This is a genomic window from Amycolatopsis sp. A1MSW2902 (assembly GCF_017312175.1).
In the GTDB taxonomy this organism is placed as follows: domain Bacteria; phylum Actinomycetota; class Actinomycetes; order Mycobacteriales; family Pseudonocardiaceae; genus Amycolatopsis; species Amycolatopsis nivea.
This window is the reverse complement of record NZ_QJPO01000001.1, coordinates 3,372,364-3,428,156: the sequence shown is the minus strand read 5'-3', so window position 1 is coordinate 3,428,156 and position 55,793 is coordinate 3,372,364. Positions and strand designations below refer to the sequence as shown.

At 70.4% G+C, this 55,793-nt stretch carries 54 protein-coding genes (2 of these 54 only partly in view); 32 read left to right on the top strand and 22 right to left on the bottom strand.

Annotation, left to right across the window (positions count from 1 at the left end; all coding sequences use genetic code 11):
• The 7 genes in view from DMP23_RS15750 to DMP23_RS15720 are tightly spaced (at most 20 nt apart) and all read left to right on the top strand, a layout consistent with a single transcriptional unit that may run on beyond the window.
• On the top strand, window positions 1-1,157 hold the 3' portion of the coding sequence (locus tag DMP23_RS15750; protein ID WP_337821482.1) for a cytosine permease. 340 nt of this gene lie to the left of the window's left edge; only the last 1,157 of its 1,497 coding nucleotides appear in the window; the start codon falls outside the window, past its left edge; the stop codon is at window positions 1,155-1,157.
• Complete coding sequence (locus tag DMP23_RS15745; protein WP_337821481.1) at window positions 1,154-2,710, top strand: flavin-containing monooxygenase; 1,557 nt, start codon at window positions 1,154-1,156, stop codon at window positions 2,708-2,710. The genes DMP23_RS15750 and DMP23_RS15745 overlap by 4 nt, the downstream gene beginning before the upstream one ends.
• On the top strand, window positions 2,707-4,026 hold the full coding sequence (locus DMP23_RS15740) for an aromatic ring-hydroxylating oxygenase subunit alpha (RefSeq protein WP_337821480.1): 1,320 nt from the start codon (window positions 2,707-2,709) through the stop codon (window positions 4,024-4,026). Before DMP23_RS15745 ends, DMP23_RS15740 begins: the two co-directional genes overlap by 4 nt.
• Window positions 4,023-4,622 carry an aromatic-ring-hydroxylating dioxygenase subunit beta gene (locus tag DMP23_RS15735; RefSeq protein WP_238605969.1) on the top strand — a complete coding sequence of 200 codons (600 nt, stop codon included), beginning with the start codon at window positions 4,023-4,025 and terminating at the stop codon, window positions 4,620-4,622. The genes DMP23_RS15740 and DMP23_RS15735 overlap by 4 nt, the downstream gene beginning before the upstream one ends.
• On the top strand, window positions 4,623-4,895 hold the full coding sequence (locus DMP23_RS15730) for a hypothetical protein (RefSeq protein WP_051728488.1): 273 nt from the start codon (window positions 4,623-4,625) through the stop codon (window positions 4,893-4,895). It begins immediately after the preceding gene.
• Window positions 4,896-4,915: 20 nt separating this feature from the next.
• Entirely contained in the window at window positions 4,916-5,236 is a 321-nt protein-coding gene (locus tag DMP23_RS15725; RefSeq protein WP_337821479.1) for a 2Fe-2S iron-sulfur cluster-binding protein, read from the top strand.
• Window positions 5,233-6,441 (top strand): NAD(P)/FAD-dependent oxidoreductase, encoded by a 1,209-nt coding sequence (locus DMP23_RS15720; protein ID WP_337821478.1) that lies wholly within the window; start codon window positions 5,233-5,235, stop codon window positions 6,439-6,441. The genes DMP23_RS15725 and DMP23_RS15720 overlap by 4 nt, the downstream gene beginning before the upstream one ends.
• A gap of 173 nt (window positions 6,442-6,614) precedes the next feature.
• Here the strand turns inward: DMP23_RS15720 and DMP23_RS15715 are convergent, their stop codons facing one another.
• Window positions 6,615-6,953, bottom strand: a complete 339-nt coding sequence (locus DMP23_RS15715) for a P-II family nitrogen regulator (protein WP_037805822.1) — start codon at window positions 6,951-6,953, stop codon at window positions 6,615-6,617.
• Window positions 6,950-8,260 carry an ammonium transporter gene (locus tag DMP23_RS15710; RefSeq protein ID WP_337821477.1) on the bottom strand — a complete coding sequence of 437 codons (1,311 nt, stop codon included), beginning with the start codon at window positions 8,258-8,260 and terminating at the stop codon, window positions 6,950-6,952. The genes DMP23_RS15715 and DMP23_RS15710 overlap by 4 nt, the downstream gene beginning before the upstream one ends.
• Window positions 8,261-8,565: 305 nt before the next feature.
• Between DMP23_RS15710 and DMP23_RS15705 the strand changes: the two genes are divergently transcribed.
• Genes DMP23_RS15705 through DMP23_RS15695 form a run of 3 tightly spaced genes read left to right on the top strand, consistent with a single transcriptional unit; the run spans window position 8,566 to window position 10,761 of the window.
• On the top strand, window positions 8,566-9,747 hold the full coding sequence (locus tag DMP23_RS15705) for an FAD-binding oxidoreductase (protein WP_337821476.1): 1,182 nt from the start codon (window positions 8,566-8,568) through the stop codon (window positions 9,745-9,747).
• Window positions 9,748-9,766: 19 nt separating this feature from the next.
• Window positions 9,767-10,369, top strand: coding sequence for a dihydrofolate reductase family protein (locus tag DMP23_RS15700; protein ID WP_337821475.1), 603 nt, complete (start codon window positions 9,767-9,769; stop codon window positions 10,367-10,369).
• Window positions 10,370-10,380: 11 nt separating this feature from the next.
• A complete protein-coding gene (locus DMP23_RS15695; protein WP_037805805.1) occupies window positions 10,381-10,761 on the top strand; it encodes a PPOX class F420-dependent oxidoreductase in 381 nt (126 codons plus the stop codon).
• Here the strand turns inward: DMP23_RS15695 and DMP23_RS15690 are convergent, their stop codons facing one another.
• Entirely contained in the window at window positions 10,762-11,574 is an 813-nt protein-coding gene (locus DMP23_RS15690; RefSeq protein WP_337821474.1) for an SDR family NAD(P)-dependent oxidoreductase, read from the bottom strand.
• Between the two features lie 90 nt (window positions 11,575-11,664).
• Here DMP23_RS15690 and DMP23_RS15685 point away from each other — a divergent pair, with 90 nt between their 5' ends.
• Window positions 11,665-12,225, top strand: a complete 561-nt coding sequence (locus DMP23_RS15685) for a TetR/AcrR family transcriptional regulator (protein ID WP_337821473.1) — start codon at window positions 11,665-11,667, stop codon at window positions 12,223-12,225.
• Between the two features lie 92 nt (window positions 12,226-12,317).
• Here the strand turns inward: DMP23_RS15685 and DMP23_RS15680 are convergent, their stop codons facing one another.
• On the bottom strand, window positions 12,318-13,241 hold the full coding sequence (locus DMP23_RS15680; RefSeq protein ID WP_337821472.1) for a LysR family transcriptional regulator: 924 nt from the start codon (window positions 13,239-13,241) through the stop codon (window positions 12,318-12,320).
• Between the two features lie 83 nt (window positions 13,242-13,324).
• Here DMP23_RS15680 and DMP23_RS15675 point away from each other — a divergent pair, with 83 nt between their 5' ends.
• The 4 genes from DMP23_RS15675 (at window position 13,325) to DMP23_RS15660 (ending at window position 16,942) form a co-directional block, all read left to right on the top strand.
• Complete coding sequence (locus tag DMP23_RS15675; protein ID WP_337821471.1) at window positions 13,325-14,032, top strand: succinate dehydrogenase cytochrome b subunit; 708 nt, start codon at window positions 13,325-13,327, stop codon at window positions 14,030-14,032.
• Between the two features lies 1 nt (window position 14,033).
• Window positions 14,034-15,962 carry a fumarate reductase/succinate dehydrogenase flavoprotein subunit gene (locus DMP23_RS15670; protein ID WP_337821470.1) on the top strand — a complete coding sequence of 643 codons (1,929 nt, stop codon included), beginning with the start codon at window positions 14,034-14,036 and terminating at the stop codon, window positions 15,960-15,962.
• Entirely contained in the window at window positions 15,959-16,702 is a 744-nt protein-coding gene (locus DMP23_RS15665) for a succinate dehydrogenase/fumarate reductase iron-sulfur subunit (RefSeq protein ID WP_337821469.1), read from the top strand. Before DMP23_RS15670 ends, DMP23_RS15665 begins: the two co-directional genes overlap by 4 nt.
• 108 nt (window positions 16,703-16,810) lie before the next feature.
• Entirely contained in the window at window positions 16,811-16,942 is a 132-nt protein-coding gene (locus tag DMP23_RS15660) for a hypothetical protein (protein ID WP_443111270.1), read from the top strand.
• Between the two features lie 66 nt (window positions 16,943-17,008).
• On the opposite strand, the gene DMP23_RS15655 is transcribed toward DMP23_RS15660, so the two are convergent.
• Window positions 17,009-17,878 (bottom strand): DUF2382 domain-containing protein, encoded by an 870-nt coding sequence (locus tag DMP23_RS15655; protein WP_037805795.1) that lies wholly within the window; start codon window positions 17,876-17,878, stop codon window positions 17,009-17,011.
• Window positions 17,879-18,340: 462 nt separating this feature from the next.
• Here DMP23_RS15655 and erm point away from each other — a divergent pair, with 462 nt between their 5' ends.
• Window positions 18,341-19,102, top strand: coding sequence for a 23S ribosomal RNA methyltransferase Erm (erm, locus tag DMP23_RS15650; RefSeq protein ID WP_337821468.1), 762 nt, complete (start codon window positions 18,341-18,343; stop codon window positions 19,100-19,102).
• A gap of 103 nt (window positions 19,103-19,205) precedes the next feature.
• Complete coding sequence (locus DMP23_RS15645) at window positions 19,206-20,666, top strand: aldehyde dehydrogenase family protein (RefSeq protein WP_337821467.1); 1,461 nt, start codon at window positions 19,206-19,208, stop codon at window positions 20,664-20,666.
• On the opposite strand, the gene DMP23_RS15640 is transcribed toward DMP23_RS15645, so the two are convergent.
• Together DMP23_RS15640 and DMP23_RS15635 are read right to left on the bottom strand one after the other, a co-directional pair.
• Window positions 20,657-20,869: a hypothetical protein gene (locus DMP23_RS15640; protein WP_337821466.1), complete on the bottom strand. Its 213-nt coding sequence runs from the start codon at window positions 20,867-20,869 to the stop codon at window positions 20,657-20,659. The genes DMP23_RS15645 and DMP23_RS15640 overlap by 10 nt on opposite strands.
• A 41-nt stretch (window positions 20,870-20,910) precedes the next feature.
• Window positions 20,911-21,519 (bottom strand): TetR/AcrR family transcriptional regulator, encoded by a 609-nt coding sequence (locus DMP23_RS15635; protein ID WP_037805792.1) that lies wholly within the window; start codon window positions 21,517-21,519, stop codon window positions 20,911-20,913.
• Window positions 21,520-21,618: 99 nt separating this feature from the next.
• Between DMP23_RS15635 and DMP23_RS15630 the strand changes: the two genes are divergently transcribed.
• Both DMP23_RS15630 and DMP23_RS15625 read left to right on the top strand, forming a co-directional pair.
• Window positions 21,619-23,553: a primary-amine oxidase gene (locus DMP23_RS15630; protein ID WP_337821465.1), complete on the top strand. Its 1,935-nt coding sequence runs from the start codon at window positions 21,619-21,621 to the stop codon at window positions 23,551-23,553.
• A gap of 14 nt (window positions 23,554-23,567) precedes the next feature.
• Window positions 23,568-24,479: a LysR substrate-binding domain-containing protein gene (locus DMP23_RS15625; RefSeq protein WP_337821464.1), complete on the top strand. Its 912-nt coding sequence runs from the start codon at window positions 23,568-23,570 to the stop codon at window positions 24,477-24,479.
• Between the two features lie 13 nt (window positions 24,480-24,492).
• On the opposite strand, the gene DMP23_RS15620 is transcribed toward DMP23_RS15625, so the two are convergent.
• On the bottom strand, window positions 24,493-25,086 hold the full coding sequence (locus DMP23_RS15620) for a TetR/AcrR family transcriptional regulator (RefSeq protein ID WP_337821463.1): 594 nt from the start codon (window positions 25,084-25,086) through the stop codon (window positions 24,493-24,495).
• A 64-nt stretch (window positions 25,087-25,150) separates the two neighbouring features.
• Here DMP23_RS15620 and DMP23_RS15615 point away from each other — a divergent pair, with 64 nt between their 5' ends.
• Complete coding sequence (locus DMP23_RS15615; RefSeq protein WP_037805788.1) at window positions 25,151-26,089, top strand: beta-ketoacyl-ACP synthase 3; 939 nt, start codon at window positions 25,151-25,153, stop codon at window positions 26,087-26,089.
• Between the two features lie 60 nt (window positions 26,090-26,149).
• Here the strand turns inward: DMP23_RS15615 and DMP23_RS15610 are convergent, their stop codons facing one another.
• On the bottom strand, window positions 26,150-27,430 hold the full coding sequence (locus DMP23_RS15610) for a flavin-containing monooxygenase (protein WP_337821462.1): 1,281 nt from the start codon (window positions 27,428-27,430) through the stop codon (window positions 26,150-26,152).
• 226 nt (window positions 27,431-27,656) lie between these two features.
• Here DMP23_RS15610 and DMP23_RS15605 point away from each other — a divergent pair, with 226 nt between their 5' ends.
• From DMP23_RS15605 to DMP23_RS15580, 6 genes are all read left to right on the top strand, one after another.
• Window positions 27,657-28,079 carry a RidA family protein gene (locus tag DMP23_RS15605; RefSeq protein WP_337821461.1) on the top strand — a complete coding sequence of 141 codons (423 nt, stop codon included), beginning with the start codon at window positions 27,657-27,659 and terminating at the stop codon, window positions 28,077-28,079.
• Window positions 28,076-28,753 carry a DUF1028 domain-containing protein gene (locus DMP23_RS15600; RefSeq protein WP_337821460.1) on the top strand — a complete coding sequence of 226 codons (678 nt, stop codon included), beginning with the start codon at window positions 28,076-28,078 and terminating at the stop codon, window positions 28,751-28,753. The genes DMP23_RS15605 and DMP23_RS15600 overlap by 4 nt, the downstream gene beginning before the upstream one ends.
• Complete coding sequence (locus DMP23_RS15595; RefSeq protein WP_337821459.1) at window positions 28,753-29,877, top strand: M20 family metallopeptidase; 1,125 nt, start codon at window positions 28,753-28,755, stop codon at window positions 29,875-29,877. Before DMP23_RS15600 ends, DMP23_RS15595 begins: the two co-directional genes overlap by 1 nt.
• Before the next feature lie 25 nt (window positions 29,878-29,902).
• Complete coding sequence (locus DMP23_RS15590) at window positions 29,903-31,309, top strand: aspartate ammonia-lyase (RefSeq protein WP_337821458.1); 1,407 nt, start codon at window positions 29,903-29,905, stop codon at window positions 31,307-31,309.
• A 154-nt stretch (window positions 31,310-31,463) separates the two neighbouring features.
• The gene (locus DMP23_RS15585) at window positions 31,464-32,807 is read left to right on the top strand and encodes an MFS transporter (protein WP_337821457.1); all 1,344 of its coding nucleotides are present in this window, start codon (window positions 31,464-31,466) and stop codon (window positions 32,805-32,807) included.
• A 31-nt stretch (window positions 32,808-32,838) separates the two neighbouring features.
• Complete coding sequence (locus DMP23_RS15580) at window positions 32,839-34,314, top strand: APC family permease (protein ID WP_337821456.1); 1,476 nt, start codon at window positions 32,839-32,841, stop codon at window positions 34,312-34,314.
• A 3-nt stretch (window positions 34,315-34,317) separates the two neighbouring features.
• Here DMP23_RS15580 and DMP23_RS15575 read toward each other — a convergent pair whose 3' ends face one another.
• Window positions 34,318-35,172, bottom strand: a complete 855-nt coding sequence (locus tag DMP23_RS15575; RefSeq protein WP_037805777.1) for an SAM-dependent methyltransferase — start codon at window positions 35,170-35,172, stop codon at window positions 34,318-34,320.
• Between the two features lie 55 nt (window positions 35,173-35,227).
• Window positions 35,228-35,890, bottom strand: a complete 663-nt coding sequence (locus DMP23_RS15570; protein ID WP_337821455.1) for a hypothetical protein — start codon at window positions 35,888-35,890, stop codon at window positions 35,228-35,230.
• Window positions 35,891-36,034: 144 nt separating this feature from the next.
• On the opposite strand from DMP23_RS15570, the gene pip reads away from it, so the two are divergent.
• The gene (gene pip / locus DMP23_RS15565; protein WP_337821454.1) at window positions 36,035-36,979 is read left to right on the top strand and encodes a prolyl aminopeptidase; all 945 of its coding nucleotides are present in this window, start codon (window positions 36,035-36,037) and stop codon (window positions 36,977-36,979) included.
• On the opposite strand, the gene DMP23_RS15560 is transcribed toward pip, so the two are convergent.
• Genes DMP23_RS15560 through DMP23_RS15540 form a run of 5 tightly spaced genes read right to left on the bottom strand, consistent with a single transcriptional unit; the run spans window position 36,976 to window position 42,816 of the window.
• Window positions 36,976-37,494 (bottom strand): dihydrofolate reductase family protein, encoded by a 519-nt coding sequence (locus DMP23_RS15560; RefSeq protein ID WP_337821453.1) that lies wholly within the window; start codon window positions 37,492-37,494, stop codon window positions 36,976-36,978. The two genes, pip and DMP23_RS15560, sit on opposite strands and share 4 nt — an antisense overlap.
• 53 nt (window positions 37,495-37,547) lie before the next feature.
• A complete protein-coding gene (locus DMP23_RS15555; protein ID WP_238605931.1) occupies window positions 37,548-39,164 on the bottom strand; it encodes a dipeptide ABC transporter ATP-binding protein in 1,617 nt (538 codons plus the stop codon).
• A 4-nt stretch (window positions 39,165-39,168) separates the two neighbouring features.
• Window positions 39,169-40,857, bottom strand: coding sequence for an ABC transporter substrate-binding protein (locus DMP23_RS15550; protein WP_337821452.1), 1,689 nt, complete (start codon window positions 40,855-40,857; stop codon window positions 39,169-39,171).
• Between the two features lie 19 nt (window positions 40,858-40,876).
• Window positions 40,877-41,878 (bottom strand): ABC transporter permease subunit, encoded by a 1,002-nt coding sequence (locus DMP23_RS15545; protein ID WP_037805770.1) that lies wholly within the window; start codon window positions 41,876-41,878, stop codon window positions 40,877-40,879.
• Window positions 41,875-42,816: an ABC transporter permease gene (locus tag DMP23_RS15540; RefSeq protein ID WP_037805769.1), complete on the bottom strand. Its 942-nt coding sequence runs from the start codon at window positions 42,814-42,816 to the stop codon at window positions 41,875-41,877. The genes DMP23_RS15545 and DMP23_RS15540 overlap by 4 nt, the downstream gene beginning before the upstream one ends.
• A gap of 322 nt (window positions 42,817-43,138) precedes the next feature.
• Between DMP23_RS15540 and DMP23_RS15535 the strand changes: the two genes are divergently transcribed.
• Entirely contained in the window at window positions 43,139-43,780 is a 642-nt protein-coding gene (locus DMP23_RS15535; protein WP_337821451.1) for a S1 family peptidase, read from the top strand.
• A 350-nt stretch (window positions 43,781-44,130) separates the two neighbouring features.
• On the opposite strand, the gene DMP23_RS15530 is transcribed toward DMP23_RS15535, so the two are convergent.
• The gene (locus DMP23_RS15530; RefSeq protein ID WP_337821450.1) at window positions 44,131-46,410 is read right to left on the bottom strand and encodes an FUSC family protein; all 2,280 of its coding nucleotides are present in this window, start codon (window positions 46,408-46,410) and stop codon (window positions 44,131-44,133) included.
• A gap of 56 nt (window positions 46,411-46,466) precedes the next feature.
• Here DMP23_RS15530 and DMP23_RS15525 point away from each other — a divergent pair, with 56 nt between their 5' ends.
• Window positions 46,467-46,916 carry a MarR family winged helix-turn-helix transcriptional regulator gene (locus DMP23_RS15525; protein WP_337821449.1) on the top strand — a complete coding sequence of 150 codons (450 nt, stop codon included), beginning with the start codon at window positions 46,467-46,469 and terminating at the stop codon, window positions 46,914-46,916.
• Window positions 46,917-47,036: 120 nt separating this feature from the next.
• Here the strand turns inward: DMP23_RS15525 and DMP23_RS15520 are convergent, their stop codons facing one another.
• Window positions 47,037-47,570, bottom strand: coding sequence for a GNAT family N-acetyltransferase (locus DMP23_RS15520; protein ID WP_337821448.1), 534 nt, complete (start codon window positions 47,568-47,570; stop codon window positions 47,037-47,039).
• Between the two features lie 54 nt (window positions 47,571-47,624).
• Window positions 47,625-49,214: an acyl-CoA synthetase gene (locus tag DMP23_RS15515; RefSeq protein WP_337821447.1), complete on the bottom strand. Its 1,590-nt coding sequence runs from the start codon at window positions 49,212-49,214 to the stop codon at window positions 47,625-47,627.
• Between the two features lie 90 nt (window positions 49,215-49,304).
• Between DMP23_RS15515 and DMP23_RS15510 the strand changes: the two genes are divergently transcribed.
• Window positions 49,305-51,515, top strand: coding sequence for a serine/threonine-protein kinase (locus DMP23_RS15510; protein WP_337821446.1), 2,211 nt, complete (start codon window positions 49,305-49,307; stop codon window positions 51,513-51,515).
• A 4-nt stretch (window positions 51,516-51,519) separates the two neighbouring features.
• Here the strand turns inward: DMP23_RS15510 and DMP23_RS15505 are convergent, their stop codons facing one another.
• Genes DMP23_RS15505 through DMP23_RS48050 form a run of 3 tightly spaced genes read right to left on the bottom strand, consistent with a single transcriptional unit; the run spans window position 51,520 to window position 53,749 of the window.
• Window positions 51,520-51,966 (bottom strand): hypothetical protein, encoded by a 447-nt coding sequence (locus DMP23_RS15505; RefSeq protein WP_238605923.1) that lies wholly within the window; start codon window positions 51,964-51,966, stop codon window positions 51,520-51,522.
• A gap of 53 nt (window positions 51,967-52,019) precedes the next feature.
• Window positions 52,020-52,385 (bottom strand): YrdB family protein, encoded by a 366-nt coding sequence (locus DMP23_RS15500; protein ID WP_238605922.1) that lies wholly within the window; start codon window positions 52,383-52,385, stop codon window positions 52,020-52,022.
• Between the two features lie 59 nt (window positions 52,386-52,444).
• Window positions 52,445-53,749, bottom strand: coding sequence for a lysozyme (locus DMP23_RS48050; RefSeq protein ID WP_443111269.1), 1,305 nt, complete (start codon window positions 53,747-53,749; stop codon window positions 52,445-52,447).
• A gap of 662 nt (window positions 53,750-54,411) precedes the next feature.
• On the opposite strand from DMP23_RS48050, the gene DMP23_RS15490 reads away from it, so the two are divergent.
• Together DMP23_RS15490 and DMP23_RS15485 are read left to right on the top strand one after the other, a co-directional pair.
• Entirely contained in the window at window positions 54,412-55,704 is a 1,293-nt protein-coding gene (locus tag DMP23_RS15490; protein ID WP_337821445.1) for a sugar ABC transporter substrate-binding protein, read from the top strand.
• A protein-coding gene (locus DMP23_RS15485; RefSeq protein ID WP_037805758.1) for a carbohydrate ABC transporter permease crosses the window boundary here: on the top strand, window positions 55,701-55,793 show its 5' end (the start). It continues 894 nt past the right edge of the window; only the first 93 of its 987 coding nucleotides appear in the window; the start codon lies at window positions 55,701-55,703; the stop codon falls past the right edge of the window. The genes DMP23_RS15490 and DMP23_RS15485 overlap by 4 nt, the downstream gene beginning before the upstream one ends.

Below are 55,793 nucleotides of genomic sequence, written 5' to 3'. Positions count from 1 at the left end.
TCGGTTCGCGCGGCTCGGTGCTCGCCTCGCTGATCTTCGCGGTGATGATCGTGAGCTTCCTGGCCCTGGAGAACGCGATGCTGTACAACGGCACGCTGTTCCTCTTCGGCTGGGCGCCGAGCCTCGGCCACGCGGTGCTGATCCTCGGGGTGCTCACCGTGCTGTGGCTCGTGCTGCCGACGTTCGGGATTTCCCTGGTACAGCGGACTTCCGGGCTCCTCACCGCTGTTTCGGCCGTGTTGTTCGTGGTCGTCGCGGGCATCGCGGTGTCGTCGTCGGGACGCTCCGTCGGCGCCATCCTCGGCTCCGGTCCCGGGGTGCCGGGATTCGCCGGGCAGGCCGACCGCGTGCAGGCGGCGCTGGCGTTGCTGGCCGGGATCGCGGGTGCGCTCGCGCTGCTGGGCGCCGACTTCGCCCGGTACGCCCGCACCAGCAAGGACGTCGGCGTGATGGCCGTCGGCGGTTCGGTCGTGGTGAACCTCCTGGTGCCGATCCTCGGCACGCTGATCGTGCAGGCGGGCAGCGTAGTGGTCGGGATCCGGCTGAACAGCGATCCGGCCCTCGCCGCGACACAGCCCGGCGGGTCGGCCGAGGAGAAGGTCGCGGGCATGGTCTCGGCCAATCCCGGCGCGTTCTTCGTCGTGCTCGCCGGGGCGGTCGGCTTCGCGCTGGTCTATGCGGCACAGGCGAAAGCCCAGGTCGTCAACGCGTATTCGGCGAGCCTGTCGCTGACGAATCTCGTCGACGGGTTGACCGGACGCAGCCCTGGACGGCTGGTCATGCTGGTGGTCGCGAACGCCGCCGCCCTGGCGATGATCGCGGGCGGGATCCTGAACGTGCTCGCGTCCTGGCTGGACGCCCTGGGCATCCTGACCACCTCGCTGTGCACGCTGATGATCGTCGACTACTTCGTCGTCCGGCGCCGCCGCCCGGCCGGCCCCGGCACCGTCGAGCGGGTCAACTGGGCGGGCGTGCTCAGTCTTCTGGCCGCCTCCGCGCTGGCGGAAACGCTCGTGCTGAGCGGGGTCACGAGACTCGGCTTCCTCGTCGCCATCGCCACCACCGCCGTCCTCTACCCCGCGCTGCGGCTGACCGTCCTGCCGCCGGGCCGCTGGACCCGCCTCGACGGCCCTCGACCAGAAAAGGTGACCCCATGACCAGGCCGTACCGGATCGGCATCATCGGCGCGGGCTTCGCCGGGCTCAGCTCCGCCAAGGTGCTGCGCGAGTTCGGCTTCGACGTGACCGTCTTCGACAGCAGCCCGGACGTCGGCGGCGTGTGGAGCCGCACCCGCCGCTACCCCGGTCTCACCACCCAGAACGGCAAGGACAGCTACGCGCTCTCGGACTTCCCGATGCCGCGCGACTACCCGGAATGGCCGACCGGCGAACAGGTGCAGCAGTACCTGGAGTCCTATGTGGAGGAACGCGACCTGAAACCGCTGCTGCGGCTCAGCACCCGGGTCACGCACGCCGAACTCGACGAATCCGTTCCACAGTGGACGCTCCGGCTGAAGGACATCGCCTCCGGCAAGGACCTGCCGCCCTGCACGGTCGACCACCTGGTGGTCGCCAACGGGATCTTCAGCACCCCGTTCGTCCCGGACTACCCCGGCGCGGAACAGTTCACCGCGGCCGGCGGGCGGATCTGCAGCGTCTCCGACGTCGCCGATCTCGACCAGGTCGCCGGGAAACACGCGCTCGTCGTCGGGTACGGGAAATCGGCCTGCGACGCGGCAGCAGTGTTCAGCGGCGTCGCGGCGTCCACCTCGGTCGTCGCCCGGGAACTGCTGTGGAAGATCCCGCGCAAGCTCGGCGGGGTCGTCAACTACAAGTACCTGCTGCTGACTCGGCTCGGCGAAGGACTGTTCCGCTACCTGCGTCCGCGCGGATTCGAGCGGTTCCTGCACGGACCCGGCCGGCCGCTGCGCAACGCGATGCTGGCGAGCGTGCAGGCGCTCATCACCCGCCAGCTCCGGCTGCGCGAAACCGGGCTGGTCCCCGAGGGTCCTCTCGAACGGATCGCGCGCAGCACGGTGAGTCTCGCGACGGAATCGTTCTACGAGTCGGTGGTCGACGGCCGGATCGCCGTGCACCGCGACCGCACGATCCAACGCCTGGCGGTCCGAAGTGGACAGACTGTCGCAGAGCTGTCCGACGGGACAATCCTGCCCGCGGACGTCGTGGTCTGCGGTACCGGCTGGCGGCAGTCGCTGCCGTTCCTGGACGACGAGCTGCAGCGCCGGATCACCGACGAGGCGGGCAACTTCGCGCTGTACCGGCAGGTGCTGCCGCACGACGTGCCCGCGCTGACGTTCTGCGGCTACAACTCGTCGTTCTTCAGCCCGCTCAGCGCGGAGATCGCCGCCTGGTGGATCGCCGCGCACCTCACCGCGAACCTCGATCTTCCGGACGTCGAAGAACGCCGCGCGCAGGTCGCCGAACGGCTCGCCTGGATGGAGCAGCGGACCGAAGGCAGGCACGCGCGCGGGACCAACATCGTCCCGTTCTCCGTGCACAACATCGACGAGCTGCTCAGCGACATCGGCATCGGCGTCAGCCGCAGGGAGCGGTTCGCCGAATGGCTCCGGCCGCTCAACCCGTCCGCATACGCCCGGGTGGGCGCGCGCCTGCTCGCCCGGCACCGCGCGTCGGGCCCCACCGTGTCCCCGGGTGCCGCGCACCCCCGAACGCAGAAGGTCGACGGATGACTCTCCAGCAAGAACCAGCCCTGGCCCCGGAATCGACGGCGACGCGCTTCGGCCCGCTCGTCCGGCCCGACCGGGTCCACCGCACGCTCTACACCGATCCCGCCGTCTTCGCCGAGGAGATGACGAAGGTCTTCGGCGGCCGCTCGTGGGTGTATCTCGCGCACGAATCCCAGCTGCCCGAACCGCATTCGTTCCTGTCGGTCCGGATGGGACTCCGCCCGGTCCTGGTCACCCGCGACCGCGCCGGGAAACTGCACGCGGTCTTCAACCGGTGCAGCCACCGCGCGGCGACGATCTGCCGCGACGAACAGGGCGTCGCCAAGAGCTTCCAATGCCCTTACCACGGCTGGACTTTCCGCAACACCGGCGAGCTCGTGGGCACGCCGTGGCCGCAGGGGTACGGCCCGGATTTCGACAAAACCGAGTTCGGGCTCCACGTCGTGCCGCGCGTGGAGTCGTACCGCGGCTTCGTCTTCGGCACGCTCAACGAAGCCGCACCGTCGGTCGCCGACTGGCTGGGACCGGCGACGACGTGGCTCGACTACTGGATCGACCGCTCGCCGGGCGAGGTGCTCGTCCGGGCCGCCGCCCACCGGATGGGCTACCGGGGCAACTGGAAACTCGCCTACGACAACGCGGGCGACGGCTACCACCCCGCGTTCTCCCACCGGTCGCTGCTCGAAATGGCGTCCCGGCTCGGCGAAAGCAAGGACATGGCCTACTTCGGCCGCACCCCGGACGACGGGCCCATGCGCACGCACATGCTGGGCAACGGCCACAGCGTCATCGACCAGCGGCCCAACTACGACGGCCCGGGCAGCTTCTGGGCCAACCAGCGGCCCCAGCCCGGCCGCGAGGCGTTCGAGGAACGGATCCGCGCCGAGCACGGGGCCGACGCGGACCGGCTGCTCGACCTGTGCGTCGGCTCGCAGATCAACCTGAGCATCTTCCCCAACCTGCTCGTCATCGGCAATCAGATCCAGGTCGTCGAACCGCTGGCCGTCGACCACACGCAGCTGACCTGGCACGCCACCGCGGTGTCCGGGGTGCCGCCCGTGGTCAACACGATGCGGATGCGCACCCAGGAGGACTTCCCGGCCTTCGGCGAGCCCGACGACCAGGCGAATTTCGAGGAGGTCCAGCGGGGCCTCGCCGCCGCGGAGGCGGAGTGGGTGCTCATGAACCGCGGGTTCGGCGTCGACGGCTGGCAGGAGGTCGGCCCGGACGGCGTCGTGACCAGCACCGCGACCGACGAACTGCACATGCGCAGCTACTACCCGGCGTGGCTCGCGCTGATGGAGGAGGAAACCCGATGATGCGCCCGATCCCCGCCGAGTACGCGGACACCTCGGCCTGGTCGTACCACGTGGACGACCAGTTCTACGCGGACCTGGCCCGCGATTCGGCCGCACTGCGCGAGGACTGGCCGACCGCCGGCGCGACGGAACTGGCCGAAGCGCAGTCGTTCCTCGCCGCCGAAGCCCGGCTGCTGGACGAAGGCCGGTTCAACGAATGGCTCGACCTGTTCACCGACGACTGCCTCTACTGGGTCCCGGTCACCCCCGGCGCGGGCGACCCGCTCGCCGAGGTGTCGCACGCCTTCGACGACCGCAGGCGGCTGACCGACCGCGTCTACTGGCTGCGCACCGGCCTCGCGTTCAGCCAGATCCCCGCCTCGCGCACCCGCCGCCTGACCACGAACGTCGAGACCACCACCGATCCCGGTTCCGGCGTCCGGATGATCCGTTCGAACTTCGCCGTGCACGAGTTCCGCGCCGGGATCGCGAAAATCCACGCGGGCTGGTACGGCCACGTCCTGGAGCCCGGCGAGTCCGGCTGGCGGATCCGGCTCAAGCAGGTCAATTTGCTGGATTCCGAGCAGCTGCACGAGAATCTGACGCTGGTGTTCTGAATGGACACCCGAGGAGAAACCGCGCTGCGCCACGAGAACGAGCTGCTGCGGCTGCGCGTCGCCCGGCTGGAACGCGAACTGGCGGCTGCGGCCGGGGTGGTCCGGGAGGTCAAGGACCTGGCCTTCTGGGATTTCAGCCCGTACCGGGTCAGTCCCGACGCCTCGTGGCTCGCCGTGGACCGCGGCGGTGCCGAAACACTGCTGGCCGCGCTCGCGCGGGTCGACCACTGGCACCCGTGGTCGACCCGGCTCGAACCCCGCCCCCGACCCTGACTTTTCTTTCAGGAGCACCGATGCCCAAGATCGTGTTCACCCGCCCCGACGGCACCGCCCAGACCGTCGACGCCCGCCCGGGGGCGTCGGTGATGGAAACCGGGATCAAGCACGGCGTGCCGGGAATCGTCGCAGAATGCGGCGGCGCGCTGTCCTGCGCGACCTGCCACGTCTACGTCGGCGAGGAGCACCTGCCGCTCGTCGGGGCGGCGGCGGGCTTCGAGGACGAGATGCTCGACGACGCCGCGAGCGAACGGCGGCCCACCAGCAGGCTTTCCTGCCAGATCGCGATGTGCGACGAACTCGACGGGCTCGCCGTGACCATCGCCCCGGTCCAATGAGCGCCGGGGTGCTGGTCGCCGGAGCCGGTGAAGCGGGCGTCCGGCTCGCCGCCGCGCTGCGGGAAAACGGCTACGCCGAGCCGATTCTGCTCGTCGGGGAGGAAGCGCATCCGCCGTACCAACGGCCGCCGCTGTCGAAGGCTTTCCTGTCCGGAACCGCCGGGGACGACGCGCTCGCGCTGCGTTCGCCCGAGTTCTATCAGGAGCAGGACATCACCGTCCGGACCGGTGTGCGGGTCGAGGACGCGGTTCTCGACGCGGCCGGCCGGGGCACCGCCTCGCTGTCCGATGGGACGACCGTCGCGTTCGACCGGCTCGCTTTGGCGACCGGGGCGCGGGCTCGCACGCTGCCGTTTTCCGGTTCTAACGTGCATGTCCTGCGCAGCCGCGACGACGCGGTCCGGCTTCGGCTCGCGCTGGAGCACGCCAAGCGGGTCGTCTTGATCGGTGCGGGTTTCATCGGGCTCGAAATCGCCGCCGTGGCCCGGAAACGCGGCATCGAGGTCGTCGTCCTCGAACAACAGCCGCGGCTGCTGAGCCGGGTCGCCGCCGAACCGCTGTCGGAGTTTCTGCTGGCCGCGCACCGCGGCTGGGGCGCCGAGTTCGTCCTCGGCACCGGTGTAGCCGCGGTCGAACCGGACGGCGTGCGATTGGCGGACGGGGATTTCGTCGCCGCCGACACGATCATCGCCGGGGTCGGCGCGGTGCCGGAAATCGGCCTGGCCCAACGCCTCGGTCTCGCCTGCGACCGCGGGGTGCTCGTCGATGCCTTCTGCCGCACCAGCAACCCCGCCGTGGTGGCGCTCGGCGACTGCGCGGCCCAGCCTCATCCGCACCGGCCGGGCGCGTCGCTCGGGCTGGAATCGGTGCAGAACGCGGGCGACCAGGCCCGGGCCGCCGCCGCGACCCTCACCGGAAGACCCGCACCGCCGCGCGCGGTCCCGTGGTTCTGGTCCGATCAGGGCGACCTGAAGATCCAGATCGCCGGGGTCTCCGACGGACACGACCGGTACGTCGTGCGAGGCGGCGACGGCGGACTGACCGTCCTGTACTACCGCGCCGGGTCGCTCATCGCGGCCGACGCAGTCAACCGGCCGGGCGACTTCATGGCGGTGAAACGCGCGCTGGCCGCCGGGAAGACGATCGCGCCGGAGAACGCCGCGGATCTGACCCGGCCGCTGAAAACCCTGGTGAGGGAGGCCTAGAGCGCGTCGCGGCCACGCTCCCCGGTGCGGACACGCACGACCGTCTCCACCGGGGTCCCGACGAACACGACCGGTACGCCGTCCGAGGCGGCGACCGCCGACTGACCGTCCTGTACTACCGCGCCGGAGAATGCCCCAAACCCGGCCCCGCTGAAAACCCTCGTGACGGAGGCCTAGAGCGCGTCACGGCCACGCTCCCCGGTGCGCACGCGCACGACCGTCTCCACCGGAGTCACCCAGATCTTGCCGTCGCCGATCTTGCCGGTGTGCGCGGTGTCCAGCACGGTCCGCAGCGCGGCGTCGACCTGGTCGTCGTCGAGCAGGATCTCCAGCCGGTACTTGGTGATGAAGTCGACCTCGTACTCCGCGCCCCGGTAGATCTCGGTGTGGCCCTTCTGCCTGCCGTAGCCGCGGACCTCGCTCACCGTCATCCCGGCGATGCCCAGCTCCTGCAGGGCGATCCGGACGTCGTCCAGCACGAACGGCTTGACCACGGCGGTCAGCAGCTTCATCGGGTCTCCTCGCGCGCGGGCCGGTGCGATCCCGGTCCGCCGGCGAGCGCGCTGCCCCGGCGTCCGGGCTGGACTGCCAGCTCGTACGCCCCTTCGGCGTGCTCGGCCTCGTCGACGCCGTCGATCTCGGCTTCGCGGTCGATCCGGAATCCCATGAACTTGTGCATGACCCAGCCGAGCAGGAGGGTCACCGCCAGCGAATACCCTAGTACCGCCAGAGTTCCGACCGCTTGGCGCCACAGCTGGTCGAGGCCGCCGCCGTAGAACAGGCCGTTCACGCCGCCGGGAGCCACGCCCGCGGTCGCGAAAAGACCGATCAGCAGTGTCCCGGCGAAGCCGCCGAGCCCGTGCACCGCGACCACGTCCAGGGAGTCGTCGAAGCCGAACTTGTACTTGAGGCTCACCGCGAACGAGCACACGACCCCGGCCACGATCCCGATCGCGGCCGCGCCGAGCGGTTCGACGAAAGCACAGCCGGGCGTGATCCCGACCAGCCCGGCCACCGCGCCGGACGCGGCGCCGAGGGTCGTCGGCTTCCCGTCGCGGAACTGCTCGACCAGCAGCCAGCCCAGCACCGCGGCCGCCCCCGCGACGGTCGTGTTCAGGAACGACGTCGCCGCCGAGCCCTTCGCGACCAGCGCGGACCCGGCGTTGAACCCGAACCAGCCGAACCACAGCAACCCGGCCCCGAACATCACGAACGGCAGGTTGTGCGGCCGGACCGCCTGCTTCGGCCAGCCGTGCCGCCTGCCGAGCACGAGCGCCAGCGCCAGCGCGGCCGCCCCGGAGTTCACCTCGACGACGGTGCCGCCCGCGAAGTCCAGCACGTGCAGCTTGGCCGCGATCCAGCCGTCGGGAGCGAAAACCCAGTGCGCCACCGGGATGTACACGAGGGTGGTCCAGACGACGGAAAACACCGTCCAAGTCCAGAACCGGGCCCGCTCGGCGATCGCGCCGGCCAGCAGCGCGACCGTGATGACCGCGAACATCATCTGGAACGCCACGAACGCGTACAGCGGCACCTGGTTCCCCGCGGGCCCGACCGTCTGCTCGGCGAGCCCGTGCAGCCCGGCCAGCCGCAGAGTGCCGAGCAGCCCGCCGAACCAATCGGGTCCGAACGCGAGCGAATACCCGTAGAACACCCAGATCAGGCCGACGGTGGCGAGACAGACGAACGTCATCGCCATCACGTTCAGCACGCTCCGGGCGCGCACCATCCCGCCGTAGAACAACGCGAGGCCGGGCGTCATCAGCATCACCAGCGCCGCACTGCCCAGCAACCACGCCGTGCTTCCGGTATCGACCACGCCTCAGACACTCCTCGTCTCATCGCCCGGCCGCTGGAAGTTAACCGGGCGGTGTTACCGGAATGTTTCCGTCGTGCTTCCGCTAGCGACCCGCGGTCCGGCGAATCGGGCGTATCGGAGCGAAAGGACGGCAAGGAGGCGGAATTAGTGCGCACTGCGGGATAAAACGGATCCGGGATGGTGCTGGCTCGGGAGCTGCCGGTGATACGGGCGGCGAACTCACCGGTCGCATACGGCCGGGATCTGAGCCGCGCGTGCGCGTTTTGTTCAAGAACGGCACTCCCCCGGCCCGTAGCGTCGGCTCCGTGATCGACCAGACCTCGCGAGACGTCCTCCGGTGCCATTCGGTCGCCGACGTCGTCCAAGCCTTGGATTACGCGGCCGCCACCGGCCAGCGCGTGGTGCCGCGCGGTGGCGGGCATTGCTTCGTGGACCGGTGCCCGGCCGACGGGATCGTGGCGGATCTGTCCGAAATGGACCGGATCGCGGTCGACGACAGTGGCATCGCGACGATCGGGGCGGGCGCTCGGCTCGGCCCGGTGTACGCGGCGCTGCACGAGCACGGCCGAACGATCCCCGCCGGGTGCGGCGACACCGTCGGCATCGCAGGGCTGACGCTCGGCGGCGGCATCGGGTTGCTCGGCCGCCAGTACGGGCTGACCTGCGACCGGCTCGTCGGCGCGCAGGTGGTGCTCGCCGACCGGAGCGTCGTGGAGTGCTCCGAGCACCGGGAAACCGACCTGTTCTGGGCGTTGCGCGGCGCGGGCGGCGGGCAGTTCGGGATCGTCACGGAGTTGCGGTTCGCGACGGTGCCGGAGCCGTCGGTCTGCCGGATCGAAGGGAACTGGGCGGACGGAAACCTCGTCCAGGCCTGGCAGGACTGGGCACCTGACGCCCCGGACGGGCTGACCGTGAACCTCGCCGTCCAAGCGGGACGCGTGACGCTCTTCGGCATCTCCACCTTGCCGCCCGCGGAGACGGAGGGACTGCTCCGGGAGTTCACCGCGCGGGCCGGTGTTCTGTATGCAATAGACATCCGACTGGATGTTCCCTACAGCATGGTGAAGCCGACATTCAGCGTGGTGGATCCCGCCCCGGAAACCCGCCGCTTCCGGTCGGAGTTCTTCGCGCGCACGATGTCCGAGCGGACCGCGGGCGAGCTTCTCCGGGGTATCGGCGGGAACCGGCGGCTGGCGTTCACCGCGATGGGCGGGGCGTACAACCGGGTCGCGGAGGAGGACATCGCGTTCGCCCACCGGGGAGAGCGGTACTTGCTGGAGCAGGCCGGCGACCCGGGCGATCCGTGGGTGGACGAGGCGTGGACCGTCGCGCACGCGGAGGGGTCCGGCCGGGTTTATCCGAACTTTCCCGATCTCGCGCTGGATGAGCCGAGCCGCGCGTATCACGCGGGCAACCGCGCCAGGCTCGCCGAGGTCAAGAAAAACGTCGACCCGCAGCGCCTTTTCGACTTTCCCCAGGCTCTCTGAGCGACTACTAAGGAGCGTCATGAACAAAGTGTTCAGTGCCCTGTCCGTTTCGGTGGACGGGTACATCAGCGGCCGCCGCGAGAAAGGGGCGGACGAGGTCGGGAGCGGGCTCGGCGACGCCGGGGCGCTGTTCGACTGGTACTTCACCGGCGACACGCCCAGCAAGGTCTTCGACGGGTTCAAGCTTTCCGAGCCCAGCGCGCAGGTTTTCGACTCGCTCGCGGCGCGCGTCGGGGCGACCGTGGTCGGGCACGCGACGTACGACCACTCAAGCCACTTCGGCGGTAGTGGTCCGCATCCGACCGCTCCCCTGTTCGTGGTCAGCCACCAGCCGGTGCCGGAACTGAGCGAGGCGCAGACCCAGGCGACCAGCGTCGAAGAGGCTGTCAAAGGCGCGCGGGCGGCGGCCGGCGACAAGGACGTCGCGCTCATGGGCGGCGTTCTGGTCACCGAGGCGATCAAGGCCGGACTGGTCGACGAAGTCGTGCTCCACCAGGTGCCGATCCTGCTGGGCGGAGGGCGGAGCTTCTTCGGCGAACTGCCCGAACACGTGCGGCTGCGGCTGATCGAGGCCGTCCCGGCGCCCGGCGTCACCCACCTTCACTACGAAATCCTCCGCTGAAAGGAATCCCCATGCTGAACCCCGAAGTCCGCCGCGTCCTCGACGGCACCCCGATCGCCCACCTCGCGACCGTTCTCCCGGACGGATCGCCGCACGTCGTCCCGGTGTGGATCGGCACGCGCGGCGACCGGATCGTCTTCCTCACCGGCCCGGACAGCCGCAAGGCCCGCAACCTCCGCCGCGACCCCCGCGTGGCGATTTCCCTTACCCCGCCGGACAATCCGTTCGAGCCGATCATCATCCGCGGCCGGGTGGCCGAATGGATCGAGGGCGACCCCGCGTGGGAGATCGTCGACGAGGTGGCGAAGAAGTACATCGGACAGCCGTACACGCGCGAGCAGGTGCGCGTCGTCGGCCTGATCGAGCCGGAGACGCAGTCGGTGGGGATGTAGTCAGAAGGTGACCGATGCGGCCGTTTCCCGTTGCGACTCAAGGACGTTCAGCCGTTCGGTCAGTGCATTGTGGACGGCTTCGTAGGTGTCCGAACCAAGGGAGAGGCGCAGCGGCGGGTCCGGCCGGAGGGTGGTCTCGTAGAGCAGCGCGGCGATCTTGGCCGGGTCGCCGGGGAGGTCGTTGTCGTCGAGGGATTCGAGGTATCGGCGGGTCCGGCCGACCGCGCTGTCGCGATAGGGAGCCGTTTCGGCGGTGTAGCGCAACGCGGACGCGAAGCCGGTCCGGGTCCCGCCGAGCTGTGCCAGCGTCAGGTGGACGCCGAACTCGGCGACCTCCCGGCTGACGCTTTCGGTGTACCCCTCCAGACCCCACTTCCCCGCGTGGTACCCGCTGTGCGTCGGCGAGCCGATCTGCCCGCCCATGCTGGAGATCTGGAGGATCCGGCCGCCGCCCCGCTCGCGCATCGGGCCGAGGAACGCGCGGGTGATCAGGATCGGGGCGAGCAGCAGCACCTCGATCTGGTCCCGGATCTGCTCCGGCGTCATCTCCTCGGCCGCGCCCACGACGGCATAGCCCGCGTTGTTCACCACCACGTCCACCGGCCGCCGCTGCAACGTCCGCTCGACCACGGCGGCGACGTCGGCCGGACGGGTCAGGTCGAGCTGCTCCACGGTGAGCCGCGGCGACTCCGGCAACGCGTCGGGCCGCCGGACCGTCGCGGTGACGTGCTCGCCGCGCCGGAGCGCCTCCTCGACCAGGTGACGGCCCAGACCTCCGGAAGCGCCGGTGACGAACCAATGCCGTGCGGGCATGACGGGATCCTCCAGGGGTAAGGTCAACCGGAATGCGTTCCGGTTCACGCTATCCGGAATGCATTCCGGATAGCAACCCCGGAGGAACCGATGCCCGACGCCCCGCGCCGCCCCCGGCGAGACGCGCTCGAGAACCGCGCCCGGCTCTTGGAAGTCGCCGCGAAGGCCTTCGCCGCGGAAGGCCTGGACGCGGCACCGGCAGCGATCGCCAAACAGGCCGGGGTCGGCGTCGGCACGCTCTACCGGCACTTCCCGACCCGCGAAGCCCTGATCGACGCCGCCTACCGGCATCAGCTCGCGGTGGTCTGCGAACAGGCATCGACACTCCTCGCGCAGCACCCGGCCGCGGAAGCGCTGCGGGAGTGGCTGACGCACTTCCTCGCCTACGTCAGCGCGAAGCACGGGATGTCCGAGGCGCTCAACGCGGTGATCGCGTCCGGCGTCGATCCTTACTCGGACAGCCGGAAGCTGCTCGTCGACGCGGTCAGCGAGCTCCTGTCCGCAGGCGAGGAGGACGGCACGCTGCGGGACGACGTGCGCGCCGAGGATGTGCTGGTGCTGATCGGCGGGATCGCGTATTCCGCGCAGCACTGCGAAAAACCGCAAGCGCAGCGGTTGATCGGCCTGGTGCTGGACTCGCTCACCCGCTGATCACCGGCCAACGAGCGGACGCGTGCCAGGCGGCAACTGCGCCACCCCGCCGCCTCGTCGGCATACCAGCGCGTTCTTGCTCGCCCGCAGAATCACCGGCCCACCAGCGGACGCGTGCCGGGCGGCAACTGCGCCACCCCGCCGCCCAGGTACTGCACCACCGCCTCCTGCAGCGCCCGCACCGCGCGCGGCTGCTCGACATCCCGCCGATACGCCAGCCGCACCACCCGGCTGAGGCCGGGCGAGGTGAATTGCGTGCGGCGGAACCGGTCCCCGACCACGGTGCTCGGCACGACCGCCAAGCCCAGTCCGGCCTGGACCAGTTCCAGCACCGCGTCCATCTCGCCGCCTTCGATGGCGAACAGCGGGTCGAAACCCTCCGCGCGGCAGGCGGCCACGGTCGCCTCGCGCAGGTCGTAGCCCTGCCGGAACATCACCAGCGGCCGGTCCCGCAGCGCCGCGATCGGCATCCGGCCGCGCACCGGTGCGGGCGCGTCCTTCGGCGAGATCACCACCAGGTCCTCGACGAACAGCGCGCGGCTCTCCAGCCGGCGATCGTCGTGGACGCGGCTGTCCACGATCATCGCCAGGTCCAGCCCGCCTTCCGACAGCGCGGTCTGCAGGTCCCGCGAGCCGCTTTCGTGCAGCACCAGCTCGATCCCGGGATAGTCCCGGCGGAACGCGGCGAGCATCGCGGGCAGCAGGCCGGTGCACAGGCTCGGCGTCGCGCCCAGCCGCACCCGGCCGCGACCCAGTTCGTCCAGTTCCCGGATGGCCCGGTACGCCGTCTCGGTCTCGGCGAGGATCCGGCGCGCGATCGGCAGCAGCGTCTCCCCCGCTTCGGTGAGCGTGACGTTCCCGCGGATCCGGTGGAACAGCCCCGCGCCGACATCCCGTTCCAGCGCGCGAATCTGCTGCGACAGTGAGGGCTGCGCCACACGCATCTGTTCCGCGGCGCGCGTGAAATGCCGCGTCTCGGCCACTGCCAGGAAATACGCCAGCTGCTGGAACTGCATGACCGCCATCATAGGTGCTGCCTATGCAGTCGAGAGAAATCATGTGTTTGCCCTCTCGTCAGCGCCGACTTACCGTCGGTTCCGTGGCACTCGCACCCGCTCCGCCCCGCCGTCGCCCGGCGCTCGTGACGTTCTGGCGTTCGACGATCGGCAAGAAAGTCGTCATGGCCGTCACCGGCCTGATCTTCGTCGCGTTCCTGTTCGTGCACATGGCCGGGAACCTCAAGGTTTTCCTGGGACCGCAGCATTTCGACGACTACGCCGCCTGGCTGCGCACCATCGGCGAACCGGTGCTGCAGAACGCCTGGTACCTCTCGATCCAGCGGGTCGTGCTGCTGATCGCGTTGGTGCTGCACGTGGTCGCGGCGGTGCAACTGTCCAAACGGGACCGGCAAGCGCGTCCGGTCAAGTACGCGCACGGACAGCGGCGCAAGGCCAGTTTCGCGACGCACACCATGCGCTGGGGCGGCGCGACGCTCGCGCTGTACATCGTGTGGCACATCCTGGACCTCACCGTCGGCGTGGCCAACCAGGACTTCCGCGACGGCCAGCCGTACCACAACATCGTCGCGGACTTCCAGGTCTGGTGGGTCAACCTGATCTACATCGTCGCGCTGCTGATGCTCGGCCTGCACATCAACCACGGCTTCTGGAGCGCGGCACAGACGCTCGGCATCACCAGCAAAACCCGCGACCGGGCGCTCAAAACCGCCGGGTCCGTCCTCGCCGTCGTGATCACCGGCGGCTTCCTGATCGTGCCGATCGCCGTGATGGCGGGATGGGTGGCCTGACATGAGCGACTACACGCTCGGCGAGCCGATCGCCGACACGCAAGCGCCGGACGGCCCGATCGAGGACCGCTGGGACAGCCGCCGCTTCGGCGCGAAGCTGGTCAACCCGGCCAACCGGCGGCGGCACCGGGTGATCGTGGTGGGCACCGGTCTCGCCGGAGCGTCCGCCGGAGCGACGCTCGCCGAACAGGGCTACCACGTGGTCCAGTTCTGCTTCCAGGACTCGCCGCGGCGCGCGCACTCGGTGGCCGCGCAGGGCGGGATCAACGCGGCGAAGAACTACCGCAACGACGGCGATTCGGTCTACCGGCTCTTCTACGACACGGTGAAGGGGGGCGACTTCCGGTCCCGGGAGTCCAATGTGTACCGGCTGGCGCAGGTGTCCACGCAGATCATCGACCAGGCGGTGGCCCAGGGCGTGCCGTTCGCCCGGGAGTACGGCGGGCTGCTCGACACCCGCTCGTTCGGCGGCGTCCAGGTGCAGCGCACGTTCTACGCCCGCGGCCAGACCGGGCAGCAGCTGCTGCTCGGCGCGTACCAGGCGCTGGCGCGGCAGATCGACGCCGGCGGCGTGGAGATGCACCCGCGCACGGAGATGCTGGACCTCGTCGTGTCCGAGGGGAAGGCACGCGGGATCGTCGCGCGCGACCTGGTCACCGGTGAGGTGACCACGCATCTCGCGGACGCCGTCGTGCTCGCGACCGGCGGCTACGGCAACGTCTTCTACTTGTCCACCAACGCGAAAGGCTCCAACGCCACCGCGATCTGGCGGGCGCACAAGCGCGGCGCGTACTTCGCGAACCCGTGCTTCACGCAGATTCACCCGACCTGCATCCCGCGTTCGGGCGAACATCAGTCGAAGCTGACGCTGATGAGCGAGTCGCTGCGCAACGACGGCCGGATCTGGGTGCCGAAGCAGCCGCAGGACCCGCGTCCGCCGCAGGAGATCCCGGAGTCCGAACGGGACTACTACCTGGAGCGGATGTACCCGAGCTTCGGCAACCTGGTGCCGCGCGACATCGCGTCGCGGGCGGCGAAGAACGTCTGCGACGCCGGGTTCGGCGTCGGTCCCGGCGGGCTCGGCGTGTACCTGGACTTCGCGGACGCGATCGAGCGGATGGGCCGCCCGGCGGTGGAAGCCAAGTACGGCAACCTGTTCGACATGTACGAGCGGATCACCGCGGAAAACCCGTACGAGGTCCCGATGCGGATCTACCCGGCGATCCACTACACGATGGGCGGGCTGTGGGTCGACTACGACCTGCAGAGCACGGTGCCCGGCCTGTTCGTGATCGGCGAGGCCAACTTCTCCGACCACGGCGCGAACCGGCTCGGCGCGTCCGCGCTGATGCAGGGTCTCGCCGACGGCTACTTCGTGCTCCCGGCCACGCTCAACGACTACATCGCCCGCGGCAGCTTCCCCGCGCTCGACCCGGCGGATCCTACGGTCGCGCAAGCGGAAACCGCGGTGCGCGACCGGCTGGAACGGCTGCTGTCGGTGCGCGGCACCCGGAGCGTCGACTCGTTCCACCGCGAGCTGGGCCACCTGATGTGGGACCACTGCGGGATGTCCCGGTCCGCCGAAGGCCTGCGGAAAGCGCTCGACCGCATTCCGGAGCTGCGCGCCGAATTCTGGCGGGACGTCCGCGTCCCGGGCACCGGAGCGGAACTGAATCAGGAACTCGAGAAGGCCGGTCGCGTCGCCGATCTCCTCGAACTCGCCGAATTGCTGCTGCTCGACGCACTGGTGCGCGAGGAATCGTGCGGCGGCCATTTCCGCGAGGAACACCAAACCGAAGACGGCGAGGCGCAGCGCGACGACGAGCGGTTCTCGTACGTCTCGGCCTGGGAGTACGGCGAAAAGCCGGTGCTGCACCAGGAAATCCTGAACTTCGAGCACGTCCACCCCACCCAGCGGAGCTACACGTGAAACTCACCCTGCGGGTCTGGCGCCAGTCCGGCCCGGACGACGACGGCAGGCTGGTCGACTACCCGGTCGACGACGCCAGCCCGGACATGTCGTTCCTGGAACTTCTCGACGTCCTCAACCAGCATCTCATCGAGGACGGCGCCGAGCCGATCGCGTTCGACCACGACTGCCGCGAGGGCATCTGCGGCTCGTGCGGCGTGGTGATCAACGGCCGGGCGCACGGCCCGGAACGCACCACGACCTGCCAGCTGCACCTGCGCTCGTTCCGCGACGGCGACGTGCTGGACGTGGAACCGTGGCGCGCCAAGGGTTTCCCGGTGATCAAGGACCTGGTGGTCGACCGGTCGGCGTTCGACCGGATCATCGAGGCGGGCGGCTACGTCACCGCCCCGACCGGCAGCGCGCCGGAAGCGCACGCGACGCCGGTGCCGAAGCCGGACGCGGACCTCGCCTTCGACAACGCGACCTGCATCGGCTGCGGCGCGTGCGTCGCGGCCTGCCCGAACGGGTCGGCGATGCTGTTCACCTCGGCGAAGGTGGCGCACCTGAACTCGCTGCCGCAGGGCCAGCCGGAACGCGCTCAACGCGTGCTCGACATGGTGGAAACCATGGACGCAGCCGACTACGGCGGCTGCACCAACACTGGCGAATGCGTCGCCTCCTGCCCCAAAGGGATCCCGCTGACCAGCATCGCGAACCTCAACCGCGAATTCCTGAAAGCCAGCCGCTCACGACGGTAACCAGACGCGCGCGGCTGTCTCCCGTCCGGAATCGTCCTACGGGAGACCGCCCCCGCGCATGGCGGCCTGCCAGAACGCGCTCAACGCGTGCTCGACATGGTGGAAACCATGGACGCAGCCGACTACGGCGGCTGCACCAACACCGGCGAATGCGTCGCCTCCTGCCCCAAAGGCATCCCGCTGACCAGCATCGCGAACCTCAACCGCGAATTCCTGAAAGCCAGCCGCTCACGACGGTAACCAGACGCGCGGGACCGTCTCCCGTCCGGAACGGTTCCGGCGGGAGACAGCCGCAGCGCGGGCAGGTCAGGACTTCCTGCCCCGCTTGGTGTCGTCGTCGATGTCGATCCGCTCCTTGCGGACCTTGCCCTGGACGGTCTGCTCCTCGGTGACCTGCTCAGTGCCCAGGCGCACCCGCTCCACCGGCACGGTTTCCTTCTGCACCACCGGTTTCTCGGCGTGCAGCACGACGTCCTGCTCAGCCTCGCCGATCTCGGTCCGGCCCGCCGCCTTGGCGTCGGTGATCGGCTCGCGCTCGACGCGGACCTCCTCGTGCGTGACCGGCACGGTCACCTGCTCGTCCTCGGTCACCACGTACTTGCGCAGCCGGACGTGGCCGGTTTCGACCTGTTCGGTGCCGACCCGCAGGTGTTCCTCGGACCGCACCACGTCGCCGGCGCCGGACGCGTCGTGCCGTCCGCCCTTGGCTGCGTGCTCAGCGGTCGGGCGTCCCTTGGCCTGCGCGGTGTCCCGGCCGGTCGGCCGCGTCGTGCCAGCAACGCCGCCTGCCGCACCGCCAGCCGCGCCACCGGCTGCCGCGTCGCGGCCGCGGTCACGCATGTTCTCGCCGTTCCCGGCGCGCGGAGCGGGCAGGCCGTAGTACTTGTACAGCTCGACGCTTTCCTTTTCGGAGAGATGGCCCTCGGCGTCGATGCGCGGCGCGTCGGACACCTGGTCCTTCGCGACCTGGACGTGCAGGCCGTCGCTCTCCATGTCCGCGCCCGACAGCGGCACGAAGCTTTCCTTCTGGCCGAACAGCCCGGTTTTCACCGTCACCCACTCCGGCCGCCTGGTGTCGTCGGCGAGATAAACCGTGCCCACCTTGCCGATCTTGCTGCCGGAATTGTCCATCACGGTGCTGTCGACGAGGTCCTGCGGCTGCATTGCGCGTACCATGGATCCACTCCATTTCCCGAATCGGAATTTCTCCTCCGCGTCCCACTCTCCGGCTGGTCACAGCCCCGCGCAAGCGTCGTACCCCTCAGCCGAGCGACCCCGTTTCGTGTCAGTTTGCGGACCGGAATCAGCGGGTACTTCCGTCGTAAGGGGACCGTTCTCGCGGACCCGGCGGAATGGGCGCGAATTGTTCGCCCACCAGGGAAAGAATAGCCGCCAGCGAATTCCGGAGGCGGCACGCGGCCCGAAGGGATTCGCCTGCGCGAAAACCGGATGCGGCCCGCCGGACCGGTCGGCTAGGCTTCCGGCCCATGGGTGCCTTTTTCTCCGCCTGCGCGTTGACTCGCCTGCGCAACGCCTGAGCGCCGGACGCACACCGCTCCGTCGCGCTCTCCCGTTGTCCGTCCGGGCTGCTTGTCTTGGCACCCGGGTCGCTTCCTCATGCGCGGAGTACGCACCCCGATGTCTGCCCGACCCTTCGGCGGACGGCACGAGCTCGGCCAGAACTTCCTGGCCGACCCCGCCGTCATCGCCGCTGTCTGCACTGCCGCCGCCCGCACCACCGGCCCTCTCGTGGAACTCGCCGCGGGCGACGGCGCGCTGACCGTCCCGCTCAGCCGCACCGGCCGCCCGCTCACCGCGGTCGAACTCGACCCCCACCGCGCCCGCCGCCTCGCCCGGCGCACCGGCGACCACGTCGAGGTCGTCCACGGCGACCTGCTCCGGCACCGGCTGCCCGACGTTCCGCACACCGTCGTCGGCAACCTTCCCTTCCACCTCACCACCGCGGCCCTGCGCCGGTTGTTCCGGCAGCCGCACTGGGAACTCGCGGTGCTGCTGGTGCAATGGGAGGTCGCCCGCCGCCGGGCCGGGATCGGCGGTGCCTCCCAGATGACTGCCGCCTGGTGGCCGTGGTTCGAGTTCGCCGTCCCCGCCCGGGTCCCGGCGCACGCGTTCCGTCCTCGCCCGGCCGTGGACGGCGGGATCCTCGTGATCACCCGCCGCCCGGAACCGCTCGTCGCCGGCCAGGCGGAGTACCAGGAGTTCGTCCGCGAAGTCTTCACCGGACGCGGCCGCGGGCTCGGCGGGATCCTGCCCCGCACCGGCCGCCTCAGCGTCCGTGCGACGCGGACTTGGCTTGGGCGGCAACGGCTGTCGCCGCAAGCGCTCCCCCGCGACCTGACCGCCGGGCAATGGGCGTCGCTGTGGGAGCTGGCGCGGTGAGCCTGCATCGATTGACCCGATGCAGGGCAGCGAAAAGCTCTGCTTTCCCGCACCCCGGGGAGCTGGTGATAGTGAACGGAAGCGACGAAAGGCGGTTCCGGGAATGAAGCACGGCGACTGGGTGCACGAGGCCGCGCGGCTGCGTCCCCGCGAAGCGGCCTTTGTGGACGGTGACTGGCTCGAAGCCAAGTCCGGCAAGACTTTCGCCGACGTCAATCCCGCCACCGGGCACCCAGTCGCGCACGTGGCCGAATGCGGCCGGGACGAGATCGACGCCGCGGTCGCCGCCGCGCGACGCGCGTTCGAGGACGGCCGCTGGTCCCGGCTCGCGGCGGCCGAGCGCAAGAAACGGCTGCTGAGGCTGGCCGAGCTGATCACGGCGCACGGACCGGAGCTGGCGCTCTGCGACACCCTGGACGTCGGCCGTCCGATCTCGGACACGTTCGGCCAGGACGTGCCCGCGACCGCCGAATGCTTCGCCTGGTACGCCGAAGCGCTCGACAAGCGCTACGACGAGGTCGCGCCCACCCCTCCGGGCAATTTCGCGGCGATCCGGCGGGTGCCGCTCGGAGTGGTGGGCGCGGTCGTGCCGTGGAACTTCCCGCTCGACATCGCCGGGTGGAAACTCGCCCCGGCGCTGGCCGCGGGCAACAGCGTCGTCCTCAAGCCCGCCGAGCAGTCGCCGCTGTCCGCGCTGCGGCTGGGAGAATTGGCCGCGGAGGCGGGGATTCCGGACGGGGTGCTCAACGTCGTGCCCGGCTTCGGCGAAACCGCGGGACAGGCGCTGGGGAGGCATCCGGACGTCGACGTCCTCGCCTTCACCGGATCGACGCCGGTCGGCGGGCTGTTCCTGCGCTACGCCGGGGAGTCGAACCTCAAGCAGGTCTGGCTCGAATGCGGCGGCAAAAGCCCGGTCGTGGTGTTCGCCGACGCCGACCTCGACGCCGCGGCGGATCTGGTCGCGTTCGGGTTCTGCGCGAACTCCGGCCAGGTCTGTTCGGCCACGACCCGCCTGCTCGTCGAAGCATCGGCGGCGGGCGAATTCCTCGCCCGGCTGCGAGAGAAGATCGGCGAGTGGGTGCCCGGGGATCCGCTGGACCCGGCCACGAAACTGGGTCCGATGATCGACGAGAACGCCGCGGCGCGCGTGCTGGCTGCCGTCGAGGCCAGCAGCGGAACCGTCCTCGCGGGCGGCACGCGTCGCGGCGCGTTCCTCGATCCGACCATCGTGACCGGCCTGGCCGCCGACGATCCGCTGGTCACCGACGAGTTGTTCGGGCCGGTGCTCGCCACCCTCCCGTTCGGGACCGAAGCCGAAGCGATCCGGCTCGCCAACGACACCCCGTACGGCCTCGCCGCGTCCGTCTGGACCCGCGACCTCGCCCGCGCGCACCGCGTCTCCGACGGAATCCACGCCGGGACCGTCTCGGTGAACACAGTGGACGCGCTCAGCACCGCGACCCCGTTCGGCGGCTTCAAGCAGTCCGGCTTCGGCCGCGACCTTTCCCTGCACTCATTCGACAAATACACCGGCCTCAAGACGGTCTGGACGGCCTACGCCTGACCGAGGTCGCGTCCGGCTTCCGCGGCCAGATACCCGAGCAGCAACTCGCGCGTCCTGGCTGCGGACAGGCTGGTGTTGCGCCCGGCGAGATGCAGGCCGTAAGCGTCCTCCAGAGCCACCGCGTTCGCCGCGATGTCCTCAGCACCGCGACCCCGTTCGGCGGTTTCAAGCAGTCCGGCTTCGGCCGCGACCTTTCCCTGCACTCGTTCGACAAATACACCGGCCTCAAGACGGTCTGGACGGCCTACGCCTGACCGAGGTCGCGTCCGGTTTCCGCGGCCAGGTACCCGAGCAGCAACTCGCGTGTCCTGGCTGCGGACAGGCTGGTGTTGCGCCCGGCGAGATGCAGGCCGTACGCGTCTTCGAGGGCCACCGCATTCGCCGCGATGTCCGCCGCGGGCGACCGCAGCTGAAACGCCCCGGTGTCCTGACCGTGGGCGAGCGCGGCCGAGTACAGCGACACCTCGCGGTCCCACAACGCCGTCATCAACACCGCGTGCGCCGGGTTGCGCGCCGCGTGGACGTGCATTTCGTACAGCACCCGGCTCAGCGGATCGCCCTCGCCCGCCGGGAGCCCCGCGTCGACCAGCCGCACCAGCCGCCGGACGGGATCGTCCTCGGCTTCCGCGGCGCGCGCTCGCGCCCAGTAGAACCGGTCGACCGCGTCGCGGTGCAGTTCGAACAGCAGGTCGTCGAGGTCCGGGTAGTAGTAGCTGACCGAGCCTGCCGACAGTCCGGCCTCCTCGGCGACGTCGCGCACGCGGAGCCCGGCCAGCCCCCGCGTCCGGATCGCGCGGGCGGCCGCCGCCACCAGCTCGTCGCGCCGCTTCGCCTGGTCCTTGGGTCGTGCCACGTCCAGGATTATTGATGACGTGCATCGAAAAACCCAGTACCGGTTCCGGAGAACCCACCCCGTAAGGGCCTTGCCTCCCGGACCGGCAGCGCGCATTCTTTGCGACAGACCGCAAAGAATGAGGAGACGCGCATGGCCCACCCCCTCTCGCGCCTGACCGAAGACGAGGTCGCCCGCAACCGCGCGCTGCTCGCCGGAGCCGGGATCGCGACCGAGAGCACCCGGTTCGCGCTCGTCTCGCTGCTGGAACCGGCGAAAGCGGCCGTGCTGGCCTGGCAGCCGGGCGACCCGGTCGACCGCCGCGTCCGTTCGCTGCTGCTCGACCGGCGGACCGGCGCCGTGCGCGAAACGGTCGTGTCGCTGACCAGCGGCGAGCTCGTGGCCGACCGGGCGGTGGACGTCGTCGCCGAGGGGCAGCCGCCGATCCTGCACGAGGAGTTCGACCTGGTCGAGGAGATCCTCTGGAAGGACGAGGCGTGGAACGCGGCGATGCGCCGCCGCGGCATCGACGAACCCCGTTCGGTCCGGATCTCCGCCCTGAGCGCCGGGTGCTTCGACATCCCTGGCGAGACCGGGCTGCGGCTCGTGCGCTGCCTGGCGTTTCTGCAGCTCAACAAGGACGACAACCTCTGGGCGCACCCGATCGACGGCGTCGTCGCCTACGTCGACCTGATCGCCGGCCGCGTGCACGACCTCGTCGACGACGGCCCGGCCGACATCCCGCGCACCGCCTACGACTACCACCTCGACGGACCCGTCCGCGACACGCAGAAACCCATCGTGATCACCCAGCCCGAGGGGCCGAGCTTCACGGTCGACGGCGACGTCGTCACGTGGGAGAAGTGGCAGTTCCGGATCGGCTTCAACGCGGTCGAAGGCCTTACCCTGCACCAAATCGGCTTCCAGGACGGCGACCGGCTGCGTCCGGTCGTCTACCGCGCGTCGGTCGCCGAGATGGTCGTGCCGTACGGCGATCCGAGCCCAGTCCGGTTCTGGCAGAACTACTTCGACGCCGGGGAGTATTCACTGGGCAAGGAAGCCAACTCGCTGACCCTTGGCTGCGATTGTCTCGGCGAGATCCGCTACTTCGACGCCGTCCTGCACGACGACGACGGGCATCCGCACACCATCGCGAACGCGATCTGCATGCACGAGGAAGACGCTGGCGTGCTGTGGAAGCACACTGACCACTACAACGGCAGTGTTTCCACCCGCCGGCAGCGTCGGCTGGTCGTCTCGTTCTTCGTGACGGTCGGCAATTACGACTACGGCTTCTACTGGTACCTCTACCTCGACGGCACGATCGAACTCGAGTGCAAGGCCACCGGGATCGTCTTCACCTCGGCCTTCCCCGCCGACGACGACTACCCGTGGGCCGCCGAAATCGCCCCTGGCATCGGCGCGCCGTTCCACCAGCACCTGTTCTCCGCGCGGCTGGACATGATGGTCGACGGCCTCACGAACGCCGTCGACGAAATCGACGCGCAACGCGTCCCGATCGGCCCGGGCAATCCGCACGGCAACGCTTTCACCCGGAAGATCACCAGGCTGGCCAAGGAATCCGAGGCCGCCCGGCTCGCCGACGGCAACCTCGGCCGCACCTGGCGGATCAGCAATCCGGAGTCTCGCAACGCCCTCGGCCAGCCCGTCGGGTACACGCTGCATCCCGAAGGCCAGCCGCCGTTGCTGGCCGACGACGCGTCCTCGATCGCCCGCCGCGCTGCCTTCACCCGCAAGCACCTCTGGGTCACCGCGTATGCCGAGGACGAACGCTTCCCGGCGGGCGAGTACGTCAACCAGAACAATGGCAACACCGGCATCGACACCTGGATCCAGGCCGACCGCGACCTCGACGGCACCGACCTCGTCGTGTGGCACACCTTCGGGCTCACGCACTACCCGCGCACCGAGGACTGGCCGATCATGCCCGTCGACCACACCGGGTTCACGCTCAAGCCCAGCGGATTCTTCGACGTCAACCCCGCGCTGGACACGCCCGCGCCGAAACCGCAGCATCCCGGCTGCTGCCACTGAGGCAGGATGTCGGCATGAGCGAGCCTTCCTTCACCCTCGTGCAGCTGCGCTATTTCGAGGCGGCGGCGCGGCACCTGAGCATGACTGCCGCGTCGAAGGAGCTGATGGTTTCGCAGTCGGCCGTTTCGACGGCGATCGCGCAGCTGGAGAAGGAAATGGGCGTGCAGTTCCTGCTGCGCCACCACGCCCGCGGGCTCAGCCTGACCACCGCCGGCGAGGAGTTCTACAAGCGGGTGCTGGATTTCCTGGCGCACGGCGCGGAGCTGGTCGAAACCGCGCGGCAATCCGGCACCGACCTGGTCGGCACGCTCACCGTCGGCTGTTTCACCACGCTCGCGCCGTTCCGCCTGCCGAGCCTGCTGGCCGAGTTCGAAACCCGGCATCCGCGCGTGCACGTCTCCCTGCGCGAGGGCGAGCACAAGGCGCTCAAGGCCGCGTTGCGAGCGGGCGAGACCGAGCTGGCGATGCTGTACGGCTACGACCTCGACGACGACATCGACCGCGAGGTGGTCGGCACCGCCGCGCCGTACGCGCTCGTCTCCGAGGACCACCGGCTCGCCCGGCGGAAGAGCCGCAAGGTGTCGCTGCACGAGCTGGCGGAGGAGCCGATGGTGCTGCTCGATCTGCCGCACAGCCGGGAGTACCTGCAGTCGATCCTGAGCGACGCCGGCGTGGCGCCGCGGGTTCGGCACCGGACGAGCGGATACGAGACGGTGCGGGCGCTGGTGGCTTCCGGGCATGGGTTCGCGTTGCTCAACCAGCGCCCGCCTGCTGACACGACTTACGCGGGGGCGAGCGTGGTGCCGCTGGAGCTGACCGACGATGTTCCGTCGCTGGAGATCGTGCTCGCGACGATGCGCGGGGTTCGGCTGACCCGGCGGGCGCAGGAATTCCGGGAGCTGTGCCGCGCGCAGTACTCGTCCTGAGCGAAGAGCCGCGTCAAAGCAGCCCTTCCAACGCCCGGCGCGCGCGAGCCGCCGCCTGCACATCGCCGTGCAACTGCCGGAAATGGTTCAGCGCCAGCATGATCGCGACGACCTCATAGAGCAGCTGGTCGATGTCCGTGTCCGGCGGCAGTTCCCCGAGGCTCACCGCGCGCCAGATGTTGACCCGCAGCTCCCGTTGCCAGAACGCGCTCATCCGGACGACGGCGTCGCGCACCGGTCCTTCGCGGCCGTCGAATTCGGCCGCCGCGGCGGTGAAGAAGCAGCCGCCTGGCAGCAGGTCGCGTTCCAGGTAGGAGATCCAGGCCTCCCCCGCCGCCCGGAGGTAGGGCAGGCCGCGCGGGACGCCGCGGGCGCGTTCGGGCACCTCGCGGACGAACAGCTCGGCGGCGGCGTCGATCACGGCCAGTTGCAGGCTCTCTTTGGCGCCGAAATGCCCGATCACGCCCGCCTTGCTCATCCCCAGCTCGGCGGCGAGCCGCCCGATGGTCAGCCCCTCCAGGCCCTCGGCGGAGGCGAGCACCAGGCCGAGGTCGAGGATGCGCTGCCGGGTGTGGCGGGTCTCGGCGGCGGTCTTCCGGGGACTCATGAAACCACTATAGATTACGAACGATCGGTCGCTATATTGAGCCGGACCCCGTGAGGAGACCCAGATGCCCGCTTCCCGCATCACCGCGCTCGGCCACCACCAGCCCGCCCGCGTGCTGACCAACGCCGACCTCGAAGACATGGTCGACACGACCGACGAGTGGATCCGCCGCCGCACCGGCATCGCCACCCGGCACATCGCGGACGGCTCGGTCGCCGACCTGGCTACCGAAGCCGCCGCGAAGGCACTCGCCGGGGCCGGGCTCGAACCCGGCGAGATCGGCCTGGTCGTGGTCGCCACCTGCAGCGCGATCGACCGCTGCCCGTCGATCGCCGCCCAGGTCGCGGGCCGTCTCGGCATCCCGGCCGCGGTCTGTTTCGACCTCAACAACGGATGCGCCGGCTTCTGCACCGCACTCGCCACCGCGGACCACGCCGTCCAAGCCGGTGCGGCCCGGCACGCTTTGGTCATCGGCGCGGAGAAGATGTCGGACATCACCGACTGGACCGACCGCAGCACCTGCGTCCTGCTCGGCGACGGAGCAGGTGCCGCAATCCTCAGCGCAGCAGACGCTCCGGCGGTCGGCCCGGTCGTCTGGGGCTCCGACCCGACGCGCCGGCAGCTGGTCCGGCTCGTGGACGAATGGCAGCCCGCGTTCGCGCAAGACGGCCAGTCGGTGTTCCGCTGGGCGACCCAGGAGCTGCCCGCCGTCGCGGCGGAAGCCTGCGCTCGCGCGGGCATCGCCACCACCGACCTCGCCGGAGTCGTCACCCATCAGGCGAATCTGCGGATCATCGAGGCACTGACCGCCCGGCTCGAACTGCGCGAGGACGTGGTGATCGGCCGTGACGTGGTGGATTCCGGCAACACGTCGGCAGCGTCCGTCCCACTCGCACTGTCCAAAATGGTCTCTCGCGGCGAGCTGCCGTCCGGCGGGCCGGTGCTGCTGTTCGCTTTCGGCGGCGGGCTCTCCTGGGCCGGCCAGGTCGTGACCTGTCCGTGAAGGACCTGGGATCCGCTCGTTCTCGGCGAAAACGGTCCAGGTCAGCGTCCGGCACCGCGTTCATTCCCGGGCGCCGGACCGCTGCCTGGCCGCCGTCGAGGGCTGGCTCTGGTACCCGCGCTGAATCGCCACGTGATCCGCCACGAACTTCGCGTCGTGCCAGACGCCCCAGATGAAACTCGACCCGCGCCGCGCCAGCCACGGCAAGCCGATGAAGTACACGCCCGGCTCCACCGACACTCCGCGACGGTGCTTCGGCCGCCCGTTCTCGTCGAAGGCGTCCACCTGCAGCCAGCTGTAGTCGACGGCGAACCCCGTGGCCCAGACGATCGAGGTCACCCCGGCCGCGGCCAGATCCAGTTCCAGCAGCGGATCAGTGACGCACGCCGGGTCCGGGCCGAGGTCGCGGGCGGACGGTTCCTCGGGCAGGTCGAGGCCGTTGCGGACGACGTAGGCGTCGGCTTCGTCAAGCAGGGCAAGGTAATTCTCGTCGCCCGCCGCGATGTTCTTCGCTAGGTCCGTCGCGAAGCTGAGCTTGCCTTCGGCGTATGCGCCGGTCATCCCGACGAGCGTGATGCCGAGCCCGGCCAGAGCGCGGAAGTCCACGGTGTGCCCGCCGCGCGCGCCGCTCACCGCGATGGTGACGTGTTCCGCTCCGGCGGGCGGCGTCTCGGCGTCCCACTTGCCCAGAACGCCCAGCCACCAGCAGAAGTCGCGGTCGCGGTAGCTGCGCGGCGGCCGGTCGTGCGGGCCGACGGACAGGTACACCTCGCGTCCGGACCGGCGAAGTTCCTCGGCGATCTGCACGCCTGACGAACCCGCGCCGACCACCAGCACCGCGCCTTCGGGAAGCTGCCCGGGGTTCCGGTAACCGCTGGAGTGCAACTGCACCGGTCCGGCGTCGGCAGGCACGATCGGCGGGATCACCGGACGCTGGAACGGGCCCGTCGCGGCGATGACGTACCGGGCGTCGAGGGCGCCGTCCGAGGTTTCGACGCGGAATCCGGGCCTGCCCTCGTGCCGCCGCACGGACGTCACCTCGACCCCGGTGCGGACCGGAGCGGCGATTTTTTCCGCGTACGCCTCGAAATAGCTCGCGACCTGCTCCTTCGACGCAAACTCGCCGGGAGCCACGTCGGGGAATTCCAGGCCGGGGAACCGGTCGTGCCACGCCGGGCCGTTCGCGACGAGCGAGTCCCACCGTTCCGAGCGCCAGCGTTCGGCGATCCGGTTCCGTTCCAGGACGACGTGCGGCACGCCGCACTCGCTCAGGTGCTCGCTCATCGCCAGGCCGGCCTGTCCCCCGCCCACGACGAGGGCCTCCACCTGTTCGCTCGACATCCCAGACCTCCGCTCCGGCTCCGGCGCGGTTCAGCGCCGCCTCCCCGGATCCTCACGGCCCGCCCTGCCCGTGTCCAACAGATGTTTCCGGCACTCAAGATCTGATTTCCCGATGCAGAGTGCATCGATTCAACCGATGCATTGGTCCGGAAACATCTACTGGACAGAACCTCGGCGGCGCGGTCAGGCTGAGGCGTCCGACGACCGCCGCACGGAAGGCCCCGCAGTGACTGTCCACCGTCGCATCCGCCCGTTCAACACGCGGGACACCTACCCGGAGCAGAACCTCGACAACGACCTGTGCCAGGCCGTCGTCGCCAACGGCACGGTCTACGTGCGCGGCCAGATCGGGCAGGACCTCGACACGAGCGAATCGGTCGGGATCGGCGACGTCGCCGCGCAGGCCGAACAGGCGATGGCGAACATCAAGATGCTGCTCGAAGAAGCGGGCAGCCGGATGGAGCATCTGGTCAAGCTCACCATCTACCTCGTCGACCCGCGCTACCGCGAGGCGGTCTACCGCACCGTCGGGCGCTGGACCAAGGGCGTGCACCCGATCTCGACCGGCGTGGTCGTGTCCGCGCTCGCCCGGCCGGAGTGGCTGTGCGAGATCGACGCCATCGCGGTGATCCCGGAGGAGGCGAAGTGACCTTTTCGATCGTCGCCCGCGACACGTCCGGCGGCACCGTCCGGTTCGGCATCGCGGCCAGCTCGTCCAGTCCGGCGGTCGTCGCCCGGGTCGCGCACTTGCGCCCGGGCCTCGGCGCGGCGGCCTCGCAGAACATCACCGACCCGCGGCTCGGCGGACGGCTGCTGGACCGGCTCGCCGAGCACGGCGACCCGGAGAAGGCGCTGGCCGAGGTCACGTCGACGGCGGAGCACATCGAGTACCGGCAGCTGACCGTGCTCGGCCAGACCGGACCCGGTTTCGCTTACAGCGGCTCGAAAACCCTCGGCACGCACGCGTCGGCGACATCGGACGGCGTGGTCGTGGCGGGCAACATGCTGGCGGGCGACCACATTCCGCAGTCCATGGTGGACGCTTTCACCGACGCCACCGGCGAACTGGAACAACGCCTCGTCGCGGCGATGCGGGCCGGGCTCGCGGCGGGCGGCGAGGAAGGCCCGGTTCGGTCGGCCGGGCTGGTCGTGGTGTCCGCGGCGGACTGGCCGGTCACCGATCTGCGCGTGGACTGGGCGGACGAGCCGATCGAGCAGCTCGCCGAACTCCTCGACGTCTGGCTCCCCCAGCGCGACGACTACGTCACCCGCGGCCTGAACCCCGCGGCCGCGCCGTCTTACGGCGTGCCGGGAGACGAGTGATGGCCACGCCCAAAGCGGCCGCCCGCACCGTGGTCGAGCGGCACGCCGACGAGCTGATCCAGCTGTCCGAGCGTCTGCACGCGGACCCGGAAACCGCGTGGGAAGAGCATCGCGCGGCCGCCGCGGTGCCGGAACTGCTCGACCGGGCCGGGTTCGCGGTCACGGCGAAGTACCTCGGTCTGGACACCGCGTTCCACGCCAGCTTCGGCTCCGGGCCCAAGCGGATCGCGCTGTGCGCCGAGTACGACGCCCTGCCCGGCCTGGGCCACGCGTGCGGGCACAACCTCATCGCGGCCAGCTCAATCGGGGCCGCGCTGGGGCTCGCCCAGGTCGCCGACGACCTCGGGATCACCGTCGAGGTCTACGGAACCCCGGCTGAGGAGGGCGGTGGCGGGAAGATCGAACTGCTGGAGCGCGGCGCTTTCACGGGGGTCGACCTCGCGATGATGGTGCACCCGGCACCGGTCGACGTCGCCGAAGCGCGGCCGTTCGCCGTCAGCCACTCGAAGATCTCCTACACCGGCAAGTCCGCGCACGCGGCCGCGTATCCCGAAGCCGGGGTCAACGCCGCCGACGCGTTCACCGTCGCCCAGGTCGCGATCGGCCTTCTGCGGCAACAACTTCCCGCCTCGGCACGCGTGCACGGGATCGTGACGCACGCCGGGGACGCCCCCAACGCGATCCCCGAGCACGCGTCCGGCCGGTGGTACGTGCGAGCCGAGACGCTGGCGGAACTGTCCGAATTGGAGCCACGCGTCATGCGGGCTTTCGAAGCCGGGGCACTCGCCACCGGTTGCGAGCTGAGCGTCGAGCCGGAAAGCAAGCCGTACGCCGAATTCCGCGCCGATGAACCGGCTTTGGCCGCCTACCGCGCCAACGCCCTCGAACTCGGCCGCGAGTTCGCGCCGGACGGCACGGCGTCGCGGATGAACCGCGCGTCCACCGACATGGGCAACGTCTCGCAGGTCGTGCCCGCGATTCATCCCTACATCGGCATCGGGTCGCTGCCCGCGATCAACCACCAGCGCGAATTCGCCGCGCACTGCGTCGGCGACACCGCGGAGCGTGCCCTGCTCGACGGTGCCATCGCGCTGGCGTGGACCGGCGTCGACCGCACCCTCTGAACCTCCTGCACCGGGAAGGACACCGATGTCCAGCACCCGCTCCGAGCACGACATGCTCGGCGAAATCAGCGTGCCCGGCGACGTCTACTACGGCGCGCACACCGCCCGTGCGCTGGTCAACTTCCCCATCACCGGCGAAACCCTCGCCGACCGGCCGCACCTCGTCGCCGCGCTGGCCACCGTCAAGGAGGCCGCCGCGCGGGCCAACGCTGAGGTCGGTGCCCTCTCCCCGGAGCGCGCCGCGGCGATCGGGCAGGCGTGCGCGGAAATCCGGGGCGGTCGGCTGCACGACCAGTTCGTCGTCGACCTCATCCAGGGCGGTGCCGGGACGTCGACGAACATGAACGCCAACGAGGTCATCGCCAACCGCGCCCTGGAACTGCTCGGCCACGCCCGCGGCGAGTACACCGAGCTGCATCCGCTCGACCACGTCAACCTCGGCCAGAGCACCAACGACGTCTACCCCAGCGCGGTCAAACTCGCCCTCGACCGGCATCTCGCCGAACTGCTCGCCGCGCTCGCCGGGCTACGGGAAGCGTTCGCGGACAAGGCGATCGAGTTCGCCGACGTCCTCAAGATGGGCCGCACCCAGCTGCAGGACGCCGTCCCGATGACGCTCGGCCAGGAGTTCGGCGCGTTCGCCGCCACGCTCGGCGAGGACGAACAGCGGCTCGCCGAAGCCCGGTTGCTGCTGCACGAGCTGAACCTCGGCGGCACCGCGATCGGCACCGGCCTCAACGCGCGTCCCGGGTACCGCGAGCGGGCTGTCGCACATCTGCGCGAGCTGACCGGCATCGCGACGCTCGTCTCCGCGCCCGACCTGATCGAGGCGACCCAGGACGTCGGCGTGTTCGTGCAGCTGTCCGGCGTGCTGAAACGCGTGGCGGTCAAAATGTCCAAGATCTGCAACGATCTCCGGTTGCTCTCGTCCGGGCCGCAGGCCGGGTTCGGCGAGATCGAACTGCCCGCCCGGCAGGCCGGGTCCTCGATCATGCCGGGCAAGGTCAACCCCGTCGTCCCGGAGACGGTCAACCAGATCGCCTTCGAAATCATCGGCCACGACGTGACGATCACGCTCGCTGCCGAAGGCGGGCAGCTCCAGCTCAACGCTTTCGAACCGGTCATCGCGCGAGCGCTGACCGCCGGGCTCGACCACCTCACTGCCGGTGCCCGGGTACTCGCCGAACGCTGCGTACGCGGCATCACCGCGCGCCGGGAGCACCTCGCCGATCTCGTCGCCACCTCGACCGGATTGGTCACCGCGCTAAGCCCGGCGCTCGGCTACGAAACCGCGTGCGGGCTCGCCCTGGAAGCGCACCAAACCGGACGCCCGGCCTTGGAACTGGTGCGGGAACGGCGGTTGCTGACCGACGACCAGGTGGGCGCGCTGATCACCCCGCAGGCCCTCACCGGCGGGCCGTCCCGCACGTGAACGCTGTGTTTCGCGGCTGTCAGCTGCTCGGATCGGCACAGCTCAGCGCTTCTGCATAACTCGAACCGATGCATTGCTTTGCTTATTACTTCTTGTTAGATGCCGTGGGCCGCTCTTAGCGTCCTCCCGGAGAACCGGTCCAAGGAGGCCATTCATGACCGCATCCGACGCCTCTCCGGCGCCCGACCTCGCCGAACAGAGCGCCGACCCCGCGACGCTGCGCCGCAGTGTCGCGGCCGGTGCCGTCGGCGTCTTCGTGCACTGGTTCGACTGGGCCGCCTACGCCTACCTCGCCGGCACCATCGCCTCGGTGTTCTTCCCGGCGGGCAACTCGACCGCGGGCCTGCTCGCGGTGTTCGGCGTCTTCGCGGTGTCGTTCGGCATCCGGCCGGTCGGCGCGCTGATCTTCGGGCCGCTGGGCGACAAGATCGGCCGCAAGCGCACGCTGTCGGTGGTCATCTTCGTGATGTCCGGGGCCACGCTCGTGATCGGCCTCCTGCCGGGCTACTCGACGATCGGCATCGCGGCCCCGATCCTGCTGGTGCTGCTTCGCCTGCTGCAGGGCCTCGCGGCGGGCGGCGAATTCGGCAGCGCGGCGAGCTTCCTGGCCGAGTACGCGCCGCGGCGGCGTCGCGGCTTCGGCGTCAGCTGGCTGGAAGTCGGCTCGCTGCTGGGCTTCCTCGCCGGTTCGTTCGTGTTCCTGCTGCTGTCGATCGGACTGACGAACGCGCAGCTGGCGTCGTGGGGCTGGCGCGTCCCGTTCCTGATCGCCGCGCCGCTGGGCATCATCGGGTTCGTCATCCGCAGCAAGATCGAGGACACGCCCGAGTACCGCGCCCTCGAAGCGACCGACAACGTGCCCCGCAGCCCGGTCCGGGAACTGTTCCGCCACAACAAGAAGCAGCTGCTCCAGGCGGCCGGGCTGATGACGATGATGCACGTGCCGTTCTACGCCGTGCTCACCTACCTGGTCACCTACGAAACCGACTATCTCGGCCACTCGTCCGGCAGCGCGGCGGCACTGTCCACGGTGATCTCGCTCGTCGGGCTGGTCCTCGTGCCGTTCTTCGGCCGGCTTTCCGACCGGGTCGGGCGAAGGCTGGTCCTGATCGGCGCGGGCGCGGCGCTGTTCGTCTTCGCCGTCCCCGCGTACCTGCTGATGCGCACCGGCCTCGTCGGCACCTGGATCGGCGGGCTCGCCCTCGGCGCGATCCTGGCGGCGATCCTCGGCACCTACGCGGTGTGGTCGGCGGAGATCTTCCCGACCCGCACCCGGCAAAGCGGACTGTCCATCGCGTACAACATCACCGCCGCGCTGTTCGCGGGCACCGTGCCGTACCTGATGACCGTCCTGATTTCCGCGACCGGCAGCACGCTCGTGCCCGGCCCGTACCTGATGGCCGCCGCGGCGGTCGGTCTCGTCGCCGCGTTCTCGATGCGCGAGACCGCCGGAACCCCGTTGCTGCACAAGGAAGACCTGGAGAACACCGAAGCCTGACTCCCCCTCGATTCACCAAAGGCGGTGAAGCGTGTCCGAACCCACCTTCGTCAACAGCGAATCCGGAAACCTGCGCCGGAATCTGCGCCGGATCGATTCGATCTTCCTCGCGATCGCGGCCATCATCTCGGTGGACACCATCGGCCAGATCGCGACCTCGGGGGCGGAGGCGGTCACCTGGACCGCCGTGCTCCTCGTGCTGTTCCTGTTCCCGTACGGCCTGGTCATGGCCGAACTCGGGAGCGCGTTCCCGGCGGAGGGCGGGCCGTTCGTCTGGCTGCGCCTCGCGTTCGGGAAGCTGCCCGCCGCGCTCGGCACGCTGCTGTACTGGATCACCAACCCGGTGTGGCTCGGCGGATCGATCACCTTCCTCGCGGCGGCGACCTGGCAGCAGTACCTCGTCCCGGCCTCGCCGGGCGGGTTCGCGGACTACGCGTTCAAGCTGGTGTTCATCTGGCTGGCGATCCTCGGCGCGGTGGTCAGCCTGCGGTACGGCAAGTGGTTCATCGCCGCCGGGGCCTTGCTGAAGGTCGGGCTCGTGGTGCTTTTCGCCGTCACCGCGGCGATCTACGCCGCGCGCAACGGCGTCCACGGCTCACTGGCCTTCTCCCCCACCATCGGCGGATTCCTCGCCGTGGTCCCGGTTCTGATATTCGCCCTCGTCGGCTTCGAAGCGCCCAACGGCGCCGCGGAGGAGATGCACAACCCGCGGCGCGATGTCCCGATCACGGTCGGCGTTTCCGGTCTGGTGTCGGCGTTGTGCTACCTGGTGCCGGTTTTCGGCATCGTCCTGGTGATGCCGCCGGACAAGATCAACGGGCTCGGCGGATTCCTCGACGCGGTGCGCCAGGTGTTCTCCGTCTACGGCGGCGCCGCGGACGGGATGCTGACGCTCGCCGCCGTCGTGTTCATTTTCGTCCTGCTGAACCAGGGCTGCTCGTGGATGATCGCCTCGGACCGCATCCAGGCGATGGCCGCGGTCGACGGCGCGTTCCCGCGCTGGTTCGGGGCGTTCCATCCGAAGCTCAACACGCCGTTGCGGGTCAACCTGCTCTCCGGCGTGGTCGCGACCGCGTTCACGGTGGCGGCGACGATCGTGCAGAGCAGTTCGGCCTCGGCGGTGTTCGCGGTGGTGCTCAACATCGCGGTCAGCACGCTGCTGCTGTCGTACCTGCTGATCTTCCCGACAATCCTGGTGCTGCGGCGGAAATACCCCGCGGCGGACCGCCCGTTCCGGGTTCCCGGCGGACGGATCGGACTGTGGGTCAGCTCGGTGCTGATCTACGCGTGGATCCTGCTGGGCGCGTGGCAGACGGTGGTGCCCGGGGTGCTGGACCGCGCGCTCGGGGTCCCCTACGACTTCGAGGGCACCTGGGGCGTGTCGCGGCTGACCTTCGAACTGTTCACCGCCGGAACGCTGGCGGTGCTGATCGGGTTCGGGTTCGTCGGCTACCTCATCGCCCGCAGGCAACCCGCGCCGGTCGCGGAAGTCCCGCAACCGGCGTAGGAGTCAGACCTTCCGGCCCACCACACCCGCCACGCACCGGGCGGCGTCGCTCAGCGGCTTCAGCCTCGGACCGTCCTGCCACCATTCGTCCGCGACGGACAAGCCGGGCCCGTCCGTGCGGCTTGGCGGGAGCAGTTCGAGACCGGGCAGCATCGCCTCGATCTCGGCGCGGGTCCGGAACCGCCCAGCGCCCAGCGGTCCGGACACGAGGATCTCCTCGATCCGCTTCGCGACCGCGGTCAGCTCCGGCACCTCGGGGTCGTAGAAGTGCGCCATGGCGACGTACGAACCGGGCGCGAGGGCGTCGATGTACTCGCGCATCACCTCGACCGCGCCGTCGCCCTCGTAGTGGTGCATGGTGCCGATGTGCAGGAGCGCGACCGGCTCCGAGAAGTCGATGTACTCGCGCACGGTTTCGTGCTGCAGCACGGCCCGCGGCTCGAAGATGTCGGCCTCGACCATGTGCGTGAAGTCGTTGTCCTCCAGCAGCGCGCGGCCGTGCGCGAGCACCACCGGGTCGTTGTCGACGTACACCACGTGCGCGTCGCGGTGGTAGCGCTGGACGATCTGGTGGGTGTTCTCGGCGGTCGGCAGGCCGGAACCGCAGTCGAGGAACTGGCGGATGTCGGTCTGGCTCGCCAGCATGCGCAGCGCGCGGTTGTGGAAACCGCGGTTGCCGCGCGCGATGTGCACCGCCTCCGGGACCGCCGTGCTGATCTTCTCCATCACCGCGCGGTCCACCTCGTAGTGGTGGCTCCCGCCGAGGAACCCGTCGTAGATCCGCGCGATGCTCGGGCGGTTCGGGTCCACCCCCACCGGCACCTGGCTGGGCGACAACGGGGACGACGAGCCGGTCATGGACACCTCGCGGAGCGGTCGGTCGGCAGTGACCTACTCAGAGTAGTACTGCCGCTCAGCCGTGCCAGCGGCGCGGCCCGTCGCCGTTGCCCCATTGCTCCATGTACGAGCTGACCGCCGAGCGGAACGCGTCTTCCATCGAGTCGTGGGACTGGTCCCGGCTGTCCTGCTGCGGGTTCTGCGTCGGCTGGACGCGCGGCGGCGCGGTCGTCGCGGGACGGCTGCTGGCCCGGATCACCGTGTCGCGCACCTGGTCGCTCGCCGGGGCCGGGGACGCGCTGAGCGTGCTCACCGCAGGCGGCGCGGACGACGTGGTGCGGACCGGAGCGGACGGCGGCTGCACCGGCTGCGAGTCCGTCCCGCCGGACGCCGACGGCCACAACGCCCACGAGCCCAGCCCCGCGCACACCACCACCGCGGCACCGGCGAAGAGGCCGTAGCGCGGCTTTCGCTGGGCGGGCGGCGCGGTCTCGGCGGCCGGCGCGGGCGGGTCGGCGGCGGGTGCCGGGCCGCGTTTGGCGAGCTGCTCGGCGGGCGAGCCGGTCGAAACGTCGAGGACCCCGCCGAACGCCGAGGTCGGTTCGTCGGCGCTGTCCGCCCGGCGGCGCACCAGCGGCGGGGGTTCGCTGCCGTCGATCCGGGGCATCGGCGCCGTCTCGGACAGCCGCACGAGATTCGCGACCGACTCGAGGTCGCTGCCGGACTCCGGGTTCCCCATCCAGACCTCCACCCCTCCGGGGCCGCGCGTCCGCGGCGCTTCCGGCGCGCCAGATCCTAGGGACCCCCGGTCCGCGCTGTAAACCCGGCTCGGGCGTGATCCAGTACGCTCGACGGGTTTTCCGGCCCGGGGAGGAGGCCCGCGATGCGGCCGTTTTCGGTCGAACCCGACGCGACCGGCATGCTCGACGCCGGCGACGGACAGCAGATCTACTGGGACGCCAGCGGCTCCGGCAAGCCGGTGCTGTGCGTGCACGGCGGCCCCGGCGGAGGGGGCGGCAGCTTCGGCCGCAGCGGCTTCGACCCGGAGAAGTTCCGCGTCGTGGTGTTCGACCAGCGCGGCTGCGGACGGAGCACGCCGAGCGTCGCGGACCCGGCGGTGAGCCTGGAGCACCAGACCCTCGACCGCCTGATCGCCGACATGGAGCGGCTGCGCGTCCACCTCGGCTTCGAGAACTGGCTGCTCTACGCCGGTTCCTGGGGCGCGACGCTCGCGCTGGCCTACGCGCAGCGGCATCCGGAACGGGTCAGCGGCATCGTGCTGGTCGCCGCGTTCACCTCGTCGCCGGACGAGATCGACTGGCTCTACCGCGGCGTCCGGCGGCTGCTGCCCGCGCAATGGGAAACGTTCCGGGCAGGCGCGCCCGACCCGGACGGAGACCTCCTCGCCGGGTACGCGCAGCTCCTCGCCAGCCCGGACCGCGAGGTGCAGCTGCGCGCCGCCCGCGATTGGTGCGCCTGGGAAGACGCGGTGATCTCGCACGAATGGGTCGGCGGACGAACCGGCCAGTTCAGCGCGGGCCCGGACGACGAGCTGATCACGCTCGCCCGCCTCTGCGCGCACTACTACCGCCACCACGCCTGGCTCGAGGACGATCAGCTGCTGCGCGACATCCACCTGCTGCACGGCATTCCCGCGGTGCTGATCCACGGACGCGCCGACCTGAGCGCACCGCTGCGGAAGGCATGGCAGCTCGCGCAGGCCTGGCCGGACGCCGAACTGGTCGTGATCGACGACGCGGGGCACACCGGGAGCCCGTCGATGGGGACTGCGGTGCTGGAAGCGATCACCCGCTTCGAGGACCGCTAAGCCAGCACGCGATACCGCAGCCTCGTCCCCCGCTGCGCCAGCAACTCCAACCGCACCGGCGGGCCCGGCCGTTCGAACAGCCGCACCCCGCCGCCGAGCAGCACTGGCATCACCACCACCACGACCTCGTCCAGCAGGCCAGCCTCGACGCACGCCCGACCAACCGATGCGCCCAGCACGTTCACCGTCTTCTCCCCCGCCGCCGCCCGCGCCGTCGCGACGCCTTCCTCCAGCGAGGAGCAGAACGTCACCCCGGGCACCGCTGGCGCGTCACCCCGGGTCAAGACCATCTGCGGCCCGTCCCATCCGCCGCCGAAAGCCTTGCCTTCGCCCTCGGTGCCGCGGTACGGGTCGTCGCCGGAGAAAGTCCGGCGGCCGACCAGCAGCGCGCCGACCTCCGCGGCCAGGTCGTCGGCGGCGTCCCCGGTGTACGGCGCGAGCCATCCCATGTCCCCGCCGGGCCCGGCGATGAACCCGTCCAGCGACATCGCGGCGGAGTACAGCAGCTTTCCCATGTCAGCCCCTTCCGTTTTCCGTACCGACTCCCGGAAGGGCCGAAACTCATCGGTCAGCCGGACAGCGCGCGCCAAGCCTCCCGGCGTTCCCGCTGCCGTTCCGGATCCGCCACCGGGGCCGCGGCGACCAGGCGGCGCGTGTAGTCCTCCCGCGGCGAGCCCAGCACCGACGCCACCGGGCCCTCCTCGACCACCTTGCCGTGGTGCAGCACGACGACCCGGTCCGCGACCCGCTCCACCACCGCCAGGTCGTGGCTGATGAACAGGCACGCGAACGCCAGTTCCCGCTGCAAGTCCGCCAGCAGGTCCAGCACCGAGGCCTGCACCGAGACGTCCAGCGCGCTCGTCGGCTCGTCCGCGATCAGCAGCCGCGGCCGCAGCGCCAGCGCCCGCGCGATCCCGACCCGCTGCCGCTGCCCGCCGGACAGTTCGTGCGGGTACCGGTTGCTCCAGCCCGGGTCCAGGCGCACGGCGGCGAGCAGTTCCGCGACCCGTTCCCGGTGCTCGCCGCGTTCGCCGTGCACCACGAGGGGTTCGGCGATGCTCGCGCCGATCGTCGCGCGCGGGTTGAGCGCGGAGGCCGGGTTCTGGAACACGATCCCGATCTGCCGCCGGATCTCCCGCCGCTGCCGGGCCGACGCGCGCGCGACGTCCACGCCGTCGATCCGCACGGAGCCCGCCGAGGGAGCGACCAAGCCGGTCAGCACGGACGAGATCGTGCTCTTGCCGGAACCGGATTCGCCGACGAGACCGAGCACCTCGTCGGTCCCGATGGTCAGCGACACGCCGTCGACCGCGCGCACCGGCGGGGCGCCGCCGCCGACCCGGTAGGTCACCGCGAGATCCTCCACCGACACCAGCGGAGCCGACGCCGGCCGCACCGCACCGCCGGGCGCGGAACCCAGCGACAGCACCGAATCCAGCAGCTCCCGCGTGTAGTCGGCTTGCGGCGAGGCGAACAGCCCGGCCGCGGTGTTCTGCTCGACGACCCGGCCCTCGCGCAGCACCACGACCCGGTCCGCGACGTCCGCGACCACGCCCATGTCGTGCGTCACCAGCAGGATCGCCGTGCCGAGCCGGTCCCGCAGCGACCGCAGCAGCTGCAGGATCCCGGCTTGCACGGTGACGTCCAGCGCAGTCGTCGGCTCGTCCGCGACCAGCAGCTTCGGGTCGTGGATCAGCGCGATCGCGATGACCACCCGCTGCAACTGCCCGCCGGACAGCTCGTGCGGGTACGCCCGCAGCACGCGCCGCGCGTCCAGTTCCACAAGTTCCAGCAGTTCCCGGGCCCGTTCCCGCGCAGCGGCCCGCGACACCTTCCGGTGCGCCCGGACCGCGTCCACGAGCTGCGTGCCGATCCGGAACACCGGGTTCAGCGCGCTCATCGGCTCCTGGAACACCATGCCGATCTCGCCGCCGCGCACCGCGCGCAGCGCCGGACCGTCCACTGTGTACAGATCGCGGCCGTCGAGCACCGCGGAGCCGGTCACCGTCGCGGTGTCCGGCAGCAGGCCGAGCAGCGACAGCGCGGTGACCGACTTGCCGGAACCGGATTCCCCGACGAGGGCGACGACCTCGCCGGGGCGCACGTCGAACGTCACCTCCCGCACCGCTTCGGCGGAACCGAACCGGACGGAGACGTCGCGCAGGGAAAGCAGCTGCTCGGACACGGGATTACTTCGCCAGGCCCATCTGGAGGTAGTTCGGGTACGCGGGGAACGCGCCGATCGCGAAATTGCCGACCTTCGCGCCGTGCAGGAACGAGTTGCGCGTGTAGATCAGCGGGACCACCGGCGAGTCCTGCATGATCCGCTTGTCCGCCTTCGCCCAGAGCTTCCCGGCCGCCGCAGGGTCGACCGTGCCCTGCGCCTGCGTGATCAGCGCGTCCACCTCGGGCACCGAATAGCGCGACTCGTTGTACCCGCCGTTGCCGATCTCCGACGTGCCGAACAGCGGCTCGATGTTCGCGTTGGCGCTCGGGAAGTCCGGCTGCCACGAGCCCAGCGTCAGGTCGTAGTTGCCGTCGTTGCCGGTGACCAGCGTGGTCCACGCCTCGTCGTCGAGCGGGCGCAGCTTGGCGCGGATGCCCGCCCGTTGCAGCGCGGCCTGGATCGCCTGCGCCTTGTCCGCCTCGTTGTTGGCCGTCGACACCGGGAAGTCCAGGTTGTCGATGCCGTTCGGGAAACCGGCTTCGGCGAGCAGCTGCTTCGCCTTCGCCACGTCGCCGTTCGGCGGGGCCGGGTAGAGGTCGTACACCTCGCGCCCGGCGATGCCCTCGGTGATCAGCGTCGTCGCGATCGGACCGGCCAGGTCCGCGCTGCCCGCGGCGGCGACCTGGTAGGCGGTCTTGTCCACGGCGTACTGGAACGCCTGGCGCACCTTGGGATTCGCCAGCGGGCCGCGCTTGGTGTTCAGCGCGAGATAGGCCAGCGCGCCGGACTTCGACGTGACGAGCTGGTTCTTCGCCGCCGGGTTCGTGCGGATCTGCGCCAGTTGCGCCGGGTTCACGAACGACGAGCCGAACGCGAACGCGTCGTTGCCCTGGCTGGCCAGCAGCCGCTTCGCGACGACACCGGTGTCCTGGCCCATCTGGATCACGACCGCGTCCGGCAGGCCGGTGCGCGCGAGGTCGGTCTTGGCGTCCCAGTTCGGGTTCCGGACGAACTTGACCTGCACGCCCTTCTGGTACGACTCGACCTGGTACGGACCGGACGCGACCGGCTTCGTGTCGTAGGTCGCGTCGGTGCCCTTGCCCTTCGGCACCGGCGCGAACGCGGGCATGCTCGCGATCCACGGCCAGTCGCCGTACGGGCGGGCCAGGCGGAACACGATCGTCTTCGGGTCCGGCGTCTCGATCGACGCCAGTTCGCCGCCCTTGAACGGGCCCTTGTAGTCGGGGCCGCCGGCGAGCAGATTCTTGTGGTAGCCCAGTCCGCCGGAGAACGCCGAGTCGAACGACCGCTCGATGCCGTACTTGATCTCGGCGCTGGTGATCGGCGTGCCGTCGGCCATCTTCAGGCCGTCCTTGAGCGTGTAGGTCCAGGTCTTGCCGTCCGCGCTCGCCCGGCCGGTGTCGGTGGCGAGGTCCGGGACCACGGTCGCCGGGCCGTCCCCGGCGGTCTTCCACGCGGTGAGCCTGCGGTGGACCAGGCTGATCGTGGTGATCGCCAGGTTCTGGCTCTTCGCCGGGTCGAGGTGCTGCGACGTGGTGTCGCTGAGGATGTACAGCGTGCCGCCGGACGAAACCGCGACCGCTCCCCCGCCGCCGGACTGCTCGTTCGCGTTGCACGCGGCGAGGAACGCCCCTGCCCCGGTGACCGTGGCGGTGATGCCGAGCGCCTTCAGGAAGTCCCTGCGATCCATGGTTTTTCCGTTCCCTTTCTCACGAACCGAGCCGAGCGCGGGGGTCGAGGACCCCGTAGAGCACGTCCACCGCGAAGTTCGCGAGGACGACGAAGAAGGCGGCGAACAGGCTGACGCCCATCAGCACCGGCAGGTCCACCTGGTGCACGGCATCGACGAGCAGCCCGCCGAGCCCGGGCAGCGCGAACACCCGCTCGGTGATCACCGCGCCGCCGAGCAGCGCGCCGAGGTCGACCGCGAACACCGTCACCACCGGCAGCAACACGTTGCGCAGCGCGTATTTCCCGACGACCGTCCGCTCCGGCAGGCCGACCGCCCGCGCGGTGCGGATGAAGTCCTCGCCCATGATTTCGAGCATCTGCCCGCGCGAGAGCCGGGCGTACACCGCGGCGTTGATGAACGCCAGCACCAGCCACGGCAGCACCAGGTGCCACGCCCAGTCGACCGGGCTCTGCGCGAACGTCACGTAGCCGCTCACCGGCACCACGTCGAGCGTGAAACCGAACAGCAGAATTCCCAGCAGCCCCACCAGATACGCGGGCGCGGACACCCCGGCGAGCGTCACCGTCATCGCGGCCCGGTCGGCGAACTTCCCTCGCCGCAGCGCGGAGAACACCCCGGTCGCGACCCCGGCGATCAGCCAGATCACCGACGCGCCGATGGCCAGCGAGACGGTGATCGGCAGCCGGTCGCCGATCAGTGTCAGCACCGGTTCGCTCTGCTGGAACGAGTAGCCGAAGCAGGGCGCGGAGCAGACGATCGCCGTCACGCCGGTGCCGAAGGTGCGGCCGGTGAAGATGCCGCCGAGGAAGTCGAAGTACTGCTGGATCCACGGCTTGTCGAAGCCCATGAACTCCCGCGCCAGCGCCAGGTTCTCCGGCGTGCACGGCTTGCCGCAGGACATGTACGCCGGGTCGGTGGGCAGCAGGTAGAACACCGCGAAGGTGCCGAAGCTGACCACGAGCAGCACGCCGAGCATGCCCAGCAGGCGGATGCCCACGAAACGCAGGGTGCGGTTCACCGGCGCACCGCCGTCTTCGGGTCGAGGGCGTCGCGCAGCCCGTCGCCGAGCATGTTGAACGCGAGCGTCGCGACGAACAGCGCGGCGCCGGGGAAAATGAGGAACATCGGATCGGTCTGCACCCAGTTGATCGCGTCGCTGATGGAACGGCCCCAGCTCGGCGTGGGCGGCGGGATGCCGACGCCGAGGAACGACAGCGCGGCTTCCAGCCCGATGTTGGCCGGGATGCTCACCGTCGCCAGCACGATGATCGGCGCCCACAGGTTCGGCAGCAGTTCGCGGCGGAAGACGTGCACGCCGCCCGCGCCGAGCGCCCGGGCCGCCTTGACGAAGTCGCGGTTGCGCAGGCTCAGCGTCTGCGCGCGGACCACCCGGGCCACCCGCGGCCAGCCGAACAGCCCGATCACCGCGATCAGCAGCAGCGGCCGCGGGATCGACTGCGGGGCGACCGCGCCGAGCGCGATCATGAAGATCAGCTGCGGGAACCCGAGCAGCACGTCGGTCACCCGGCTCACCGCGGTGTCCCACCAGCCGCCGAGGTATCCGGCGCTCGCCCCGAGCAGCACGCCCAGCAGCATCGACACCGCGGTCGCGGCGAGCCCGATCAGGAACGACGTGCGCGCGCCGTACGCGACGACCGCGAAGAGGTCCCGCCCGGTCAGCGGTTCGACGCCGAACCAGTGGCTGCCGCTGATGCCGCCGAGGAATCCCGCGCCGGTGCCGTCGGCCGGATTGAGCAGGTCGGTGTGGTACGTGTACGGATCCTGGCCCTCGATCAGGGCGAGCAGAGGAGCCGCGAGAGCGGTGACGATCACCAGCACGATGACGACCGCGCTGGCTTGCGCCCAGCGGTCGTGCCGCAACGCGCGCCACAGGTTCCGGGAGGCCGGAGCGGCCGCCGGGACCCCGGCGCCGCCCGGCGACAGGATGTCGGACAACGGTTCCCTATGCAGATCAGCGTTACTTGACGACGTGACAGTAAAGAACCCGAAGGAAATTCACCACGACGGCGGTGCCCTTCCCGGATCGTGAGACGCCGGCAAGATCGCACCTCCCCCGGGAATACGTGGTGTTCGCGCAGGTCACCGGCGGTCGCGCGGCCCGGGCCAGTGTGCCGTGCGGACAGCTGTCCGGCCAGCCTTGTTGTCACCCGTTCGGACGCAGTCCCGGGACGGTCGGCTGACTCCGTTTGTGCCGCCGCCCGCCCGGCACTGGACTGGGCGCACGCAACCAGTCTCCTGTGGACGGAAGGACCCGCCGATGTCTCGCTGCTCGCGCAAGCTGGCCGGAATGCTCGTTTTCGCGGCCGTCTTGCTGGTCAGCCCGCCGGCCTCGGCGGCCGGTGCGGCAGTGAACGGCGGCGACGCGATGTACACCGTCTCGCCGGGCCCTGGGCGCGAGCCCTACTACTGCTCGGCCGGGTTCGCGATCCTGGTCAAGGACGTCCGGTATCTCCTGACCGCGGGGCACTGCACCGAGCACGGGCTCGACTGGAAAGACATCGGGCGCAACGTGGACAGCCACTTCCCGGTGACCGACTACGGCCGCGTCGAGGACCGCTCCGGTTCCGGGCACAGCCAGGTCGATCTGTACGACGGCAGCACCCAGCGGATCCTGCGCGCGGGCACCCCGCAGGTGGGGCAACTGGTGTGCAAGAGCGGCATGACCACCAAGAAGACGTGCGGAAAGGTCTTGGGCCTCAACCAGACCGTGAACTTCGGCGACGGCAAGCAGGTCGTCGGCACGATCGCCACGGACATCCCGGTCGGGGCCGGCGACAGCGGCGGCCCGTTGTTCTACGCCGGGGTCGGGTACGGGGTGCTGTCCGGCGGGAACAATCAGGTCAGCTTCTTCCAGCCGTTGCCGCCGGTGCTCGCCGCCTACGGAGCGACGCTCGCCTGAGCGCCAATGCCCGGAGCTTAAGAAGGTGCGGCAGGCACCTTTCCAGATGCGTTCGCCAGGGTCGACGGCGCGTCCGGGGCGGGATGCGGGGCCAGCGGTCCGTGAAGGGCTCCCTGAGGGAATCAGATTCCCTCAGGGAGCCCTTCACGGACCTCAAACATCAGTCAGATGACCATCAATTGGGCATTTCGGCACCGCTGGCGTCTCGTGTGGACGGTCAGCGGGCGGAATCGGCACGGCTTAAGTTTCTGGCATTGACTCTGATTCCCGCAGGTTTCTCTCACGGACGGCAAACCCGCGCACCGGGCGGGTGTCAGCGCGGCGCGGAAACCGCCCGACCACGCTGTCCGTCACCCGCTCGGAGCCTCTCCCGGGATCCCCGCGCGGACCTGCCGGTACAGCCGCGGGACCGTCGGCGCGGGCAGCGCCGACAACCGGCGCGGGCTGGCGGATCCGGTCGCGGCCAGATCGCACAAGACGTGGTAAAGGTGGCTCAGCGCGCGCAAAGCCGGGTCTTTCGCCCGCTCTCCAGCAGCCGCCGGGGTATACGCGAACAGGGCCACGTCGGCGCGCGCCAGCGGGCCCTCCGCGGCCGGTCGACCCGTTCCCGGCGGAGCCGCGGTCAATTCCTCGACCGCCTCGGCGAGCGCGGTGCACGCCGCCACCGGGCCTTCGGGATGCCGGGTGCACGAACCGGGCGACCGCATCGCGACCGCGAGCGCCCTGCCGTGCGTGGTCAGCGCGGCGTAGAGCGACAACCGGTGCCGTAACCGGGGCGAGGTCGTGCCGCCGAGGACCGGGCGGGTCAGCGGGCGCGCGACCAGTGCGAGCTGGTACAGCCGGTGGTCGAGATCGCGGGCGAGGGCGTCGAAGTCCGCCTCTGCGCCGGGTTTCCGTTCGAGCCGGGCCGCGGCGGCGGTCAGCACCTCGTGCAGTGCGCCGAGGAGGTTGTTCCGCACCGTGCGCACCGTGTCCCGAGTGGACAATGGGGTGACGAGCAGCGCGACCAGCAGGCCGACCGCCGCGCCGATCGCGGTTTCCTCCAGCCGCAGCAGGAGCAGGCCGGGCGAGAACTCGTGCAGCACGCTGTAGAGCTGGCCGACCATGATCGTCACGAAGAAGATCATGTACGCGTACGACAGCCGGATCAGGTAGAAGCCGAAGAACATGCTCGCGCAGATGGTCGCCAGCACGGCCGCGGCGTTGCCCGCGGTCAGCGCCGCCAGGCCGATCGACGCGGCGAGGCCCACGAACGTGCCGAGCACCCGGTTGAAGCCCTTGAGGAAGGTTTCGGTGCGGGTGGCGGTGCCGGTGAACATGACGAACGCGGCCAGCACCGCCCAGTAGTAGCGGGCGTCGGACAACTGCTTGCCGGCCAGGATCGCCAGCGCGCCCGCGATCGCGCCCTGCACCGCCTGCCTGCTCACGAAATCCAGGCGGGACAACGGGTTCCACCCGGCGTGCCGGGCCGGGACCTCGCCCGCGGCCGCCGCCGAACCCGGCAGCGCGCCGAAGACCAGGCCCACCGCCGGCTGGAAATCGTCGACGGGTTCAGCCCCGGCCGCACCGGGCCGCCGCGCCCGTTCGAGCACCGGGGCCAGTTCGAGCGCGGCCGCCGCGAAGTGCCGGGCGGGCCACCACCCGCCCGCCGTGCCGCCCGTCCTCTCCGCCAGCGCGGCCAGCCGGTACGCGACCTGCGCCGCGCCCCGGTCGTCGTGCCGGGCCAGCCGGTCGGACACCTCCGCGGCCAGCACGGTCAGCCCGGAACCGCTGTCGACGAGCGCGCACGCGGAGGTCGCCAACTGGTCGAGCAGATGGTGCGCGTCGACCATCGCGCGCCGCAGCGCGGCCGCCGAGAATCCATCCGGCACCGCACCGGGTTGTGCCGACCACGCCTCGATCATCAGCGCCGCTTCGGCGATCCGCGCCTGCCGCCGCTGAACTCGCCGCCGGAGCCGCGCGTCTTGATGCGGGTCCGGGCTGCTCAGCAGATCCGCGCAGGACCGGGCGAGCGCGCGGCCCCGTGCGTCGAACGCGCGCACCACCTGGCCGAGCGTGCGTTTCGGGCTGGTGCGCAACACCGTCAGCGACAACAGCAGCACCCACGCCGACGCCACGACTACGGCGAGCAGCAGCGAAGGCAGCGTCGCGACGCTCGCGTGCAGGAACGACGCGAAAAAATAGCCCATCCAGGCCATGAAGCCGTAAAAGAAGAAAACCGGCCCGAACCGGCGGACGAACACTGCCAGGAACATCACCACGACGAAGACGACGAGCATCAGGTCCGGATGCGCGCCGACCGCGGCCCCCGGCGCCATCCCGGCCCCGAACGCGACCGGGAAGAACACCGCGGTCTTCACCTTGGTCCACGCGGGCGAGTCGCCGAGGGCCATCGACCCCATCATCGCGACCACCGCGCCGAGCAGCATCCCGACCAGCGCGCCCTTCGGATCCGCGCCGGTGAGATGCGCCAGCAGGTACTCCACCCCCAGCGCGGTGCCCATCGACACGGTCGCCGCGAGCGCCGAGCGCAACCGGCTCAGCCCCGGATCCGAGGCGGCCACCCGGTCCCGGATCTCCGTTGCCCTGGGCAGCATCCACCCCGCCTTCCCGTCCTCGTGCGCGATCACCGGTATGATACCGATATTTCCGCGACGCCTCTTCGGCTCATCGGAGGACCCGGGCCATGGACCAGCCCCCCGAACCGCTCGACGTGCTGGAACGCGCCACCGCGGTGCTGGTGCGCAATTTCGAGATGCTGCGCCGCCGCACCGACGTCTACGCCGAGCTGGACCAGGCCGAGTACCTGATCCTGCGCACGCTCGACGACCTGGGCCCCGCCGACATCGGCACCCTGGCCGGCGCGCTGGGCCTCGACCCGTCCACCGCCGGACGGCAGGTCTCGGCCCTGCTCCGCAAGGATCTGGCCGAACGCAACCCCGCCAGCGACGACCGCAGACGCTGCGTCATCACCCCGACCGACCACGGCCGCGACCTCATGCACCGCACCCGGGCCCGGCGGCGATCCACCGTCGGGGAACTGCTGGGCGACTGGACGCCCGGCGAACTCGACACGTTCGCCGAACTGCTGACCCGCTACAACAGCGCCGTCACCCGCCGCTACCTCGCCGACTGACCTCGCCGGACGACCGGCCCAACGCAATCGCGCAACCGCCGAGCGACCGGACACCCGGCGAACTCGACACCTTCGCCAGCCTGCTGACCCGCTACAACACCGCGGTCACCCGCCGTTACCTCAGCGACTGACCTCGCCGGTCAGCTGCGCGGCACCCTCGAGGTCGATCCAGAACCGATCCTCGCCCCGCTTCCGACCATCTGGCACGCCGCCGTTCGAGAGGATCACCCGTCGCGAGGGTTCGTTGTCCTCGGCGCAGGTCAGCAGGACGCGGTCGAGGCCGAGGCCCCGGCATTCCGCGAGCCCGGCGGCCAGCATCCGCGTGGCATGGCCCTGCCGCCGCCACGGGGACACCACGTGATATCCGATGTGCCCGCCCGCTTCGGCGAGTTCGGCGGTGAGTTCGTGCCGGACCACCAAGGTGCCCAGGTAGTACTCGCCGGAGACGTACCAGAAGATCGTGGACGGCACTCCCCACCGCTGCCGCACCCCGCGCCGGGCGGCGACGAACCCGGCGAAGTCGTCGCTCGCCTCGTCCAGCCATTCGGTGGGGCGGCTTTCGAGCAAGCAGTCAGCCTGCTCGCCGACGAGGTACGACGTCCGCACCGCAGTCGTGGGCAAGACGAGACGCGGCGGTTCGACGAGACGGATCATCGGCCCAGTCTTCCTGCCGGAAGCCCGCCGCACAGCTCATTTTCGCACCGAGCGTCACGCCTGCGCGAGGTCCGCGTGCCCTTCCCGCAGCGCGCGCTTCACGATCTTCCCGCTCGGGTTCTTCGGCAGCGCGTCCACGAACACCACGTACTTCGGGCACTTGTACCCCGCCAGGTGCTGCCGGGCGTGCGCGAGCACCTCGTCCTCGGTGAGCGTGGCGCCCTCGCGCGGCACAATCGCCGCGGTGACCGCTTCGATCCAGTGCGGGTGCGCGACGCCGAACACCGCGACCTCCGCGATCCCGTCGAGCAGGTACAGCGCTTCCTCGACCTCGCGGCTCGCGACGTTCTCGCCGCCGGTCTTGATCATGTCCTTCTTCCGGTCCACCACCGAGAGATAGCCCTCTTCGTCCAGCACGCCGAGGTCGCCCGAGTGGAACCAGCCGCCCTCGAAGGCCGCCGCGGTTTTCTCCTCGTCCTCGTAGTAGCCGAGTGTCGCGTGCGGACTGCGGTGCACGATCTCGCCGACCTCGCCGGGCGGCAGTTCGCGGCCGTCCTCGCCGACGATCCGGGTTTCGACGTTGATGGACGCCCGGCCCGCCGAACCGGCTTTCGCGAGTTGTTCGTGCGGGCGCAGAATCGTGGCGAGCGGAGCCATTTCGGTCTGGCCGTAGAAGTTCCACAGCTGCACGTCCGGCAGGCGGCGCGCGAGTTCGCGCAGCACCTCGGCGGGCATCGGCGACGCGCCGTAGTAGCCCTTCCGCAGGCTCGACAGGTCGGTCGTGTCGAACGCCGGGTGGCGCAGCAGCGAGATCCACACCGTCGGCGGCGCGAACAGCTTCGTCGCGCGTTCCCGTTCCACCGCGGCCAGCAGCGCCGCCGGGTCCGGGCCGGGCAGGATCACGCTCGTCGCGCCGAGGTAGACGTCGACCGACAGGAAGCAGTCCAGCTGCGCGCAGTGGTAGAGCGGCAGCGAATGCACCTCGATGTCGTCGCCGGTCATGCTGCCGTCGATCGCGCACGACACATATTGGGCGATCAGCGAACGGCTCGACAGCAGCACGCCCTTCGGCCGCGATTCGGTGCCTGAGGTGTACATCAGCCGCAGCGGGTCGTCGTCCGCCACCAGCACCGCGGGCGCGGTTTCGTCGCCGGGCTCGTCGATCCAGTCCGCGACGCTCTCCCATTCGCCGCCGCTGCCGCCGATCCGGGCCCGCAGCGCGTCGGTGCGGCCGGAGCGCTTCAACGCCTCCGCGGCGGTGTCGAGCAAGGCGTCCTCGGCGATCAGCCCGGACACCCCGGCGTGGCCGAGGATGAACGCGACCTCCTCCGCGCCGAGCATGAAGTTCACCGGCACCAGCACCACGCCCAGTTTGGCCGTGGCGAACACGAGCACCGCGTACTCCCAGCAGTTGCGGCTGAGCAACGCGAGCCGGTCGCCCTTCGCGAGGCCGCGCTCGGCGAGCCGGTGCGCGCAGCGGTTGACCGCCGCGTCGAACTCGCGGTAGGTCGCGCGGCGCTCGCCGGAGACGATCGCGAGCTTGTCCGGCAGGCGCAACGCGGTGCGCCGCAGGAGATCCCCGACGGAATGCTGGCGGGCGTGCTGGATCGCTTCCGCCGTTTCGGCGCTGAACGGGCTCGGCATAGCGGGAGTCTCATCCACCGGCGCGGCGCGCGCAAGCAGGACCGGCGGCGGCCCTCGGTAGGCTCTCCGGCACCACCCGGGGAGGGGCGCGTGGACGAGACCGAAGCACCGACGCTCGACCGGCCGGACATCACCGGCCGGCTGCCCCGGTACCGGCTCGTCCGCCAGCTCGCGCGCACCCGGATGAGCGAGGTCTTCGAGGCGGCCGACACGACGGACGGGCGCGCGGTGGCGCTCAAGGTCGTCGGGCCGGAGTTCATGGCCGTGCCTGGATTCCGCACCCGGTTCGAGCGCGAAACCCGGATCGCGCTCGAGCTCGAGCACCCGAACATCGTCCCGGTGCTGGACGCCGGGTTCACCGAAGACGGCTACCTCGGCTACCTCGCGATGGAGTACGTGCGGGGCACGAACCTCGCGCGGACGCTCGCCGACCGGGGTCCGCTGTCCTTCAAGGAGACTCTCGGCATCGGCCGCGAGATCGCCGCCGCCCTCGACGCGGCGCACGACCGGCGGCTCGTGCACCGGGACGTCAAACCCGGCAACATCCTGCTCGACGCCGACGGCCACGCGTACCTGTGCGACTTCGGCATCGCCCGCCAGCTAGACCTCACGCAGCTCACCGCGACCGGCGCGTTCCTCGGCACGGTCGGCTACGCCGCGCCCGAACAACGCCAGGGCAAACCGGCCGGACCAGCGGCCGACGTGTACTCGCTCGCCTGCGTGCTCTGCGAATGCCTGGCCGGCGCTCCCCCGGGCCACCACGCCGAACTCGGCCACCCCGGCGTGCGCGCCCTCCGCCGGTCGCTCAGCACCGATCCGGCCGCCCGGCATCCGACCTGCACCGCGCTGGTCGAGGACCTGGTCGCCGCCGAACGCTGGGACCGGCGGCGCCGGTGGCTGCTGCGCGCGGGAGTCCCGGCGGTCGCCGCGGCCGGGCTGCTCGTCGCCTCGCTGACCACCGGTGCCCTGTCCGGGGTGGACGACGCCACGCTCGCCCGGATGCCCGCCGCTTTGCGGACCGACTGCGCGACCGCGGACACGCCCGTCTCAGGCGCGACCGCGACCGTCACCTGTCACGACCCGTCCGGCCGCGCCGCGACGACCGCGCTGTACGCCGACCAGAAACAAGCCTCCGACGCCTACTCCGCCTTGCTGTCCCGCGCCGGCGAGACGGCCGGGCAAGGAGACTGCGCCGTCGCTTCGGGGGCCGAACATCGTTACCCGGCAACTGGTCCCGCCCGCGGCCGCGTGTTCTGCCATGCCGGAGGCGGACAGTCCATGGTGGTCTGGAAGGACGACGCCGCTCGCGCGGTCACCACCGCCACAGCTTCGGCGAACGACGACGCCGCTCTGCGCGCAGCCTGGGTCGGCTGGACCGGGGCGCGGGCATTCCCGACCCCGGACGAAACCGCCCTCACCGAGATCGCCGCCGGGAACAAATGCCACCGCGCGGCACCAGCGGATCTCGGCAACTACCCCGGAGCCATCGCCGGAATCACCTGCACACCACGCGGGACCGGCGCCCGCGACGTGTCCTACTACCGTTTCCCCGACACCCGGACGCTGCGCGCCAGCTTCGACGGTCTCGTCACCGCCGCGAAGGCGCCGAGCGGGAAACCTTGCCCGGGCGCGTCGCCGAGCACCACTCGTTTCGACTGGCTGAGCGTCGACCTCGGCCAGGTGCTCTGCCGTCCCGGCCGGGAAGGCACCGTCGCGATCGACTGGAGCCTCGACTCCTTCCACGTCCTCGGCCACGTCGCCGGCCCGAGCCCGGAAGGCACCGGCGGCTGGTGGACGCAATGGCATCTCGCGCCGCTGAGCCGGATCGTCGCGCAGGTCAACCGCGAGTCCTCCCCCGCGTTCCCGACCCCGGCCGAAAACGCGCTGCTGCACCGGATCCCGCCCGCCTCGCGGATCAACTGCGTGCGCCCGTCCGCGGACCAGCGCTGGCAGGACCTCGGCGCGGTGCAAGCGGACGCCGCTGTCGCTTGTGGACAGACCAGCGGCGCCGGACTGGTCGTCTACTACCAACTGCCCGACGCCGCCACGATGAACCAGGTCTTCAACAGCACCCAGACCACCGAAAAGGCGTGCACCGACCAGCCGCCCGATTTCGCCGCCGACCGCCCGTACGCGCGCGGCGGCCGCACCGGACGCCTCGCCTGCGCGACCCTCCGGCCCAGCGGCGAGCGCTATCTCAAGTGGACGGACGACCAGTCGGGGATCCTCGCGGTCGCGCACCGCGGCACCGAGCCGTTCGCGATGATCGACTGGTGGAACCACGACTCCGGCCCGTCCTGAGCGCTCAGCCCTCCACGGAGCCGCCGATCGAGGCCGACCCGGTGACGTTCCCGTGCCCGCCGCTCGCGGTGTGCACGGATTCCTTGCCGTCCACGACGGAGTACATGTCCACCTGGCCGCTCGCGCCGGAATAGGTGATCTCCAGCGTCCACTGGTGCGGTTTCCCGTCGGCGGGCACGGTGAGCGACTGCCGCCACGGCATCTTCACCTGCCCGGTTTCCTTGGTGACGCCGTCCAAGGTGTAGGTGATCTGTTTCAGGGAACCGGAACCGGTCGCGTTCAGCACGAGCGTGTGCGGCTGGCGATCCGGCACCTGTTCCTTGACCGGCGCGGCGGAAGAAGACGACGGCGCGGGCGCGGGGGCCGGGGCGGGGCTGCCAGAGCACGCGGTCAGTGCGGCGAGGAGCGCGACCGGCGCGAACACCGTCCGGGCAGCAGTGCGAAGTTCCATGCGCGCACCGTACTGATCCGCGGCCGGGACCGGTCCCCGCTCGGGAAATCCGCTCAGCCGTCTTTCGCCCACACCCGCACGGCCACCGCGACCGCGATCCCGGCGACGCCGAGCACGATCCCCGCGACCAGCAGCCCGGACGCGATCAGCCCGAGCGCCGCGGCCGCGAACAGCGCGACCTCCAGGAAGAACCGGGTCGGCTCCGGACTGCGCCGCTTCGCCTTCGGCGCGATCACGAGCCCCCAGATCGCCGCCGCCAGCGCAGGCCACAGCACCGCGGACAGGATGTTCAGGAACACGTTCCCGCCCAGCCGCGCGCCGGCGACCGCGAGACCGGCGAGCAGCGCCAGTTCGGTCAGGAAGCGGATGGCGAGCACCGCGCCGGGGAAACCGCGCGATGCGGGTCGAGTGGTGGTCACGCCGCGAAGCCTAACGGCCGGGCCCGCGCTCCGTGCGCGGAGTGCGGACCCGGCCGGAATCAGCGTCGCGCCACCATCCGGGACAACGTCATCAGGATCGCCCCGAACACCAGCAACGCCGCACCGAACACCGCGAGCCGCGGCGTGCTCACCCCGGTCTTCGCGAGCGCCTGCTGCTTCGGCTGGCTGGCTTCCGGCGCGGAGGTCTGCGTCGGCTGGCTCGTCGTGACCTTCTGCGGAGCCGAAGCCTTCGGCGTCACCTTCGCGACCTCGTGGACGCGGGCGGTGAGCGAGTCGGCGTGCTTGGCGTCCGAGAGCGACCCCGGCGGGTTCGCCTGCTTGCCGCCCGCCCAGACGAGACCGCTGATGTCCTTCTTCGCCGCGGTCGACGAGGTGGACGCGGGTGGCTTCGTCGCCGAGGACGTCGGGCTGCTGGACGTCGTCGGGCTCGCCTTCGTCGTGGTGCTCGGCGAAGGCGACGTGGTGGCCGAACTGGTCGGCGTCTTCGTCGGAGTCTTGGTCGCCGAGGACGTCGGCGGCGCGCTCGTCGTCGGCTTGGCCGACGTCGGCGGCTTCGTCGAGGTGCTCGGCTTCGGCGGCACCGGGGCCTCGCTCTTCGGGGCTTCGCCGCCAGCGAGCTTGATCAGCTGCTCCATCGACCCGTTGAACGAGTCCTGGTCGCCGGGCTTGTTGCCGGAGTCGGAGTACTGCCAGATCGTGTAGTAGCGCCAGCCCGAGGGCAGCGGGCCCGCGCTTTGCGCGTACCGGGCGATGAACAGCGGATGCGTGTCGCCGAACGCCGCCGAGTTCCCGGTGCAGGTCTTCCACCAGTCGGTCGTGGTGTAGAGCATCGGCCAGCGCGACGTTTTCGCGTGCAGCCGCTCGGAGAACGACTTCACCCACGACACCATCGCCGGCTTGGACAGGCCGAAGCAGGTCGAGCCGTAGGGGTTGTATTCGATGTCCAGCATCGGCGGCATGGTGCGGCCGTCCGCGGACCAGCCGCCGCCGTGCGCGACGAAATAGTCCGCCTGGGTCGCGCCGTCGGACACGTCCGGACGCGCGAAGTGGTACGCGCCGCGGATCATCCCGACGTCGTAAGAACCGTTGTACTGCTGCGCGAAGTACGGGTTGCGATACCCGGTGCCCTCGGTCGCCTTGACGTACGCGAAGCGCGCGCCCGCGTTCCAGGCCGCTTTCCAGTCCACATTGCCCTGGTGCCCGGACACGTCCATGCCCGGCACCTCGGCAGGCGCTGCCACCGCCTGGGGCGCGTGCAGCAGCCCCAGCGCACCGGCGGCAGCCACCGCTGCCGCCGCGACGACCGCACCCGCCCGAGCCGCTATCCGCCCGGAGCCCGTCATCCTCTACTCCCTCTTCTTTTCCCGCCCTGGGAGCGCTCCGGCCGTCCGCCTCTCTTCCCCAAGAGCGGCACCGGATCACCTGGGCGAGCCCCAGTGTGTGTGACACGCGGGACGCCTGTAAACCACTGGGAGTGATGTGACGCGTGGTACACAAGAGGTTTTCCGAGGTCACCGGGGGTGCGCCCGGCCCGCGCCGGAATGAAACTCACCCACCCCGGGTCACTGTCGGCGGCGATTCCGGCACTCGTAGCAGCGGGTGATCACGCTCGGCCGCGCCGGAGAGGCTGGACCGCCCGGACCGGACAGCGGCCGCCCCGGATCCGAAGTCTTGTCGTCGCGCAAGGGCCGAAGGTCGTTCGCCCGGAACTGTCCGAGACCCGCCCGCGGCGCGCGACACGCCCGGCCCGGCGAGCCGTTCACGAACAAGTCCCCCGCGCCGGAAACCCTTGCCCGCACTGCGGAAATCGCGTTCTACCAGCACTTTTCGCGCCAGCGTCGGTAATCGCCCGGACACACAGCGTCAACCAGGCGGATGTCTTCGCAACATCTTGGCAACCGGCTTGACACCGGCTGTGGTCCGGACCACCCTGCAGGACATTGGTCTACACCATTTGTCATTCAGCCCCGGTCGCCGACGACCGGGCACCGAAAGGACGAGACACGTGAAGCGCTGGCTCATGCTGGCGGCGGGAGCCGCCGCCATCACGCTCGCCACGGCCGGCTGTGCCGGTTCGGGCGGGAGTGAGAACGCCTCGAGCGCTGGGGGCGCGCAGGACGGCAAGCTGACGGTCTGGCTCATGACAGGCTCCGCGCCGGACAGCCTGACCGCCGCCCTGAACAAGGAATTCGAAGCCGCCCACCCCGGCGTCAAGGTCGACTACCAGATCCAGCAGTGGAACGGCATCCAGCAGAAGCTGACCACCGCGCTGGCGAGCGACACCCCGCCGGACGTCATCGAGGTCGGCAACACCCAGACGCCCGCGTTCGCCGCGCAGGGCGTGCTGGCCGACCTCTCCGGCGACGTCAACAACCTCAACGGCGGGCAGTGGCTCGCCGGGCTCAAGGCGTCCGGCCAGTACGACGGCAAAACCGTCGGCGTGCCGTTCTACGCCGCCAACCGCGTCGTCATGTACCGCAAGGACATGTTCGAGCAGGCCGGCATCGCCCAGCCGCCCGCCTCGAACGACGAATGGCTCGCCGACATCGCCAAGCTGAAGACGAAGTTCGGCAGCGACCCGCAGTTCCAGCCGCTCTACATGCCGGGCCAGAACTGGTACGCGCTGTCGTCGTTCATCTGGGACAACGGCGGCGACATCGCCAAGGCCGAGGGCAAGTCGTTCAAGTCGTCGCTCAACACGCCGGAAGCCAAGGCGGGCCTCGAGTTCTACAAGAAGCTCGTGGACTCCTCGGGCACCACCGCGCCCAAGGACAACGACGAGGCCACGCCGCAGCAGGCGGGCATCTACGGCGCGGGCAAGGTCGCCATGTTCATCGGCACCCCGAACGAGGTGGCGACCGCCGCGAAGACCGACCCGGGCATCACCGCCAAGACCGGCGCGTTCCCGATCCCGTCGAAGACCGCTGGCCAGACCGCCCCGGTGTTCCTCGGCGGCTCGAACCTGGTCGTCCCGCTCAACAGCAAGCACCAGGACCTCGCCAAGGACTACCTGAAGCTGCTGACCAGCACCAAGTACATGACGCAGCTCGCCGCCGGCGGCTACGTGCCGGGCACCTCCTCCGACGTCAGCGCCCTGGACAAGGACCCGCTGGGCGCGGTGATGGCGAAGGCGTCGAAGAACGGCCGCGCGATGCCGGCCAGCCCGAAGTGGGGCGAGGTCGAATCCGGCCAGAACCCGCTGAAGGACATGCTGACCGCGTACCTGACCGGGAAGAAGACTCTCGACCAGGCGGCGGCCGACGCGAACACGGCCCTCGACAAGATCATCGGCGGATGACCGCGACGAAGGACAAGCCGATGCCGGCGGGGGCGACCCCGCCGGCATCGGCGCACGTCGGGGCGGCGCGGAAGCGGGGAAGCGGCTGG

Excerpts from the sequence above, each read along its gene's own strand:
- DMP23_RS15745 (WP_337821481.1), top strand. The coding sequence starts at position 1,154 with ATGACCAGGCCGTACCGGATCGGCATCATCGGCGCGGGCTTCGCCGGG.
- DMP23_RS15740 (WP_337821480.1), top strand. The coding sequence starts at position 2,707 with ATGACTCTCCAGCAAGAACCAGCCCTGGCCCCGGAATCGACGGCGACG.
- DMP23_RS15735 (WP_238605969.1), top strand. The coding sequence starts at position 4,023 with ATGATGCGCCCGATCCCCGCCGAGTACGCGGACACCTCGGCCTGGTCG.
- DMP23_RS15730 (WP_051728488.1), top strand. The coding sequence starts at position 4,623 with ATGGACACCCGAGGAGAAACCGCGCTGCGCCACGAGAACGAGCTGCTG.
- DMP23_RS15725 (WP_337821479.1), top strand. The coding sequence starts at position 4,916 with ATGCCCAAGATCGTGTTCACCCGCCCCGACGGCACCGCCCAGACCGTC.
- DMP23_RS15720 (WP_337821478.1), top strand. The coding sequence starts at position 5,233 with ATGAGCGCCGGGGTGCTGGTCGCCGGAGCCGGTGAAGCGGGCGTCCGG.
- DMP23_RS15715 (WP_037805822.1), bottom strand. The coding sequence starts at position 6,953 with ATGAAGCTGCTGACCGCCGTGGTCAAGCCGTTCGTGCTGGACGACGTC.
- DMP23_RS15700 (WP_337821475.1), top strand. The coding sequence starts at position 9,767 with ATGAACAAAGTGTTCAGTGCCCTGTCCGTTTCGGTGGACGGGTACATC.
- DMP23_RS15695 (WP_037805805.1), top strand. The coding sequence starts at position 10,381 with ATGCTGAACCCCGAAGTCCGCCGCGTCCTCGACGGCACCCCGATCGCC.
- DMP23_RS15690 (WP_337821474.1), bottom strand. The coding sequence starts at position 11,574 with ATGCCCGCACGGCATTGGTTCGTCACCGGCGCTTCCGGAGGTCTGGGC.
- DMP23_RS15685 (WP_337821473.1), top strand. The coding sequence starts at position 11,665 with ATGCCCGACGCCCCGCGCCGCCCCCGGCGAGACGCGCTCGAGAACCGC.
- DMP23_RS15680 (WP_337821472.1), bottom strand. The coding sequence starts at position 13,241 with ATGCAGTTCCAGCAGCTGGCGTATTTCCTGGCAGTGGCCGAGACGCGG.
- DMP23_RS15670 (WP_337821470.1), top strand. The coding sequence starts at position 14,034 with ATGAGCGACTACACGCTCGGCGAGCCGATCGCCGACACGCAAGCGCCG.
- DMP23_RS15660 (WP_443111270.1), top strand. The coding sequence starts at position 16,811 with ATGGACGCAGCCGACTACGGCGGCTGCACCAACACCGGCGAATGCGTC.
- DMP23_RS15655 (WP_037805795.1), bottom strand. The coding sequence starts at position 17,878 with ATGGTACGCGCAATGCAGCCGCAGGACCTCGTCGACAGCACCGTGATG.
- erm (WP_337821468.1), top strand. The coding sequence starts at position 18,341 with ATGTCTGCCCGACCCTTCGGCGGACGGCACGAGCTCGGCCAGAACTTC.
- DMP23_RS15645 (WP_337821467.1), top strand. The coding sequence starts at position 19,206 with ATGAAGCACGGCGACTGGGTGCACGAGGCCGCGCGGCTGCGTCCCCGC.
- DMP23_RS15625 (WP_337821464.1), top strand. The coding sequence starts at position 23,568 with ATGAGCGAGCCTTCCTTCACCCTCGTGCAGCTGCGCTATTTCGAGGCG.
- DMP23_RS15620 (WP_337821463.1), bottom strand. The coding sequence starts at position 25,086 with ATGAGTCCCCGGAAGACCGCCGCCGAGACCCGCCACACCCGGCAGCGC.
- DMP23_RS15615 (WP_037805788.1), top strand. The coding sequence starts at position 25,151 with ATGCCCGCTTCCCGCATCACCGCGCTCGGCCACCACCAGCCCGCCCGC.
- DMP23_RS15610 (WP_337821462.1), bottom strand. The coding sequence starts at position 27,430 with ATGTCGAGCGAACAGGTGGAGGCCCTCGTCGTGGGCGGGGGACAGGCC.
- DMP23_RS15595 (WP_337821459.1), top strand. The coding sequence starts at position 28,753 with ATGGCCACGCCCAAAGCGGCCGCCCGCACCGTGGTCGAGCGGCACGCC.
- DMP23_RS15590 (WP_337821458.1), top strand. The coding sequence starts at position 29,903 with ATGTCCAGCACCCGCTCCGAGCACGACATGCTCGGCGAAATCAGCGTG.
- DMP23_RS15585 (WP_337821457.1), top strand. The coding sequence starts at position 31,464 with ATGACCGCATCCGACGCCTCTCCGGCGCCCGACCTCGCCGAACAGAGC.
- DMP23_RS15575 (WP_037805777.1), bottom strand. The coding sequence starts at position 35,172 with ATGACCGGCTCGTCGTCCCCGTTGTCGCCCAGCCAGGTGCCGGTGGGG.
- DMP23_RS15570 (WP_337821455.1), bottom strand. The coding sequence starts at position 35,890 with ATGGGGAACCCGGAGTCCGGCAGCGACCTCGAGTCGGTCGCGAATCTC.
- pip (WP_337821454.1), top strand. The coding sequence starts at position 36,035 with ATGCGGCCGTTTTCGGTCGAACCCGACGCGACCGGCATGCTCGACGCC.
- DMP23_RS15560 (WP_337821453.1), bottom strand. The coding sequence starts at position 37,494 with ATGGGAAAGCTGCTGTACTCCGCCGCGATGTCGCTGGACGGGTTCATC.
- DMP23_RS15550 (WP_337821452.1), bottom strand. The coding sequence starts at position 40,857 with ATGGATCGCAGGGACTTCCTGAAGGCGCTCGGCATCACCGCCACGGTC.
- DMP23_RS15535 (WP_337821451.1), top strand. The coding sequence starts at position 43,139 with ATGTCTCGCTGCTCGCGCAAGCTGGCCGGAATGCTCGTTTTCGCGGCC.
- DMP23_RS15525 (WP_337821449.1), top strand. The coding sequence starts at position 46,467 with ATGGACCAGCCCCCCGAACCGCTCGACGTGCTGGAACGCGCCACCGCG.
- DMP23_RS15520 (WP_337821448.1), bottom strand. The coding sequence starts at position 47,570 with ATGATCCGTCTCGTCGAACCGCCGCGTCTCGTCTTGCCCACGACTGCG.
- DMP23_RS15515 (WP_337821447.1), bottom strand. The coding sequence starts at position 49,214 with ATGCCGAGCCCGTTCAGCGCCGAAACGGCGGAAGCGATCCAGCACGCC.
- DMP23_RS15505 (WP_238605923.1), bottom strand. The coding sequence starts at position 51,966 with ATGGAACTTCGCACTGCTGCCCGGACGGTGTTCGCGCCGGTCGCGCTC.
- DMP23_RS48050 (WP_443111269.1), bottom strand. The coding sequence starts at position 53,749 with ATGACGGGCTCCGGGCGGATAGCGGCTCGGGCGGGTGCGGTCGTCGCG.